The organism is Pseudomonas sp. AIG (assembly GCF_977020205.1).
Map to the genome: position 1 here is coordinate 1 of NZ_CDROCK010000040.1, position 56,753 is coordinate 56,753.

Genomic DNA, 56,753 nt, shown 5'->3' on the forward strand with positions numbered 1-56,753 from the left:
GCCCGGATCGATCCCGCAGCGAAGGAACCCCGAGCCCCAGCGAGCGGGCCGCACGTAGGAGCAAGCGTTTTTTTGCTTACTTTTTTAGGCGTTTGTAAAAAAAGTGAGTCGCCGTCAGGGCGAAACCCTAAGCCGCCGTTACCGAAGAAACGGATATACACACCGAACAACCACAACATGGTCGGCCCAGAGGCCGCCAAGACAACCCCAAGCCAGAAATGTTAGCGTGCTTGGTATCAAGCCCGAACAAGAGCCAAAAACGATGAAAAAGACTGTCCTGGCCTTCAGCCGCATCACCCCGCCCATGATCGAACGCCTGCAACAAGAATTCGACGTCATCGTCCCCAACCCAAAAGCCGGCGACATCAACGCCCAATTCAACGAAGCCCTGCCCCACGCCCACGGCCTCATCGGCGTCGGCCGCAAACTCGGCCGCGCCCAACTCGAAACAGCAACAAAACTGGAAGTGGTCTCAAGCGTCTCCGTCGGCTACGACAACTACGACCTCGCCTACTTCAACGAACGCGGGATCATGCTCACCAACACCCCCGACGTGCTCACCGAAAGCACCGCCGACCTCGCCTTCGCCCTGATCATGAGCAGCGCTCGCCGCGTCGCCGAACTCGACGCCTGGACCAAGGCCGGCCAATGGCAAGCCAGCGTCGGCGCGCCGCTGTTCGGCTGCGACGTCCACGGCAAAACCCTCGGCATCGTCGGCATGGGCAACATTGGCGCGGCCGTCGCCCGCCGTGGCCGCTTCGGCTTCAACATGCCAATCATCTACAGCGGCAACAGCCGCAAGACCGAACTGGAGCAGGAACTCGGCGCGCAATTTCGCAGCCTCGATCAACTGCTCGCCGAAGCCGACTTCGTCTGCCTGGTGGTGCCGCTCAGCGACAAGACCCGCCACTTGATCAGCCACCGCGAACTGGCCCTGATGAAGCCCGACGCCATCCTGGTGAACATCTCTCGCGGCCCGGTCGTCGACGAGCCGGCCTTGATCGAGGCCTTGCAAGCCAAGCGCATTCGTGGCGCCGGCCTTGATGTATACGAAAAAGAACCGCTGGCCGAGTCGCCGCTGTTCCAGCTCAGCAATGCCGTGACTTTGCCGCACATCGGCTCCGCGACAAATGAAACCCGCGAAGCCATGGCCAATCGCGCATTGGCCAACCTGCGCAGCGCCCTGCTCGGCGAACGCCCGCAGGATCTGGTCAACCCACAAGTCTGGCGCGGGTGAACTAACGGGCAAGTGCAACATCGCACTTGCCCTTTAGTGACTGCCATACATAACTTGAAATTGAACAACAAACAAAATTAAACAACAGCATTATAAGCTCTGCCTGTCTGTCGAATATTCGACAACCGCTATGGAGAGCTAATACCTTGAACACCCTGACCACCGACAAACTCATTCGTTACAGCAAAGTCATATTGATGGCTTACATCAGTTTCTTTGGCCTGCTGGTGATGATTCACAACTTCACCGACTACAACTCGAACTACACCTACGTCGCGCACATCCTGAGCATGGACACCACGACCGCCAGTGCAAACATCAAATACCGCGCCATAGAATCGCCGATGATTCATCACCGCATCTATTGGTTCATCATCACGCTGGAAGTCACCTATACCGTGCTGTGCCTGATTGGCACGTATCAGCTATATCGCCACATCAATGCATCCGCAGACGTATTCCACGAAGCAAAAAAGTTCTCGATCATGGGCATACTCGCGGCCATCTTCATTTATTACGTGTGCCTGCAAACGGTGGGTGTGGAATGGTTTGACATGGACACTTCGCAGTCATGGAATGCCAAGGATTGGGCACGGCATATCGTTGACTTCATATTCCCGGTGATGATTTACATCACCTTGAAAGTCGAGCGCTGAAGTTCAGCGCTGGTTGCTTTCAAGCCAACTTCCCCTGTACCGGCGCCGCGACTGTTTTCGGTTTACGAAACACCAGCACATTGCCCAGCATCACCAAGACCAGACCGACCAGCGCCGGCGCTGTCCACTGATAACCCTCAGCAAACGCCGAGACGTTCAGCGCCACCACCGGAAACAGCACGGTGCAGTAAGCCGCACGCTCCGGGCCCATGCGCCCGACCAGCGTCAGATAAGCAGTAAAGCCGATCACCGAACCCGGGATCACCAGATACAGCAACGCACCGACGTAACGCGGGCTCCAGTCCATGTCGAACGGAATGCCTTTGACCAGGCACCACACCGACAACATCGCCGCGCCGTAAGCCATGCCCCAGGCATTGGTGGTCAATGGTTTGAGACCGGCCTTCTGCTGCAGGCTCGAGAGCATGTTGCCCGCCGAGAAACACAACGTGCCGCACAACGCCAGGCCGAGACCGAGCAAGGTTTGTGGGCTGGCCTGATGCCCGGCCAGTTCCGGCCAGAACAACATGCCCAGGCCGAACAGGCCCAACGCCCCGCCCATCAGCACATTGCGTGCAATGCGCTGGCCGAAAAACACCCGGGCATTCAGCGCGTTCCACAGTGTGGCCGTGGAGAACACCACCGCGACCAGTCCGCTGGGGATCCACTGACTGGCGGTCAGGAAGCACATGAAGTTGACGCAGAACAGACACAAACCCTGAGCCACGCAGATCAAATGCCCACGGCGGTTCATCGGTTGCAGGCGACGGCTGAGCAGCAACAACGCAAACAGCACCAGCGCGGCGAGGCCGAAGCGATAGACGATCGATGCGGGAATCGCCACCACGCCCAGTTGCCATTTCAAGGCAATCCACGTGGTGCCCCAGATCAGCACGGTCAGCAAGTACAACGACAGGTTCATGGCACACACTCCTCGATAGGCCTTGAGTGTCTGCCCGCACATGCCTTGCGCGCTTGCAGATTCTTGCGCTTTTGTCGGGCGGCAGGCTGGCAGCGCGGCGCCTACGGAGTAGGATGCAAGGCGTTGAAGAGAACCGCACATGGCCGCCATCGATACCCTGCAAGTCTTTCAAGCGTTAAACAGCTCGCCGAATGCACGCCTGGTGCACAGCGCCGAGCTTGGAGACGGCTTGTCTGCCGCTTTGTGGACCAACCACCACGATGCCCAGGAATACGAAGCGCCCAGCCACCACACGCTGTCCTGCTACATCGCCGGCGGCACCGGCACGTTTCGTCGCGGTCAGCCTGGCCACAAGGGCGGGCCGGACAAACTGTGTATCCTGCCGGCCGATCATGAATCGGGATGGGTGATCAACGGCGATATCCGCCTGGCGCACCTGTATTTCAGCGCCGAACAATTCGCCCTCGGTTGCGTCACGTTGCTGGATCGCGAACCCCGAGAAATGCAACTGCGCGAGCAAACCTTTCTCGACGACCCGCAGCAGGCACAGCGCTTTCGGCAGCTGCTGACGCTGAATTGGGATGAACCCGCCGAACGCTTGCTGACCAGCAGCCTCGCCCATGAATTGATCAGCCACACCTTGCTCAGCCAGGTCGGCGCACGTCAGGGTTTGCGCTTGAAGGGCGGACTGGCGCCGCATCAGCGTCGGCAATTGGTGGAGTTCATCGACAGTCAGTTGGCCGAGCCGATCAGCCTCGGACAATTGGCCGGGTTGTGTGCGCTGTCGGAATACCACTTTGCGCGGATGTTCCGCACAAGTTTCGGCCTGCCGCCACATCAATATGTGCTGGCGCGGCGCTTGAGTCGGGCACGGGAATTGTTGCGCGGGACGGCGTTGCCGCTGGGCGAGATTGCGCTGGCGTGCGGGTTTGCCAGCGCCAGTCATTTCACTAATCGATTCAAGCAGGTGTTGGGCGGGACGCCGGGCGAGTATCGGCAGGCGTTTTTGCGTTGAACCCTTTTCCCCTCACCCCAGCCCTCTCCCGGAGGGAGAGGGGGCCGATTGGGGGATGCTCAAGCTTTACACCGACTTGAAAGTGCTTTTCTGAATCCATAATCGATTCGATTCTTCAGGTCGACGTATCGCGCAAGACACCTCGGTCAGTCCCCTCTCCCTCCGGGAGAGGGTTAGGGTGAGGGGCTTTTGATCTTGCCTTAAAACTCCAGGGTGCTGGACAACGAAACCTGCCGCGCATCCCCCATCGATACAAAGAACCGGCTCGCCGCCGACGTGTAGTAAGTGCGATCAAACAGGTTCTTCACATTGAGCTGAAACTTGACCTTCTGCCCTTCGACCTTGGTGTCGTAAGTGGCAAACGCGTCGGCCACGGTGTAGCTCGGCAGGTCAAAATCATTCACCGCGTTACCGGCACGTTCACCGACATAACGCGCCCCCGCGCCGACGCGCAATTGATCGCCACCGATCACACTGCCAAAGTCATACACCGCCGACAACGAGCCGGAGTTCTTCGCCACGTTTTGCAAGCGCTTGCCTTTGTAGTCCGGGTCTTCCGTCACTTCGGCATCGGTATAGGCATAGCTGCCAATCATGCTCCAGTGATCGCTCAACTGACCGGTCAGGTCCATTTCCAGACCGCGCGAACGCACCTCACCGGCCGCGCTGTAGATCGTCGTCGGGCCTTCGGAATTGGCCACCAGCACGTTGCGTTTCTTGATGTCGAACAACGCAATGTTGCCGGTCACACGCCCCGGCAGATCCAGGCGCGCACCGAGCTCCCACGACTTGGCTTCTTCCGGTACGATGCTGCCGTCGAGCACGGTGCTGCTGCCGCTCAGCGGGGCGATGGTCGAGTTGGGTTTGAACGATTCGGTGTAGCTGCCGTAGAACGACAAGGCGTCCGTGTAGCGATACACCAGACCGGCGCGCGGGACGAACTTCTGGCCGTTGCTGTCGGTGTTGGCCTTGAACGGCACGCCTTTGCCGGCGTACTGGTCGTACTCCTGGAAGCGCCCGCCGGCGACCAGAATCCACTGGTCGTTGAGGTGAATCGAGTCCTGCATGAACACCGAATCGCTGCGCAGTTCATCGGTCTGCGCACTATCGGGAGCGCTGACCGTCGTACCGGCGACTTCGCGGCCATACACCGGATTGAGGTAACTGAAGGTGGTCAGGCTTTTCTGCCGGATCAGGTCCTCGCGGTAGATCTTGCGGTACTCGTCATCAACGCCGAAAACGAGGTCATGCTGCATGCCCAGCACGTTGACCTTGCCTTCGAGACTGGCGGTGGTGAAACGGTCAGTGCTGATCGCGTTCTGGGTGCCGTCCATGCTGCGGGTCAGCGTGCCTTTTTTGGTGTCGATGGCGGTCACGCGGACTTGGCTGGCGTCGTAGGTTTCGCGGTTCCAGCTGTAGCCGAAGTGCGCTTTCCAGTCGTCGTTGAGTTCGTGATCGGCTTCAAAGTGATACAGATCCGAACGGCCTTCCATGTTGTTGAACGGTTCGTCCAGACGCTCCTTGCGCGAGATGTCCAGCGGATGATTGGTGCGCGGATCGATCAGCGTGCCACGGTCGAACGGCGTGAGAAATTCGCGGTGTTCGTAGGCGAACAACAGCTTGGTGCTCTCGCCGAACCAGGCCAGCGACGGGGCGATCAGGGTTTCACGGTGGGTGCCGAAGTTGCGCCAGTAATCTTCGTCTTCGTGATCGAGCACCATGCGGTAGGCCAGCCCGGAATCGCCCAACGGGCCGGTGCTGTCGAGGCTGCCGCCGCTACCGTTCTTGCCCTCGCCGTAGGTTGAGCCGCGTAAGGTCAGGGCGTTGTACTGCGTCAGTTCGGGTTTCTTGCTGACCAGGTTGACCACGCCGCCCGGGTCTTGAATGCCGTACAGCAACGAAGCCGGGCCTTTGAGCACTTCGACACGATCAACGGTGGCGTTCATGCCACGGCCCTGCACGATCGGCATGCCGTCGCGCATGATCGAGCCGTTGCGGTTGTCACCGAAACCGCGGGTCATCACCGAATCCTGAGTGCTGCCCAAGGTGTTGCCCTGAGTGATGCCGCTGACATTGGCCAATGCATCATCGAGATTGCGTGGTGCCTGATCGCGGATCACTTGCGCCGGGATGACGTTGACGGTCTGCGGGATTTCCTGCAACGACGCCGAAGAACGCATCACCGAACTGGTTTCCGGCGGCTGATAGCTCATCGATTCGTCGCGCAGCGAAGTGATGGTGGTGGCACCGAGGTTCAGCGCGCCTTCAGTCGGTTTTGGCTCCAGCGCCAGCGTGTGGCTATCGGTGCGGCGGAAGTTGAGGCCAGAGCCACTGAGCAAGCGTTGCAGTGCCTGTTCGGCACTCATCTGGCCATTGACTGCCGGCGCGGTGAGGCCGTACGGCGCTTCGTCGGTGTACACCACACTCTGCCCGGTGACGCGGCTGAAGTCGCTCAAGGCTTGCGGCAGCGGTTTAGCGGCCAGGGAAAAATTGAACTGCTTTTGCGCCTGGCTGCTGACGGCTTCAGCGGCCAGAGAAACGCTTATCGGCAGCAATGCCAATGCCGAAAAACTCAATGCCGACACGCTTAACCACTGTTTGACCGAACCCGACTTTGCCCTGGACTTCATGACTCAATGACCTGTGTAGAACCGCAACGGATGCGAATGACTCGCAGTTTCAGTCACTACACGGATGGGGCTTGGGTTTACCTCACCAACATTTGAAAATTATTTTTTGTGGTGTTCGATCGGGCGCCATCGCGAGCAGGCTCACTCCTACATTTGGAATGCGTTCCCTTGTAGGAGTGAGCCTGCTCGCGATGGCTTTAGCGCCTCAACGCAAAATAATCAGATGCCCCAACACCTGATGCTGCTCAAACCCCAACACCCCTTGCAGGGAACTGAGCACCGCGTGTGGATCCTTGCTCGGAAAACTGCCACTGACCTTGCGCGCCGCCAGTTCATCGTTGAGCAACACAATCCGCCCCGGGTAATAACGCCGCAGATCCTCGACCACATCGCCCAGCGTCGACTTGTAATAAGTCAGCCAGCCCTGACGCCAGGCCAGTTGCGCTTCGCTGTCCACCGCGTGAAGCTTTTGCGCTGTGCCTTCGCCGTAAGCAATCTGCTGACCAGCGGTGAGAATCTGCTGTTCGCCGCCGCGATCCGCCGTCACCCCAACGCGTCCGGACAACACCGTGACCTGCGCACCATGCGGTTGCAGTCGCACTTCGAACTGCGTCCCGAGCACTCGCGCCTGACCTTTCTCGGCCTCGACCACAAACGGCTCGCCGGTGTGCGTAACCGTGAAAAACCCGGCACCACGACGCAACTGAACATGCCGTTCGCCCCGACTGAAATCCACGGCAATCGCACTGTCAGCATCCAGCGTGACTTGCGACTGATCGGCCAGGGTCACGGTGCGGATCTCGCCGGGCGCCGAGACATAATCGGCACCCAGATCATCGATCCAGCGTTGCGGCTGCCACCCGCTGCCGAGGCTGACCATCAGCAACAGACACGCCGCCATCGCCAGCGCCCCCGACCATCGCAGCAGCGCTGGACGGCGCGGGCGATCCATCGCATCGAGATAGCCCTGCAATGCCAAGGCCTCTTCATCGGCCAGCGTGCGCGCCGGGCCTTCGCTCAACTCCCAGAGCACTTGCGCCTGCGCATAGGCCTCGGCATGCGCCGGATCCGCCCGCAGCCATTGGCTGAAGGTCAATTGATCGCCCGCACTCGGCCGATCATGCAACAGGCTCAGCCACGCAAACGCGGCCTGCTCTTGCGCGGGCGTCGGGATGATCGAATCGGATCGGTTCACGGTGCTTTCCCTGGCAGGCGTGGCGCGGGTTCGCGCAGGCTGGCCTTGCAGGCCTCGAGGGCGCGCATCATATGTTTTTCCACGGCACTTTGGGACAAACCCATGGCTTTGGCGATGTCCGCGTACTTGCGGCCGTGAATGCGATTGAGCAAAAAGATCTGCCGGGTACGCTCGGGCAAGGCGCGCAACGCCGCTTCGACATGCTTCAGATCATTGCCCGCTTCCAGCGCCGCTTGCGGTTCGCTGCCGTGGCTGTCCGGCGCGTCCGGTTGCCAGCCTTCGTTGACCCGCGTGCGCGTGCCTTCGCTGCGCAAATGGTCGATGGCGATGTTGCCCGCGCAACGCAACAGATAAGTACTGAGCTCTTCGACCTGCACCAGCGGCCGCCGCCAGAAACGCAGAAACAGGTCCTGCACCAGGTCCGCCGCCGTCGCCCGGCAACCGACGCGGCGGTTCACCAGCGCCTCCATCTGCGAACGCTGGGACAGAAAAACCTGGAGAAAATGCGCACGCGCACCGCGCGGCTCGTCGTCGCGGGAGTCCGGCGGCAGACCGATCAGCACGTCAGCACTGCGCCCATGCGGCAACCGGACTGGCCAGCAGACTGACCCCGGCCAGTGCCAACGCCAGACGCGGGCGATACGGCAGCAGTAATACCAACGCCAGGGCGCTGAGCATCAGCACGGCGAACCAGTCGACCAGACCGAAGCTCCAGCCGTTGGAGGTCACCGCCGCCCACAGCGACAAACCCAGCAGCAACCAGCCCCCCAGCATCAAGCCCTGACGGCGTCGAGGCGAAGGTTTACAGCCGAGCAGTTCATCGTGGTGTCGAGGCATCGACAGACACAACGCGGTGAATCCGGCGTAAGTGAGCAACAGTGCCAGCAGCATCAGTTCGTCCCTTGCTCAAGAATGATCGGCCGGGCCTTTTCGGGACGGGGCTTTTTTACGCTGACCGTGCTGGCGGCGCGGTGCATTTTCCACGCGGCCCAAGCGAGGAAGAAACCTGTTGCGAAGCACGTCAGATCAAAACCGGCCAACGCCCAATCACCCTGCATCAGACTGACGGCGAGATTCCAAGGGGTGGTCAGTGCATTGATCAGCGGCATCGCAACAAACAATGCGGCGCTCAAGGTGAGTTGCTCAACCCAGGCCTTTCGTCCCGGACGCAGCAGCGCGTGCAGCACACTCAGAGCCCAAGCGATAAAGAACGCATTCACTTCCCAATCTGCGCGTTCGGCGAAGCTCACTGGCAACAGACGATTGGCCAGGAAGAACACCGCCACCGCAGACACCAGCCCGGCCATGCTGGCGATGTTCAGTACTTCCACCAGTCGCAGTTCGAACGGCATCACGCCGCTCTTGGCATGTTTGAGTTGGCGCTTGCCCAGCCAGATCACCAGCCCGGTGCCGATCATCGCCGTACCCGCCAGCCCGCAGATGAAGTACAGCCAGCGCAACACTGGCCCGGCAAAATTGCCCATGTGCAAACCGTAGAACGCGCCACCCACCGCCATCGCCATCGGCTGTTCCGGTGTACTGCCGAGTATCTGTCCGGTCACACCGTTGAAGGTCACGGCCCTGCCGAAATCATGCACGACACTGTCGCCGGCACGGGCCAGCACCACCGTGGCATTGGCGTCCCCCGGATTGCTCACCGACAGGCGCGCCGTGTGGCCGCCCGACCATTGCTCGCTGGCCTTGCTCAACAGGGGCGCCAGCGCCGCCAATGGCGCAGCGATATCGGCACGTTCCGGGGTTTTCGAGGCGGGGAAAACCTCGTCATAAAATTTGCGCACGTCACTGCCGTATGAAGCGACGATGCTCGCCGGCATGACCATCGACATGAAAATCACCAGACTGCTATAGGTGATCATCAAGTGAAACGGCAGCACCAGCACACCCACCGCGTTATGCCCGTCGAGCCAGGAACGCTGGCCCTTGCGCGGGCGGAAAGTGAAGAAGTCCTTGAAGATTTTCTTGTGGGTGATGATCCCGGTGATCAGCGCGACGAACATCACCATCGCGGCAATCGTCGCCAGCCAGCGGCCCCACGGATAAGGCATTTGCAACTGGAAGTGGAAACGGTAGAAGAACTCACCGCCCATGCTTTCGCGGCCCTGCACTTCGGCGCCGGTCAGGGCGTCGAGGGTTTTCGCTTCGAAACGCCCGCGCTCGCCTGGCTTCGCCGGCGCGGGTTGCCAGCGCACGGTCATGCCGGGATCCCGGGCATCGGGCAAATCGATCAGCCAGCGCGAGGCGCCCGCCGCGTGTTGTTGCAGATAATCCTGGGCCAGCGTCAGGCTCGTCTCGGGGCTTACCGATCGCGCAGGGATTTCCGGCTGCATCCAGTGGCTGATTTCATCTTTGAAATAAGCCAGCGTCCCGGTCAGAAAAATCGCGAACAGCAACCAGCCGAACAGCAGTCCGGTCCAGGTGTGCAGCCAGGCCATTGCCTGACGAAAGCCCTCTTTCATGCCAGCCCCAATCCACGTGCCGCGCCGGAAATGGTCGCCAGAATCACGCTCGGCACCAGCAAACCGACCCAGGCCGACCACGCCGTACGACAGGCGAAACACCAGAGCACGGCCACCAGATAGACCAGAAAGGAAATGGTCATGCCGGTCACCACCGCTTCGGCGCGGCTCAACGGCAGCCACAGCGTCAGGGTGACACTGGCCAGCGCCGCCACGAGATAGCCGCCAAACACCGCGGCCAGCACCCGTGAGGTGACGGCCAGACGATAGGACATGGGAAGTGTGGCGAGTTTGCCTTTCATGTTTCGACCCTGAAACGAAAACGTCCGGCCGAGCAGCCGAACCTTGAGGCGAGCAATATTAATGATAAATATTCTCATACGCAAAAGCATCTGATTGCCGGTTGAGCGTTTCGCCCTCTACAATGCGAACAGTTCTTGTTCTCTAACGTACTCTCTACCGCGTCAAGAAAGCGCCCGGAGTCCACCGTTGTCGTCCGCCCATCCCGTCGAATCGCTCTATCAGGCTCATCACAGCTGGCTGACTGGCTGGCTACGGCGCAAACTCGGCTGCCCGGACAGCGCGGCGGACCTGGCGCAGGACACATTCATCAAGGTGCTGACCGCCCGCGAGCCGCCGGTGATGATCGAGCCGCGCGCCTTTCTGACGACGTTGGCCAAGCGCGTTCTGTTCAATCATTACCGCCGTCAGGATCTGGAGCGCGCCTACCTCGACACCTTGGCGCAGATGCCGGACAGGGTCGCGCCGTCGGAAGAGGACAAGGCGATCATCCTGCAAACCCTGCTCGAGCTGGACGAGTTGCTCGACGGCTTGCCGCGTCAGGTCAAACGCGCCTTTTTGCTGGCGCAGGTCGATGGCCTGACTTATCCACAGATTGCCGCCGAACTCGGCATCTCCGTGGCCACCGTCAAACGTCATCTGAACAAAGCGGCGATGCGCTGCTACTTCGCCCTATGAACCGCGCGCCGGATTTCTCCTCACAGGTGGCGGAACAAGCCGTGCACTGGCTGATGGAAATGCAGCAAGGCGCGCTGACTCCGCGCCAGCAACAGGCCTGGCAGCAATGGCTGGACGCGCACAGCGAACACCGTCGGGCGTGGGAACACATTCAGCGGGTCAACCAACGGTTGCGCGGTGTGTCTTCGCCACTGGCGCACGCGGCGTTGAACGGGCCGAAGTCCGGCAGTCGTCGTCAGGCACTGAAACTGCTGCTGATTCTTGGCGCGGGCTCGGCGGTCACCTGGGGCATGCGCGAGCACAATCCTGTGCCGTCGCTGCTCGCCGATTACCGCAGCCCGCTGGGGCAGCGACGCAAAGTTTCCCTGGGTGGCGGTGATAAGTTGCAACTCAATACCGCCAGTGCCGTGGACGTCGACAGTGCGCAGCGATTGATCCGCTTGCTCGAAGGCGAAATTCTCCTGACGGCCGCGCAATATTTCGAAGTGCACACGGCTCAGGGCCTTCTGAAAGCTCAGGGCGCGCGCCTCAATGTGCGCCAGTTTGCCGATCGCACGCAGATTGCGCTGTTCGAAGGTCGCGTCGAACTGAGCGGTGATGGACGCGCGCCGATGTTGCTGCCGGTCGCGCGTCAGTTGAGTTTTACCTCGACATCGGTCAGCGAGGCCAAACCGCTGGATGCCAACAGCGGCGCCTGGGCCGACGGCATGCTGGTAGCGGCGCACATGCGCCTGGGCGACTTCCTTGAGGAACTGGGTCGCTACCGTCGCGGCCAGCTCAATTGCGACCGGAACGTTGCCGACCTGTTGATTTCCGGAACTTACCCGCTGGACGACAGCGAGCGGATTCTTGATCTGCTGGAAATCAGTTTGCCGGTGAAGGTGAGGCGCTTTACCCGCTACTGGGTGACTGTCGAAGCGCGGGTTTGAAAAAACTCAAAAATAAATGAGCCGTTTTTCAGATCTGGCGTGACAGAGAAGGAAAGCCCCCTTGATTCCACCTTCTCAGGATCATCCACATGCACCCCACTTGCCTCACGCCACTGGCCCGCAGCCTGCGCAATCTTGTCCTCGGTGCCAGCCTGAGTTTCAGCGCCCTGCCCGCCGCGCTGGCCGCCGATGCCAAGGCCTATCACATCGCGCCGTCGTCACTGGAAAACGCCCTCAACCAGTTTGGCCGTGAAGCCGGGGTCTTGATCTCGTTCGGTTCACAAGTCACCAGCGGTGTGCAAAGCCGTGGTCTGGAGGGCAGTTACACCGCTGAACAAGGTTTGAATGCGTTGCTCGAAGGCACCGGTTTACAAGCGCGCGCCGAGGGCAACAATGCGTTCAGCCTGCAACCGGTGGCGGACGCCGCGCTGGAACTGGACACCTCGACAGTCGTCGGCGACTGGCTCGGCGACGCTGCGCAAATCAATGTGTTCGAACATCCCGGCGCCCGCGATGTGATCCGCCGCGAAGAATTTGAACGCCAAGGCGCGACTCAGGCGCGTGACGTGCTCAACCGCATCCCCGGCGTCAACGCTCCGGAAAACAACGGCACCGGCAGCCATGACATGGCGCTGAACTTCGGCATTCGCGGCTTGAATCCGCGCCTGGCCGCGCGCTCGACGGTGTTGATGGACGGCATTCCAGTGCCGTTCGCGCCTTATGGCCAACCGCAGCTATCGTTCGCGCCAATCAGCATGGGCAACATGGATGCCGTGGACGTGGTGCGCGGCGGTGGCGCCGTGCGTTACGGCCCGCAGAACGTCGGTGGTGTGGTCAACTTCGTGACCCGGGCGATTCCCGACGAGCCAACGGTCAAGGGTGGCTTCCAGACGGAAACCAGCCCATCCTCGAGCCATGACGGCTTCAAGACCAGCGCCAACCTGCTGGCCGGCGGCACCAATGCCAATGGCCTCGGCGGTGCGTTGCTCTACTCCGGCACTCGCGGTGGTGACTGGCGTGAACACAGCGACACCGAGATCGACGACCTGATTCTCAAGGGCAAATACCAGCTCGACGAAGCCAACAGCTTCAACGCTATGGCTCAGTATTACGAAGGCAAGGCTGACATGCCCGGTGGTCTGAACGTTGCCGATTACGACGCCGATCCGTATCAGTCGACGCGGCCGAAAGACCAGTTCTGGGGTCGACGCACGATGTTCAATTTCGGTTATCGCTATCAGGAAGATCGCCGCGAATTCACCGCCAACACCTTCTTCACCAAGACCCTGCGCAGCGGTTATCTCGATCAGGGCACGTTCCTTTCGCTGTCGCCGCGCGAGTATTGGGTGCGCGGTCTGGAAACCCGTTTCGCCCAAGGATTCGACCTCGGCCCGACCAGCCATGAAGTCGGCGTCGGCTACCGCTACATCAACGAGGCTGGTCACGAACTGCGTTATCGCACGCCGATCAGCAGCAACGAATACCCGACCACGGCCAGCCGCAACGACCGCGACACCCGTGGCGGCACCGAGGCCAATGCGTTCTTCGTCGACGACCGCATCGACATCGGCAAATGGACCATCACCCCTGGCGTGCGTTACGAGATGATCGAATCGCAGCAGACCAACAACCTCACCGACGTCAAATACAAGGGCGACTACAACACCGCGCTGCCGGCGTTGAACGTGCTTTATCACCTGACTGACAGCTGGAACCTGTACGCCAACACCGAAGGCTCGTTCGGCAGCGTGCAATACAGCCAGATGCCCAACCGCGTAACCAGCGGCGAAGTGAAACCGGAAAAGGCCCGCACCTGGGAACTCGGCACGCGCTATGACAACGGTGCGTTGCGTGCGGAAATCGGCGCGTTCCTGATCAACTTCGACAACCAGTACGAAAGTAACCAGACCAACGATTCGGTGATTGCCCGTGGCGAAACCCGCCATCAAGGGATCGAGACCAGCGTCAATTACGCGCTGGATGACTTGAGCCCGGCGCTGGCCGGTTTTGATGTCTACGCCACTTACGCCTATGTCGACGCGAGCATCCGCGAAGACGGGCCGAACAAAGGCAATCGCGTGCCGTTCTCCTCGAAGCACAAAGGCACGATTGGCGTCGGTTACACCGAAGGCCCTTGGAAGTTGAATCTGGATAGCAGCTTCCAGAGCGATCAGTTCGCCGACAACGCCAACACCTCGAAAGAAAGTGCTGACGGCAGCACTGGCAAGATCCCGGGCTACATGCTGTTCAGCAGCCGCGCGGGGTATGACTTCGGGCCACAGTTGTCGGATCTTAATGTAGCGGTGGGGGTGAAGAACATCTTCAACACGCAGTACTTCACGCGTTCGTTTGATGACAACAACAAGGGTAAGTATGTGGGGGAGCCGCGGACGGTTTATGTGCAGACTTCTGTGGCGTTCTGATGATTGAAAAGCCCCTCATCGGAACGCCGCCCGCCTAGCCCTCTCCCTGAGGGAGAGGGACTGATTGGGGGATGCTTGCGAGGTACGCCGACCTGATTCTGCTTTGCCGAATCCATAATCGACTCGACCTGAAACCACTTGCCGAATCTATAATCGACTCGGTCTGAAATTGCTTTGCTGAATCCATAATCGACTCGGTCTTTCAGGTCGATGTACAACGCCAGACACCTCGGTCGGCCCCCTCTCCCTCCGGGAGAGGGCTGGGGTGAGGGTCAGCGGGTCATGGTCTACAGTAAAACTTCAAACCCACTTCACAAGGATCGTGAAGCATGCAAACTCGCCCCACCCTCGCCCGGTTCGCCCGCCAGTTACGCGTCAACCAAACCGACTGCGAACACCTGCTCTGGCAAAAGCTCCGCTCCCGCCAAATCGCCAATCTGAAATTTCGTCGGCAGTTTCCGTGTCCGCCTTACGTGCTGGATTTTTATTGTGCGGAGTTGAAGCTGGCGATTGAGCTGGATGGTGGGCAGCACTATGAAAAGCAGGGATTGACGTACGACCAGCGCCGAACAAACCATCTGTACCAGCAAGGCATTCACGTCATACGTTTCAGCAACCTGGAAATACTTCAGCAGATGGATGACGTGTTGGAGCAGATCTTACGAATTGCGTCAGCTCGAAGATTGCCCTCACCCTAACCCTCTCCCAGAGGGAGAGGGAACTGACCGGGGGATGCTTCAGAAATACATCGACGTGAAAGTATTAGGCCGAATCCATAATCGACTCGGTCTCTCAGGTCGACGTACCTCTTCAGACACCCCGGTCGGCCCTCTCCCGGAGAGTGGGGGTACTGATTGCGGGATGCTTCAGAAATACATCGACCTGAAAGTATTAGGCCGAATCCATAATCGACTCGGTCTCTCAGGTCGACGTACCTCTTCAGACACCCCGGTCGGCCCTCTCCCGGAGAGCGGGGGTACTGATTGCGAGATGCTTCAGAAATACATCGACCTGAAAGTGTTGCTTCGAATCCATAATCGACTCGGTCTTTCAGGTCGATGTACAACGCCAGACAGCTCGGTCGGCCCCCTCTCCCGGAGGGAGAGGGCTGGGGTGAGGGGCCGCGCTCTTATGCCCTGCGCAAAAACCTCCACAAACAAAAAGGGGCCTGCATTCGCAGGCCCCTTCTCATGGGGTGGCTTATGAAATCAGCGTATCAACTGTTGATCGCTGCCTGTTCATTCTCAAGGAATTCTTCCTCCAGCAGAGCATCATTCGCCTTGCTAAATGGCACGATGGCGGCGCGTGGTTTACCTCGCAGTTTGCCGAAAAGGTGTTCCAGTGCGTGCTCGAGTTTTTCGGCAGCGCCGTCGATCGCCTGTTCCAGCGAATCGGCCTTGTGGGTCACGGAAATCGGTTGATGGCCTTTTGGCCGCGCTTCCAGTTGGCAGCGCATGTCATGGGGACCTGGTTTGTCACCGTTCTCGTCGGCCAGATGGACTTCGACGCGGGTCAGGTCTTCTTCATAACGTTCGAGCGTGCTCTCAATGGTTGTACGTACCCACTCCTCCAGTCGTTGACTACTTTGAATATGGTTATCGCTGTTGACTTGGATTTGCATAGTTCATCCCTTATTTCAGCTAGCTCGTGAGAGGCCTTGAGTTGAATTTCCTGACCTCCTGGTTACAACAATCGGCCCGACTGGCGAACATTTCAACCCCTGAAAAAAGATAAATATTCATTCGCAAAAAAAGCCGGACAACCGAGCAAAGCACTGGTAAGGTCGGGAGTTGGGTCGCCTCGCAACCTTGCAAAATTCGCTCACAATTGCCCGTCATTCAACGGGTGCAAGCTACGAAATATCCCCGCCTCCTCGACCAGCCAATCATGCACCGCCCGCACGCCCGGATGGCTCAATGCCCCCGGCGCATACAGCAGCACGTAGCGTTTATGGTTGGGCACCGACAGGCCAAACGGCACAATCAATGTCCCTCGCTCCAGTTCATCGTTGAGCAATGTCCGTCGGGCAATCGCCACGCCCATGCCGGCAATCGCCGCTTCGATGGTCAGGTGATTGCGATTGAACGTGTGCCCGCGCCGTACGTCGGCGCCTTCAAAGCCAATCGCGTTTAAATAGAATTCCCACTCCGCGTATTCGTAGCTGCCACGCCAGGCAGTGATGTCGTGCAACAGCGGAAAATGCACCAGATCCGCCGGCCCGTGCAGCGGCGGGCGCCCGCGCAACAGGCTCGGTGCGCATACCGGAAAAATCTGCTCGTCAAGCAAGGCTGTGGATAACAATCCCGGGTAGCTGCCGTCGTTCAAATCGATCGCCAGATCAAAGTCGCCTTCGTGTAATGGCACGCTGCTGTCCTCGGCAACCAGCCGTAACTGAATGTCCGGATAGCGCTGTTGCAGGCGCGGCAAACGCGGCGTCAGCCATTTGCTGAGAAACGACGGAATCGAGCGCACACGCAAAATCCCGCTGATCATTCCGGCATCGAGTCGACGCAATTCCGCATCAATGCTGCCATACGCCTCGTTGACGGTAATCGCCAGCCGCTGCCCTTCCGCACTCAGTTCTACACCGCGCGCGCGTCGATGAAACAGTCGAAAGCCGAGGCGCTCTTCCAGTTGCCGAATCTGTTGGCTGACCGCCCCCGGGGTGATGTGCAGTTCTTCGGCACAACGGGTGAACGACAGGTGCCGCGCGGCACAGGAAAACACCTGCAGCCAGACATAGGTCTGGGCATGCAATTGACGACTCATTGTTTAGTCCTGCTAAAGGCTTACTTAGGAAGTTTCGTTAGTCACGTAGGACCGAGGTAGGCAGTATCGCCGACATTGCGCTTGTCCTACAAAAAATGGCAGCGATTCCTACTCCATTGCTTGTAAGGGTTTAGCATGGCTATCAGTGTTTTCGATCTATTCAAAGTCGGCATCGGCCCGTCCAGTTCCCACACTGTCGGCCCGATGCGGGCGGCAGCGACCTTCGCTCAAGCGCTGATTGATCAGCATTTGTTGAACGATGTACGCCGCGTGGAAATCCGTTTATACGGCTCGCTGTCGGCGACTGGCGTCGGTCACGCCACCGACCGCGCCACGGTCATGGGCCTGATGGGCGAATGGCCGGACAGCATCGATCCGGCGACCATCGATCCCCGCATCCAGCACCTGCGCGAGACAGGCCAACTGTCCCTCGCCGGGCAAAGAGAAATTGCCTTCAACTGGCATGAAGATCTCCTACTGTTGGACGAGAGCCTGCCCTACCACCCCAACGCCATGTCCCTGATAGCCTTTGGCGAAACCGCCGAGTTGTTCGAGCAGACGTACTACTCGGTTGGCGGCGGTTTCATCATCGAAGCGGCAGAGGCCGAGTCCGGTGTGGCGCCGGCCGGTGAGGTGGTGTTGCCATACGATTTCTCCAGCGCTGCCGAACTGCTGGCGCTGTGCAAACAGCACAACCTGCGCGTGTCCGAACTGATGATGGCCAACGAGCGCGCCTGGCGCAGCGACGCAGAAATCCGTCAGGGCCTGCTGCATATCTGGTCGGTGATGCGCGAGTGCGTCGAACAAGGCCTGCGCCACGAAGGCATCCTGCCCGGCGGTCTGAATGTGCCGCGCCGCGCTGCGAAACTGCATCGCAGCCTGCTGGAGATCGGCAAGCCAAACGTCATCAGTTCAACGCTGTCGGCGATGGAATGGGTCAACCTGTTCGCCCTCGCCGTCAACGAAGAAAACGCGGCCGGCGGGCGCATGGTCACCGCGCCGACCAACGGTGCAGCCGGGATCATTCCGGCGGTGCTGCACTACTACATGAAATTCAATCCCGAAGCGTCTGACGATGATGTGATCGCTTTCTTCCTGGGCGCGGCCGCCGTCGGCATTCTGTGTAAGAAAAATGCCTCGATCTCCGGCGCCGAAGTCGGTTGTCAGGGCGAAGTCGGTTCGGCCTGCGCCATGGCCGCTGCCGGCCTGGCCGACGTACTCGGCGCGACCCCGGAGCAACTGGAAAACGCCGCTGAAATCGGCCTGGAACACAATCTTGGTCTGACCTGCGACCCGGTCGGTGGCCTCGTGCAAGTGCCGTGCATCGAGCGCAACGCCATCGCCGCCGTGAAGGCGATCAACGCCACGCAAATGGCCCTGCGCGGCGACGGCAAACACTTCATTTCCCTCGACCGGGTGATCCGCACCATGCGCGATACCGGCGCCGACATGCACGACAAATACAAAGAAACTTCACGGGGCGGCCTGGCGGTGAGCTGGGTGGAATGCTGAGGCGCATTCCTTGACCGTCCCGGCAGACCGCACCCGACGGTCTGCCAACCGTGAGCCCGAGCAAAAATAATAACGAGGCGATACCGATGACCGATGTACGTACACCTGCTGCCGAAAATCCCGCTGTAGATCGCACACGCAATGCAGAAACGGCCCACACGGGCTGGAGTAAATTCGACACCACCTGGATGCTTGGCCTGTACGGCACGGCTATCGGTGCAGGGACTTTGTTTCTGCCAATCAACGCCGGTGTAGGCGGTTTTTGGCCGTTGCTGATTCTGGCTGTACTGGCCTTCCCGATGACGTTTTTTGCTCACCGTGGCCTGACCCGTTTTGTCTTGTCCGGGCGTTCCGGGGACATCACCGAAGTGGTCGAAGAACACTTCGGCATCGGTGCCGGCAAGCTGATCACGCTGCTGTATTTCTTTGCGATCTTCCCGATCCTGCTGGTCTACAGCGTGGCGCTGACCAACACCCTGAGCAGTTTCCTCGAACACCAGTTGCACATCGCCCCGCCGCCTCGGGCGATCCTTTCGCTAGCGCTGATCCTCGGTTTGATGGCGATTGTGCGCTGCGGTCAAAGGGTGATCGTCAAAGCCATGAGCGTGCTGGTTTATCCGTTTGTCGCAGCGTTGCTGCTGCTTGCGCTCAGCCTGATTCCAAACTGGAACGGCGCATTTTTCGCCAGTGCTCAAGAAGCCATGCCAATGTCCGCTTTCTTCAAGACAATGTGGCTGGCGATCCCGGTGATGATATTTTCGTTCAACCATTCGCCGATCATTTCCGCGTTCGCGGTTGAGCAGAAACAGCGCTACGGCGAGCAGGCCGAACGCAAAAGCAGCGGCATCCTCGCCATGGCCCACGGCATGATGGTGGTGACGGTGATGTTCTTCTGCTTCAGCTGTGTGCTGGCGTTATCGCCGGCCGATCTGGCAGCGGCCAAGGCGCAGAACATTTCCATCCTGTCGTACCTGGCCAACCATTTCCAGACGCCCGTCATCGCTTACGCCGCGCCGTTGATTGCGCTGGTGGCGATCACTAAATCCTTCCTCGGCCACTACATCGGCGCCAGTGAAGGCTTCCAGGGCATGATCGTCAAAAGCCTGCGCAGCCGTGGCCGGGTGATGTCGGCGAGCTGGCTGAACCGCGCAACTGCCGTGTTCATGATCCTCAGTTGCTGGGCCGTGGCAACCTTCAACCCGAGCATCCTCGGCATGATCGAAACGCTCGGCGGGCCGGTGATTGCCTGCCTGTTGTTCCTGATGCCGATGTACGCCATCCGCCGAGTGCCAGCCTTGCGCCAGTACTCGGGCCAGGCGTCCAACGTGTTTGTGGTGCTGATCGGCCTGATTGCACTGTCAGCGATCATCTACTCGGTTCTGCCCTGAAAACGGGCTGTTAAAGAAGGCGAGCCAAGCGGCTCGCCTTTTTTATGCCCGTGTTCATTGTTCGACCATTTTCCCGGCACAGCCCTTGCTACATACCTGTAGGAGCCGTCGCAGGCTGCCAACATGAGTCAAAAGTACAGGACACGGAATGGCCGGTGATCCGGTTTGGCGAACCAAGCCGATCACGGCCGGTCAACAACTGCACGTTCAATCAGGCGGTGACGCATCATGGACAATCCTTTTCAGATCATTACCGATGCCTTCGCGCCGGACTATCAGATCAACCTGAGCATTCAGGGCCTGGACGGCAGCATCATGCTGACCCTGTCCAACAGCGGCCACATCGTGGCCAAACGCATGATCAGCGCCGAACAGCGCAACGACCCGGCGCGGCTCAAGCGTCTGGTGCAAAGTATTCAATTCGGCATTGCCATCGAACAGGGCCACAGCGCCATGGCAATTCTCGAAGCGATGACCAGCGGCGACGGACTGACCCCGCCACCGCCACGCATTGTCGGCCAGCCTCAACCTGCAGCCGGGCTTTAAAGCTCGCCCTTCTCGACTTCCGGATGCTCGCTGGAACCGGCGCCAAGTTTGCGCTGCGGTTTCTCGATCTTCACCGAAGGAAATTGTGACGAGGCGTAACGCACCACCAGAATCGAGAACGCCAACAGCAGAATCCCGCCGCACAGGTAGATGATGCCCATGTCCGGCGGGTTGTGGTGCGAGACGTTGGAGATCAGCAAACGGGTCAGCGCAGTGATCGCGACGTAGATCAGGAAGCGCACCGGCATGTGGTTGGTCTTGAAGTAAATCCCGACCATCGCCCCCAGTTCCAGATAGATGAACAGCAACAGAATGTCATCGATCTTGATGTGGCCTTCCTCGAGCATCCCGAGAAACTCCATCACCGCCGCCCACGCCGTTACCGCACCAATGGCGAACAACGCCAGATAGTGGAAGGTTTCGACGAACAGGTTGCCCAGCGACTCGGCCAGTTGATGCACGTTTTGCCGCAGTTTCTCGGCCCAGTTGATTTTCACGATGATGTTCCTTAGCCCGATTCGAGCGGATGATGCGTGTTGGACGTGACGGTTTTCTGCACGTAACGGTTTTCATGCAGAAAAGAGGCCACGCCATCATGGCGAGCCGCCGCCAAACCCGCGCCGTGGCGTTTGGTCGCACCGCTGTGCTTTTGTGGGAGCGAGCCTGCTCGCGAATGCAGCGACACGGTCTCCCTGACAAACCCGAAATCCGGTCTACATTGAAAAGCCACTACCCATGGCGCAGGGATTCGCTTATCCTTTTCGCTGTATATGGATACAGTAGTCGTCAAGACAACTTAATGTGAAGGCATGTGAGGTGGTGAATGGCCGTCGAAGTGGTATACCGCAGCAGCCGAGATCTGGAGCGCTTGTTCATGGATAAAGCCGAAGCTGACCGTCATGACAAAATGCTCGAACTGGCCGAATATCTGGCCGATGTGCTGCAAAAAGCCGTTCCGTCCCTGACTGAACAGCAAGTGGAAGAAGCCGGGATCTACATGGCGAAGAATCGCGATGTGTTTGCCCGGGCATTCAAGAGCCAGCCGGATGCTCTGTCCGAGTTGCTCAATGCACCGGCCGAGCCTGCTGAACAAGCTGAGGGGGCAGAACCTGCTGAAGCGCCGGCCAAGCCAGCCAAAGTGGCAAAAGCCGCGAAGTAATCAGCGCCCCTTGAAAGATCGTCCGAAGGCTCGGGCCGCGATCGGACGATCTTTTGCGTTTCAGCGATACAAAACTTTCTCCGCCAACTCATCCGCCACCCGCGCCGGCGAACGCTTCTCCGCCTGCGCATGAGCAAACACCTCGGTCAGCCGAGAACTGATTTTCGACAGATGCGCAGTAATCGTCGGCAACTCCTCACCACGATGTTTCAGCGAGACGTAAATCAACCCACCCGCATTGATCACATAGTCCGGCGCATACAGAATCCCGCGCCGCTCCAGTTGATCAGCCACATCCAGGTGCGTCAGTTGATTGTTCGCCGAACCCGCCACTGCCGAACAACGCAGCTGGGTGACCGTGTGACTGTTGAGCACCCCGCCCAGACCGCAGGGTGCCAGTATGTCGCACGGCGTACTGAGCAATGCGTCGTTGGCGATCGGGTGAGCGTTGAGCTGCTCCATCGCCAGTTGCACCTTGCCATGGTCGATATCGCTGACCAGCAATTCCGCCCCGGCCGCGTGCAACTGCTCGGCCAAGGCAAAACCGACATTGCCCAAGCCCTGAATGGCGATGCGCAAGCCTTCGAGGTTGTCACTGCCCAACCGTGCCATGGCCGTTGCGCGAATCCCGGCGAATACGCCCATCGCCGCGTGCGGTGCAGGGTCGCCGGCAGACGTTGTGCTGGTGACATGCTGGGTCTGCTGGGCGATGCAGTCCATATCCGCCACCGAGGTGCCGCTGTCGATCGCAGTGATGTAGCGGCCGTCGAGTTGATTGATGCACCGGCCGAATGCCTCAAACAACGCGCCACGGTTTTCCACATGGGCCGGACGCACGATCACCGCCACACCACCGCCCTGCTCAAGGCCCGCCAGCGCGGCTTTGTAACTCATGCCCTGTGCGAGGCGAATGGCGTCCTCGACGGCCGATTCATCATTGGGATAGGCAAGATAACGACACCCGCCCAAGGCTGGCCCGAGGCGACTGTTGTGGATGGCAATGACCGCCTTCAACCCGGAGACCGGGTCAACGCTAAGGTGCAGCGATTCCAGGCGAGTGCTTTGCATGAGCGCAAACATCGTTGGGCTCCCGAATCACTTCTTGTAGAACGCCAGTATAGGCTTGCGCCCGAAAATTGCTGGAGTGCACCGGAATAAGCCGCCGCGCCGACAACGGCTTTGGGGAATAACCTGACACCCGTGCAGCGGGACACTGGACGAATGACACGGACGGGGCTAAAACGAGGCATTCCCCGGAGATTTCGATGAGTCCGCGCCAACGTTTTTTCGAATGCCTGCACCGTTCACCGCCCGCGCTGCTGGAAGCCGCGTTATGGATGGCGGCCGAGCACGAAAAAGCGGTCGATCCGGAAGCACTCCTGCAAGACTTCAAAGACTTGCAACAACGGGTCAGTTACGGTTTGCCGATGCTGCCGGTGAGTGAACTGGCGCAACCGTTGTTACGCCGCATGACCGATCTGGGCTTTGCCCAGGACGATTTTCTGCCGCTGCGGCCGCAGGCTGCGCTGTTGCACAAAGTCTTGCAGACCCGACGCGGCCAGCCGCTGACATTGGCGCTGATTGCCCTGGAATTGGCGCGGGGTCTGGAGATTCCTCTGGTCGGCGTCAACTTTCCCGGACACTTTCTGCTACGGGTGCCCGGCGCTGATCACCTGCTTGATCCGTGCGGCGGACGGCGTTTGTACCCCAACGATTGTCGCGAGTTGTTGCAACGTCAATACGGGCCGAACATGAAGCTCAACGCCGAGCATCTGTTGACCGCGTCGCCGGTACAGATGCTTCAGCGCCTGTCGCGCAACCTGCGGCAGTTGCACCTGACGCATGATGACTTTATTGCCGCGCTGATCGACGCCGAACGCGTGCTCGAACTGGGCGACGCCGCTGCCGCCGATTACCTGGCCCGCGCCAGCCTGTACCAACGGCTCGACTGCCCGAACGCTGAACGCTTCGATCTGGAGCGCGCGTTGTTGCTGAGTGATGACCCGATCCAGCGCCTGCGCCTGACTGAACGCCTCAGCCACCTGCCGCCCAACTCCGTCGTCCACTGAAAACGCTCGCGATAGCGGTGTGTCAGGCAACGAATGTACTGACAGAAACACCGCCTTCGCGAGCAAGCTCGCTCCCACAGGTTTGGTGTGGACCTAAATTATCGGCTCGGCACACATCACTGTGGGAGCGAGCTTGCTCGCGAAGCAGACGGCGCGGTCTTTCAGTTAAACCGCGTTATCGTTCTTCGCTAGCAGGCTAGCTCCCACAGGAGATTGCGCTGTGTCGGTGGGCGAACGCACCTGAATAATCAGCAACGCGGCGATGACCGCCGGAATCGCGCAGAAGAAGAAAATCTGCGCCACCGGAATGTGCATCGCCAGCAGCAGGCTGCCGAACAGCGGTCCGAGAATCGAACCGAAGCGCCCCACGCCCAATGCCCAACCGGTACCCGTCGCACGCACATGCGCCGGGTAGAAGTTACTGGCAAACGCATTCAGCGTCAGTTGCCCGCCGATGATGCAGAAACCAGCGGCGAAGACACAGGCCACCAGATATCGCGGATTGTCGTGGTTGAGCCCGAGCAGAATCGTGCACAGCGCGGCCCCCGTCAGCACGCCGGACAGCAAGCGCACCTTGCGTTTCAGGCGATCAGCGAACCAGGCCATGCCGATCGCGCCCAAGGTGCCGGCGAACAGAAACATCGACGCCACCAGATTGGCTTCGTTGAGTTTCAGGCCGCTTTCCAGCAACAGCGTTGGCAACCAGCTGATCATGAAATACAGCAAAATAAGGCTGACAAAAAACGTCGCCCAGATCAGCAAGGTCGGCCGCGCGTAGCCATTGCGGAACAACTCGACCACGGTCAGTTTGCTGCCCTGCTCGCGCTCGTTCTGCTCCAGGGTTGCGGCCGGTGGTTGCCAGTCCGGCAACATCCGCGCGGTGACTTTGCGCAATCGCGCATACGGCGGTGCATCACGCAGCAGGCGTGGCAAGGATTCAGGCAGCATCCACCAGAGAAACGGAAACAGCAGCAACGGCGTGACACCACCGGCGAGGAACACCGCTTGCCAGCCGAACTGGTCGATGAACCCGGCGGCAACAAAACCACCCGCCGCCCCACCAAACGAAAAGCCACACGCCGCCAGCGTCACCATCAAGGTGCGCAAACGCGGTGGTGAGTATTCCGACATCAACGCCATCGCACTGGGCATCGCCCCGCCCATGCCGATGCCGCAGATGAAGCGCGCGATCATCAGCGTATTGAGCGAGTCGGCGAAGACCATCAGCACGGTCAGCGTGGCGTAGATCAGTACGCAGGCGAGCAGAATCCGGCGCACGCCAAAGCGGTCAGCCAGCGGCGTGACCGCCAGTGAACCGAGGGTGAGGCCGAGCAGGTTGGCGCTGAAAACAGGCCCGAACGCAGACTTTTCCAGGCCCCAATCCTGTGCCAGCGCGGGCACCACATAACCGAGCACTTGGGCGTCATAGCCGTCGGTAACCAGCAGCAAGGCGAGCAGGATCAAGAGCAACCACTGATAGCGGGACACCGGACGGGCGTCGAGTGCCGCGCGGAAGCTGGCAATCTGGTTATGCATCGCAAGGTACCTGTTTTGTTTTTATGATTATGTGAACGGCGATAATCCTTTGTAGGAGTGAGCCTGCTCGCGATAGCGGTGGGTCAGTCAGAACATGAGTGACTGACACTCCCTCATCGCGAGCAGGCTCACTCCTACAGGGTTATGGGGTGTCTGGCTGGTTGGCGGGATGGGCCTTGATGAACGCCGGATGTTCAGCCGCCAGCGCCGCCACACGGCGAATTTTCGGGTAAGCCTCCAGCGAAACATTGAAGCGCTCCGCCGCATACAACTGCGGAATCAGGTACACATCTGCCACGCACGGCCACTCGCCGAAACAGAATCCCTCATCGCCAATCAACTGTTCCACCGTCGCCAGCCCTTGGCTGATCCAGTGACTGATCCACTCGACCACCTGCGGCTCGTCATACCCCGACTGGCGCAGGCGGTTGAGCACGCTGACGTTATGCAATGGATGCACATCGCAACCGATCACCGCCGCCACACCGCGCACTTGCGCGCGGGCGAGCAAATCTTCGGGCAGCAACGGCACCTGTGGATAACGTTCTTCCAGGTACTCGATGATGGCCGGCGACTGAATCAGCAATCCGCCTTCGTCAGTACGCAAGGCCGGCACCCGCCCCTGTGGGTTGATCGCCAGATACGCTGCCTGGCGATGCTCGCCACCGGGTGGCGCGATCAGGTTGACCGGCAACGCCTGATGGTCGAGGCCCTTGAGCGCCAATGCGATCCGCACCCGGTACGACGAGGTCGAGCGGTAATAGGTATAAAGATCCATAACCCGCTCCTGTCAGCGCGCCGCCAGCACTTTGCCGCGGCACTCGCCGAAACCGATCGAGGCAAAACCATCGCGGGCGCAACGTGCGCGCAGAATGATTTCATCGCCGTCCTCGAGGAATTTACGCACCTCGCCAGAGGCCAGTTCAATCGGCTTTTTGCCGCCCTCGGTGATTTCCAGCAGGCTGCCGAACTGACCGTTTTCCGGACCGGACAAGGTGCCCGAACCGAACAGGTCACCGGCCTGCAACTGGCAACCGTTGACGCTGTGGTGCGCGACCATTTGCGCGACGGTCCAGTACATATAGCGGGTATTGCTCAGGGTCAGGCGATGGGCCGGGAGGTTTTGCTCGCGCATGGTTTCGGTCAGCAGCAACACTTCCAGCTCGATGTCGAAGGCACCGCCGTCCTGATCACGCTGGTCGAACAGGTACGGCAGCGGCTGCGGATCACCTTCAGGACGCGCCGGTTGCGCAGTACGGAATGGCTCCAGCGCTTCTGCCGTCACCACCCATGGCGAGACACTGGTGATAAAACTTTTCGACAGGAACGGACCCAGCGGCTGATATTCCCAAGCCTGGATATCGCGTGCCGACCAATCGTTGAGCAGGCAGAAACCGGCGATGTGTTCGGCCGCGTCACCGATGGCGATCGAATCACCCATCTCGTTGCCCTGGCCGATCCAGATGCCCAGTTCCAGCTCATAGTCCAGACGCGCGCAGGGGCCAAACACAGGCTCGGTCTGACCGGCCGGCAGTGTCTGGCCTTTCGGACGACGCACATCGGTGCCGGAGGCACGCACGGTGGAAGCGCGACCGTGATAACCGATCGGCACGTGCTTATAGTTCGGCAGCAACGGGTTATCCGGGCGGAACAGTTTGCCGACGTTCTGCGCGTGCTCGATGCCAACGTAGAAGTCGGTGTAATCGCTGATGCGTGCCGGCAAATGCAGTTGGCAATCGGCGGCCAGTGGCAGCAGTTTCGCACCTTGCGCTTCGATGTTGCCGCGCAGGGTGCTGCCTTCGCTGAACAGTTCCAACAGGCGTGTGCGCAGAGCCACACGTGCCTCGCGACCGAGGTCGAAGAACGCGTTCAACTGGCCACCGTGCATGGCTTCGACGGCGCTACGTGCAGCACCGTCGAACAGCCCTGCTTCCAGCGCCACTTGCAGATCAAAGATGTGTTCACCAATCGCCACGCCCGCGCGCGGCGCCGCACCGTTGAGGCTGAATACGCCCAACGGCAGGTTCTGCAACGGGAAATCAGCGTGGCCGTTGGCCGAAGCGACCCAACTGCGGGTGATGGAAGTCTGCGTCATGGGTTATCTCCGGGTCGGGTCGAACGTGGCGGGCAGCGTGGCCCAGCAAGCGTCGTAAGTGGATTGCAGTTGCGGGCAGTCGAGGGCAAAGCGGCTTGGGCGCAGCACTTGGCTGGTCTCGAACATGAAGGCCATGGTGTTGTCGATCTTTGCCGGTTTGAGTTCGGCGTTGATCGCTTTGGTGCAGGTCTCGCCGTCCGGGCCGTGGGCGCTCATGCAGCTGTGCAGCGACGCCCCGCCGGGCAAGAAGCCTTCGGCCTTGGCGTCGTATTCGCCCTGAATCAGGCCCATGAATTCGTTCATCAAATTGCGGTGGAACCACGGTGGCCGGAAGGTGTTTTCAGCGACCATCCAGCGTGGCGGGAAGATCACGAAGTCGAGGTTGGCCAGGCCGTGCACGCTGGTCGGCGAGGTCAGCACGGTGAAGATCGACGGATCCGGGTGATCAAAACTCACCGTGCCGATGGTGTTGAAACGGCGCAGATCGTATTTGTACGGCACGTTGTTGCCGTGCCAGGCGACCACGTTGAGCGGCGAGTGATTGAGTTCGGTGGCCCACAACTGGCCGAGGAATTTCTGCACCAGCGTGGTCGGTTGCTGCAGGTTTTCGTAGGCGGCGACCGGCGTCAGGAAGTCGCGCGCATTGGCCAGACCGTTGCTGCCGATCGGCCCCAGATCCGGCAGACGCAGCGGCGCGCCGTGGTTCTCGGCGACATAGCCGCGTGCTTGCGGGTCGAGCAATTCGACACGGAATTTCAGGCCGCGCGGCAGCACGGCGATTTCCAGCGGCGCCACTTCCAGCACACCCAATTCAGTGGCGATGCGCAGACGGCCGAGTTGCGGCACCAGCAGCAGTTCGCCGTCGGCGTTGAAGAATACGCGCTCCATCGAGCGATTGGCGGCGTAGTTGTAGATGCTGATCCCGGCCGGTTTTTCGGCGCCGGCATTGGCGGCCATGCTCACCAGTCCGTCGATGAAATCGGTTGGCTCGGCCGGCATCTCCAGAGGATTCCAGCGCAGCCGATTGGGCGTCACTTCACCCAAAGGACCACCGGCCAATTGCCGTTCCAGTTTGACGAAAGCCGGGTGATTGGCCGACGGCTGAATCCGGTACATCCAGGTGCGCCGCGCTTCACTGCGGGTCATGGTGAACGCGGTGCCGGAAAACAATTCGGTGTAGAGGCCGTAGGGTGCTTTTTGCGGGGAGTTCTGGCCGACGGGCAGCGCGCCGGGCAACGCTTCAGAGCTGAATTCGTTGCCGAAACCGGACTGATACGCCAGCGCCTGAGCGGTTGAATCGAGGTTCATGGAGCCTCCTGAACAGGGAGTCGGCAGTGGCCCATCGCTCTGGCTCAGAGGCTTCGGCACGCCGGGGTTGTTATTATCGTAATTCGATTACGCATAACGTAATTTGCTCGCTATCCAGCGTCAAGCTATAAAGACGCCCATTCGTTTCGGAACCCGGCCGCACCATGGAAAAAACCAGCGACAGCAACGGCAAACAGAAAGTCCGCTCCGCCGAAGTCGGCACCGACATCCTCAAGGCCTTGGCCGAGTTGTCGCCCTCCACTTCGCTGTCGCGACTGGCCGAACATGTGCAGATGCCAGCGAGCAAGGTCCATCGCTATCTGCAGGCGTTGATCGCCTCGGGATTTGCCGAGCAGAACGCCGCCACCAACCACTACGGCCTCGGCCGTGAAGCGCTGCGCGTGGGCCTTGCCGCACTCAATAGTATGGACGTGCTGAAGGTCGCCGCCCTGCCACTCGCCGAACTGCGCGACGAACTCAACGAAACCTGCTTTCTGGCGGTGTGGGGCAACCAAGGCGCAACCGTTGTGCACATCGAACCGGCGGTGCGTGCAGTGACGGTGGTGACGCAACTGGGTTCGGTACTGCCGTTGCTCAGTTCATCAACCGGGTTGGTATTCAGCGCCTATCTGCCACATCGCGAAACCGATGAGTTGCGCGTCCAGGAGATTGCCGCTGCCGATCATCCGCTGAAGGATGAGAAGACTTACGTAACGCTGTGTGAACAGATCCGCGAACGCGGTCTGCATCATGTGCATGGTTTGCTGATGCCGGGTGTGGATGCGTTGTCCGCACCGGTGTTCAATGCTGTCGGACAAGTCGCCGCCGTGCTGACCATCGTTGGCCCGACCTCGCTGTTCCATGCCGACGAAAACGGCCCGGCGGCGCAGCGGTTGTTGGCTGCGACGCGGGCCGTGAGCTGGCGGATGGGTTATGAACGATAAACGCTATACGCATTGAGCGAGCAGCGAGTGCTCAAAAACGGTCAATGAACCGTTGTTTTACTCAGTCCGGAATCGGCACCGTCCATCAATGTCTTGAAGAACTCGACCAGCATCTCTTTCGACTCCTCCTGGCCTGTGTAATAAGTGACCAGTTCCGCCACCGTCCGCGCGTCCTCGAACAAACTTAGAAAAGACCGTTGTGCCTGGGTAATTTCCTTGACCGGGTCACCCGCCGCCGCGGCCTTGCCCAGCGTAAGCAGCCCGGTCAGCGCTTCCTGGACATGTCCCAGCGCAGCGCGGTAGTCCCCTCGTTTGTCCGACTGTGAGGCGTCGTAGATGCTTTTCATCAACTGCACAGCCACCACGACAGTGCCCACGGGAGGCACCAGCAGGCTCACGATGTTCGCGGCCTTCAACAGGTTGTCGTAAACAAGACCGACGACTATTTCATTGAGGCTGGTGGTGCGCTCGTCGATATCACTCAATACACGGCGCACTCGCTCGTCATGGAAAGTAAACAGATCAGGCAGTAACGAACGCTGCTGCGTGCGAATGACCGCTCGGGTATCAACGGTTGCGACCAACCTGTCGAAATAGTCGTTGATCACCTTTTGGTCGACGAGCAGTATCCGCCCGCTGTAGTAGGTCCTGAACGGGCCGTATCGAAAACGAATCGAAGGAATGAACTCAGCGATTGGCCGGAAGCTGACCAGATCCGGCGCGTCAGGCGTATAGAGCAAATCGACGAACCCTGAAGACATCTTCAGTCGGAAAATATAAACGCCGCCAACCGTGCGGTCCCAGGCAGCTGTCAAACCCAGCTCGCCTAGATTGAATTTATACAGCCCGACACTCCCTTCGGAGCTGCTATCCACAATTGACTGATAGCCGCCACTCTCTTTCAGATTATCGATAATCCGTTGGATAGCGGAGAAATACTCTGTTGATAATCGGCCATTGGTGAAGTCGGCAAAAGCATTGCAGTACATTTCACTGCGGATTCTTCGGGCGTGTACCGCGCGTTTGAAGGCGTAGTCAGGATGAGCCTTGTTTTGATATTGCGCTTTCAACATCGCGGTATATCTGTCGCCGGGACGGAAAGTTTTCGACAGCGAGGACAGGTCTCGGATGTCCAGTTTTTCAACGAGGGGATGGCCATTCACCAAATAGTATTTGGGGCTGAATTTCGTTGCGTAGGCCGGATGCACGGCTTCAAAGGCGAGTCCCTCAAGCAAAACGTCGGTAATGCTCTTACGAAACTCTTCGGTTTGAACAATGATCTTGTCGGGATTGACCGAAACGTTGCTCCCACGAGTACGCAAAATGTCTTCTATCTGAGCTTTCACCGAGTCATAAGTGAACTGCTCGAATGTCGGAAAACCATTGTCTCGCGCATCAACCATCGTTAGTGCCTTGAGCTCGGTTGTCAGACGCGAATAGCGCTTGCGGCCCTCGACGCCAAGCACCCGATACCCTACCGGAGCAATAGCCTTGTGCAGCGCAACTTCGGCTCGGTACGCGATATTTACGTAGTCCGCCAACGGTGCCTTGAGATTCAGGCCAAGATCGACTGGCCGGCCATCAAGCGTGTAGCGGTAGTTGAGCTGTGCTGGATCGCTGCCGAGCAACTTGCCTGCATCGTGCAGGTAGTCGGGATGGATCAGCAATGCAGCGTATTCACGATCTGCGGACAATGCTGTCTCCAGCCAGCGGTTCGCCGCGTAAACATCGGAAAATTTCAGCAGTTCAAATGCACCGCCAGGCGTTTTGACCAACATCAGCGACGGTACGTATTCTCTGGATGAAATAATCAGGACATCTTTTAACGCGGGTACCTGATCTCCGATTCTCAATCCCTGAATAGTCACCGAAGGGTCATTGGCCATGGCTCGCGAGATGATATTCGCATCGGTGGAATCCAGCTTCCCAGAGTGGCGAGCAACAAAAACTGCAAACTCCATCTGGCTGAAGAGGTAGTCGCGATAAGCCTTCTGGTAATCAGCCGAGGGCGAGGATGCAAGGCTGCCGGCAAATTCCAGTCGCAGGTTACGGTTCTCCAGCCACTGCTCGAGAGCCGCCGTCGTCAACCGACTTCCGTTGGGAGCGCCGATGATAGTCAGGGTGGCTTTATAACCATTGTCATGTAGACCGAAGACAATAAATTCCGTCAGTGTCCGGGTTTCTTCCTGTTCGATAGTACGTCCGGCAACTTGCAGAGTGAACGAGCTATGGACACTTATCGTTTCTGGTTCCAGGTGTTCACCGAGCACCCGGTCCGCCCATTCAGCGAAGGTACGCACCACATAATCTTTAAACGAAAAGTACGCACCGAATGCACTTGAAAACGCCGCCTGGTATTGATCCTTGGAGTCTTCAAGCTGGTTATACCGTTGTTGAATATCGCTACCAGCGACCTGGAGCCAAAGTGGCCAGTCGGTACGTTTCAACGCAGCCAAGAGCAGAGAGAAGCGGGTGTTGATACCGTAGCGCAACACATGCAGGCGTTGATTCTCCTGCAGCATGGAGGTGAGCGATTTTTCAAGTTGTCCCCGGCCACTGAACAGGGACGACAGGCTTTCAAGTTGACCTTTGAGATGAGTCTCGACACAAAAGGCGTGAGGACTTTGCGTGGCTTTCAAGTATCTGATCTGGTCATTACCCAGGGATAATCGCTGCTGAAGTTTGCGGTGCAAATCGGTATTTTTTTCAAAAAACTCAAAGCCCTTCGTCGGCGTATGCATGAGATAGGCAGTCGACTCGTTGACCAGCGGCATTTCTGCATCCGGACGCTCGGCGTTGTCCAGAACGAAGCACGGCTGACGCGACAGAAGGTAATCCTGCGTCGGACGCAGGTTGACTTCAAACGTTGCGCGACCGTTGTCTGCGTCGAGCAGTTGGGCGAATCGCTCACCCAGCGGGGCGTCAACATTGTTGGCCATGACCGACAGGGACAGCTCTGCGCTCGTTACCACGGCGTACGCTTCGATGAAAGCCAGCTTATTCGATAGCGGTGCAGTGTTCGCGCGTAAGGGTTTCGCTGGCGCTGCCCAGAACTTTGCGATCTCGGTTCGCAACGTTTTTTCCAGTCCGGTAGCTACAGCAGCGATCAGATCTTCGACAATAAGAGTATTGAGCGTATTGACTTTGAATTTTGCACTGAACGTGTCCGGCAGAAAAAAAACACCATCGCCGCCGACAATGTAGGCGGGACTGACATTGTTATTCAGACAATAAACAGCCACGTCCCAAAGAGAGCCCGAAGGCCGATTTTCATTGGCAGGAAAAGCAGGATCCGTATTGACATAGACCTTATCGATATCGACTGCTTTACCCAAACGCTTTAATTCACTTTCAAGCCTGTTGCGAAGAATATCCAGCACGCTTGGCATGGCGTCGATGATCTTGAATAGACCGGCTTTTGCCTGGTTTGCCTTTTCCCACTCTTTAGCCCAGGTAACTTGTTCACCCAAGGAACCACGCATCAAACTTTTAAATAACTTAGCCACAACATTTCCTTACTTTACCATCCAGAGCAGCGAGTGCAGCCCTGCAGATAGTCGCAAGGTAGTTTTTTTATCAACCAACATGAAGCACGAACAATTTACAAAACATGCCACCCCACAACGACAAGCATTTTCACTTGCAGAAAATTACAAGATTAAATCAATATCCCCATCAACTTTGCTTTCGCCACAGCCTGAGTTCTGCGTTCCACACCCAATTTCCCGTTAATCCGTCTCGCGTGCGTTTTTACTGTATGCAACGAAATAAAAAGTTGTTCTGCAACTTGCTGATTCGAAGCACCTTGAGCAATCAACATCAGCACTTCGCGCTCGCGCCGACTGAGGCCAGGCGCAAGATCACGGTTGTCACATTGCCCGACAGGAAGCGGTTGTTCAGACACTGGGCCTCGGCGTAACTCCCACTCCCGCATGGCTTGCTGCAATTGGCAGCGTTCCACCAGCGTTCCGGCTCGCTGAAAAGCTTGCTGCGCCGCCACCGCGTTACCGTTCGATTCGGCCAACTGGGCGAAGGCCAGCAGCAACTCCGTTTCCGCCGCCAACATGCCGCTGGCCTGGGCCTGATTCAACAATCGTTCAATGGTTGGCAGACCGTTTTCATCAGGATTCAATTGCGCTTGCGCGCAGGCCAGCAGGTATTCAATGCGGATAATCAGCTCGAACGTCGCGGGCGGCGCCTGGCGTGCAGCGGGTCCACGGTAATGCCGTAACAACCGGCCCAGCGCCTCTTGAACCAATTGCGGTCGACCCTGCTGCAACCAGAACTGGCTGCTGACCTGAAGCACGACACCGCGGTAGACGGTATCGGGAATCTGCCGCTGCTGCATGACCCTTTCGGCCTCGCGCAGGCGTTCGAAAGCGCAAGCATAGTCGCCTCGATTGCCGGCCAGTTGAGCCTGCCCCAGGTAGCCATACAAGACCCGCTTGTCTTCACTGCGCAAGCAATCTTCAAGGCCTTGGCGGAACAGATCCGCAGCCTGCTGTTCTTGTCCCATGCACAGCGCCAGCCGTCCTCGTCGCAGTGCAATACGGCCCAACAGCGGCGTGGGCACCTGGGTACGCTGGCGCAGCAAATGCTCAATGTCCACCAGCAGACTTTCGGCACGCACCGGCGCTCCTCGCTGCTCGAGCCATTGCGCATGATCAAGCTCGAGCAACCCTTCGAACAACAGGGAGCCATGCGCGCGCGCCAGGCACAGCGCCTCGCGGTTGAGGGCATGGGCCTGATCGAGTTCACCGCACAGTAACGCCTGCTGCGTGAGTCCCGACAGACACATCAGGCGGGCCTGCCAGGCATCATCCGCCAGCGCTGACAATGCCTCCTGAAAACAGGCGCGCGCCGGCTCCATTTGCCCTTGCAGGTGGCAGAGCCAACCTTGTTGCGCCTGCCAACGCGCCAGCAATTGCTGCTCCAGGTCCGCCGTCGGTTGTGGCATGAAGCGGGCGAGATAGGACATGCATTGCGCGGCCTGTTCGAATCGGCCGGCGAACAGTAATGCCCCCGTGACCAACCCGATCAGTTGCGGTGTCATCAAGGTCAGTTCCCGGCTCTGCTGTTCATGCAAGCGCACCAGCAAGACGACCGTCTGATCTTCCAACAAGTCCTGGAAGCTCAAATGCTGCAACAGGCTCACGGCAGTTTCGTATTCTTCGGCCAACAACGCTTGCTCGAACGCTGCTCGCCAATCCTGCGCCGCAGTGAACCACTGACAGGCGCGCCGGTGCCACGAACGCGCACATGGCCAACGCGACGCCTGCATGATTCGCGACAGCGGGCGGAAGACCTGCAGCCAATCGGCGGACTCCTGCCATGGCTCGATAAAGCAGCCCAGCACTTGCAGATCATGCAACAGCTGTGCGCCTTCGCCGGGGCCGAACAAGTGCTCGCATAATGGCGCGTTAAACCGTGGCAGGTGGGCCAGAACACGCCAGACCTCGTCCTGCTCTGGGGTCAGGTTGCTGAAGAGTTCGTGTTGCAGATAATCGAGCAGGGTGTCGATACGCTGTTGCGGCTGCAGGTTTTGCGACCAGTCGCACTTTTGCAGGAGCGCCATGCGAGCCCCCGCGCACCAGCCGCCGGTGCGCTGGATGATACGGGCGGCGACACGGTCTGCCTGGTCTGGCGGCAAATGGCGCAACACCGGTACAACCTCATCGTGGGTCAGCGCCAGGCTGGCGCGCTCGGATTCGTAGAGTTCGTCATCGAGCAACAGACGCGGCCAGTTACACTGCGGCCGGCGGCGAGTGCTGATCCACCAAGTGAGCGCCGGGCTGCTGACCGCCAGCAAACGATCCAGTAAAGCATCCAGAACCGGATCCGGCAGACGACTGTAATCGTCGATAAACAGCGAAGTCGGCCTGGACCAACCTGCCAGTTCCGCCATCAGCTGCGTAACGTCAAGGCCTTCGACCAGCCCGAGTGCCCGAGTCAGACGCAGGCAAAATTCCTCGCAACTGAGCGCTGCTCCAGCCAGCGGCAGCCAAAGCGTCTCGCAGTCTGCACGCATCTGCAGAAGACACTCGGTGAGCAGTGCGGTTTTGCCACTGCCAGCGGGTGCGCACAGCAACCTGACCCGTGCGTTCGATGCCAGCAAAGGTGCACTCAAGCGACTGCGAAGCTGATGATGGGAAGAAAGTCTGGGCAAAAATCCGGGGCGATCCAGACAGGGCGTCATGGCGGTCATCGGGTGAGCCTTTTTATCGTTGTGCTGTCACCCTAGCCCTCTCCCCTGTACTTGTTGACGAGTATTCAGCGCGCTGATTGGCGCCCATAAAAAAGGCGACCGAGCGGTCGCCTTTTGCCTTGCTGTTGTATCCAGACCGTTACCGCACGCCCTCGGCGCGCAAGGCCGCTGGCGTGTAGTCGGCCGCCTTGGCTTCAAAGCCGAATTCGAAACTGTGCTTCTCTTCGTTCTTCATCCCCAGGGCAATGTATCGACCGGCAATAATGTCGTAGAGCGCTTCGAGGGTGTAGGCCTGCGCCTGGTGATCGTAGTAATACTGAGCGTGACCTTCGGCGACACGCCACAGTTGTCCGCGACCGTCATAGTGGTCAGCCAGTGCAACCTGCCAACTGTCCTCGTCGATATACATGTGGCGTTTGGCGTAGATATGCCGCTCATTCGGTTTGACGGTGCCGATCACTTCCCAGACCCGGTGCAACTCATAGCGCGTCAGGTCCTGATTGATGTGCCCGGCCTTGACGATGTCGTCGTACTTGAGCTTCGGCGAATCGAGTTTGTAGCTGTTGTACGGGATGTACATTTCCTTCTTGCCGACCAGTTTCCAGTCGTAGCGATCCGGCGCGCCGGAGAACATGTCGAAGTTGTCCGAGGTGCGCAGGCCATCGGCAGCGGTGCCCGGGCCGTCATAGGCCACTTGCGGCGCCCGACGCACGCGGCGCTGGCCGGCGTTGTAGATCCACGCCAGACGCGGCTCCTTCACCTGATCGAGGGTTTCGTGCACCAGCAACACGTTACCGGCAAGACGCGCCGGTGCGGTCACCGACTGTTTGAAAAAGGTCAGTACGTTGGCGGCTTTTTCCGGATCGATATCCTTGATCAGTTGCGGCACGGCGATCTCTTCTTCGAAGCGGATCGGCGTGTAGCTGCCGTTGGTCTGCGGGGTGACCTGGGTGATGATGCGTTTGACGTTGCCGCCGTGATAACGGGTGATGTGGTTCCACAACACCTCGACGCCGTTCTTCGGAATCGGGAACGCGTAATAGCGATTGCCGGTGAAATTGGCCAGGCCGTTACCATCATTGATCGTGGTGACATTGAGCGCGCTGCGCTTGGCCGATTCGTAGATTTGCGCCGGTGCGGCAACGGTACGGTGAGTCGGATAGACCGGGATCTTGTAAGTTTCCGGGTAGCGTTTGAACATCGCCACCTGGCCGTCCGAGAGCTTGTCCTTGTACTTGTCGACATTGGCCGCAGTGATGGTGAACAGCGGTTTTTCATTGGCGAACGGGTCGGCGAGGAAGCCTTTGCTGTCCACCGCGCCGGCGTTTTTCGGAATGCCGCCAGTCCATGCCGGAATCGAGCCGTCAGCGTTGCCGGCCTTCTCGGCGCCCAATGGCGTCAGGCTGGTGCCGAGTTTGTTCGCCTCTTCCGGCGACACCGCCGCCATCACGTTGGCCGCCAGCAGACTCAGGGCCAGCACCCCACATTGCAGAATCATTTTGCGCATTGCAGTCATCCTTCTCGGGCAGATCAGAAGTTCACGCCGAAGCTCAGTGCGACGAAGTCACGGTCTTCGAGGACGTTGTAGTCGCCACCGAAAAAGTCGGTGTAACTGAGGCTCGCGGTGTAGGTGTTGCGGTAGTCGGCATCGACGCCGACGCTGATCGCTTTCGCGCCTTCGTTGAACAGGCCGTTGGGGCCGTAACCGGCGACGTCGTGCGACCACGACAGGTTGGGTTTGAGGTTGATCCCGCCGATCACGTTGGCGTAATCGAGGATCGCCCGGGCGCGATAGCCCCACGAGGTCGAGGTGACGAAACCGTCGGTGTCGCCGCCGAAACCGTATTGGCCATACACCGAGTCGCGGCCATAACGCAGCTTGTCGCGCGACTCCAGACCGCCGACCCGCACTACCGCTGCTTCACCAACCAGGGTCAGACGTTGAGCGCCCCAGACCTGATCGAAGAAGTGCGTGAGGGTGCTCTGGATTTGCGTGACTTCCTTGCGCCGATACCCCTTGTTGTCCGCCCCCGGGGTGGTGGCGATCGGCGAAGCGGCACCACCGGCAATCGGGTTGAGCAGCGCCAGCGTCAGGTCGTTGGTGTTGACCTGCACCGGAGCGTTGGGCCGGTAGCTGATCTCGCCGGTCCAAGCGGTGCCAGTAGGTAATGTGGTGGAAAAGCTCGCGCCGTAAAGACGAATGTCTTCCGGGTATTCGAGGTAGTAACCACCGCGTCCGAGCATCACGCTCTGCGCCAGGCCGGAACCGCTGCCGGGTGCCAGACCATTGGCGATCCCGACCATGCCCGGCAGTGCCGCCAGCGTCGACAGGCCGGCCGTGGTAGTGCCAACCGTTGGCGTGCGGCTGTGGTAGTTCATGAAATACAGGCCATATTCGGTGTCGTCACCGAGCCAGCGCAACGCCGTCCCCCACTGCCCGGAATCCCGCGCATCGCGGTCACCACCACGCGGAATCACCACGCCTTCGCGGGTGACTTGAATACCTTGGCCAAAAGCCTGGGTCAGCGGGACAAACGGTGCGATTGCCGGGTTGCCGACGGTGTAGCCGTTGTTGCAACCGTCCGCCGCCACATCGACACCGAAGAAGGTGCCGCAGTTGTCGAGAACGGTCTGGTCCCATTCCAGTTGATAGAAACCTTCGACGGTCAGTTGATCAGTCAGGCCTTGCGAGCCGAACAGCATGTTGACCGGAATCAGGCCTTCCTTGATCTCCGCACCAGGGCGGCGAAACGCTGAAACGTCGATCGGGTTGATGCTGTTGATAGAGTTGCCGATAAAAGTACTTTCGCCCCAACTCACCACTTGCTTACCGGCACGCACGGTACCCGGCAGGTCGGCGATGGAATAGTTGTGATAGACGAAGGCATCAAGAATTTGTGCGCCGGAAGACTTCGCGCCTTCCTTGCGGCCGCTGTCGCTGATCGGCTTGAACTCGCGGTCCTCGTCCTTCAGCTCGAAGTCATACCAGTACTTGCCACGCACGAAGACACCGGTGTCGCCGTACTTGAGTTCGAGGTCGTGAATACCTTTGAAGATTTTCGAGAAGGTCTCGCCCTTCTTGAAATTCAAACGCCCGTCATCACCGGTCGAGGATTGCCCGGTCCCCCCATTGACCGTGCCGACCAGCGACTTGTCGGCATCGCGCAGACCCCAGCTCGCGCCGATCGACAGCGACGAGTCGAAGGTGCCTTCGATTTCGCCAATGTTGAACGCAACCGCTTGCGCCTGGGCGCAGCAACCCAGAGCCACCGCGGCTGCCAGCGCCTGCGGTGTGAAGATGGCGCGCATTGTTGTTTTTGTCATGCGTCTTCCCCGGTGAGTGACAGAAGGCCCCACCCTACTGCCGGGCAACGGCGTCGATAAGCGCACCAAGGAGGTATTCGTGTTGTCGCTCGAAAGGATGAATGGCCTTGCAGGACGGGGCTTTGCGCCGCTCATGGATCGGCTGGATGGCGGATCATCAGTGCAGCGCATGGTGCACGTCGGATCACGGGACTGTTGCATGCCCCGCAACAGTGCATGTCCGGAATCGGTATTTTTCCTACGCGCTCAAGACCTTATTCTGAACGCGCTTTCACGGGACACGCCGTAAAGCACGCAGCATCAGCCTTCGAGCAACTCAGGCCATTGCTGACAGATTTCAGATAAATCGAAGACTTCGGTTTATCGCCCCGGTGTTCACTGACGTTGATTTGTAGCTCCTTGATCTAACGTCTTACCTTGGCCGCTGCGTTTGCAGCGGCCTTTTTTATGGGCGAAGAATTTTGCACAGCGCGGATTTTCAGCGGGGGACGACAGGATTCAGTTAAATCCTGTCGGTTGATGCGCAGGGTTCAGAGCGAATACTTCTGCAAATTCGCCATCATTTCCTTCAGCGCCTCGATATTGTCCTTCGGATGCGCCGCCCCCTCAAAATCGCAAATCTGCTGCCAGTGCGCCGCGACGTCTTCCGGCGAGAAGCCTTCGCGCGGATCGAACCCGGCACCGAGGCTGCGCTCCCAGCGCACCTTGCCCATCCAGCCGCCACCGACTTCGAACAGTCCGGAGGTTTCCTGGCATTGCTCGCTGGCCAAATACACCACCAACGGGCTGACCAGTTCCGGTTTCAGTTGTTCGAACACTTGCGGCGGAATCAAGCCCTCGGTCATGCGCGTGCCGCCGGTAGGTGCGATGGCGTTGACGAGGATGTTGTTTTTGCGGCCTTCGATGGCCAGGGTGCGGGTCAAACCGTAGAGACCGAGTTTGGCCATGCCGTAGTTGGATTGGCCGAAGTTGCCGTAGATGCCCGAGGTCGAGGCAGTGAAGATTACCCGACCGTAGTTTTGCTCGCGCAGGTGCGGCCATGCGGCGCGGGTGACTTTGTAGGCGCCTTCGACGTGGACGCGATAGACCAGATCCCAGTCGGCATCGTCCATTTTGTGAAAGGTCTTGTCGCGCAGAATGCCGGCGTTGTTGACCACAACGTCGACGCGGCCGAAGGCATCAAGGGCGTTCTGCACCAGTTTGTCGCCATCGGTGACCGAGTCGTGGTTGGCTTCGGCAATGCCGCCGGCCTCGCGGATTTCCGCCACCACGCGATCGGCGGCGGAGGCATTGGCGCCCTCGCCCTGGGTCGAGCCGCCGAGATCATTGACCAACACTTTGGCGCCCTGTTTGGCGAACAACAGCGCATGAGCCCGTCCGAGGCCACCACCGGCTCCGGTGACGATGACGACTTTATCTTCGAAACGCACAGACTCATTCATCGCAGCAACTCCAGCAGGCCAGTATTGAGTCCGAGTGTCAGGCACAGGGCTTTGGGTCACAACGAATACGGCTGAGGCTGAATGGTGTGCAATAAGGTTGAGGGATGATGAAGGCGTCAAAAGATCAAAAGATCAACAGATCGCAGCCTGCGGCAGCTCCTACATTAGATTTGTGTAGGAGCTGCCGCTGGCTGCGATCTGTTGATCTTTCAGGAGCAGGCTACTTTGCGCGGTGGCAGCACAAAACGCTCGCGAAACGCCAGATAGTGCTTGAGCACCTGCACCGGCGCTTCGGTCTGTGGATAGTGACCGATGCCCGGCAACAACACCGTGTCCGCATCGGGAATCAATTCGCGGTAACGCTCGACCATGTGCGCCCCGGAAATCGGATCGACCTCGCCATCGATCACCCGCAACGGAATTTCACCGCGCTGCATCGCCATCACCCAGCGATCACGCTGCACGCGGCGTTCGGGAATGTAGCTGATCAACTTGTGCATGATCCGTGGCCCGCGATTGCTGTCGACCAGGCTCCAGAAATCGTCCAGTTCACTTTCGCTCGGCCGGGTCTGCGGGCCGAAGATCTGCCGGAAGCTTTTCACCAAAGCATCGCGGGTGAACGCGCGGCCGATCATCCAGCCCAGCGGACTGAGCAGCAGTTTCTGCATCAGCACCGGGCGATGGGTTTCCGGAAACAGCCCGCCATTGAGAAACACGCAACTGGCGACCTCGATCTTGTCTTCGTAGTGCCGGGCGAGCAGTTCTTGCGCAACGCTGTCACCGTAATCATGCGCCAGCACATGCACCGGTTGCTCGACCTGCACATGCGCGAGCAAGGCTTGCTGCAGGTCAGCCTGCTCTAGCAGGCTGTAGGTGTGATTGAGCGGTTTGGCCGAATCGCCAAAGCCGAGCATGTCGCAGGCGATCACCCGATAACGCTGGGCCAGTGGCTGCCACAGGTAATGCCAGTCCCAACTGGCGGTCGGGAAACCGTGGATCAGCAGCAGCGGCTCACCCTGCCCCGCCGTCCAGTAACGGATTGGCTGACCACGAAAGACAAACGTCTGGCTGCGTTTACGCCAGACACACAGAGGAATCTCGGCAAGAGGCATTAGAGTTTATATCCGGGGTCTTGTTTATCGAGTTTGCGCAGCAACGCCGGCCAGGCCAGCGCACCACCCATGCCTTGAGCACTTTTGGTGACGCCGGCGATCATCGCTTTGGCGCCTGCCAGAATGTGCGGTTCGATGGCGATGAGTTCAGCCCCACCGGTTTGCGCCATGACCTGAATGTCGCAGGCGCGCTGGAAGGTGAACATCATCAGAAAGGTGTCGGCGATGGTGCCGCCACAAGTCAGCAGACCGTGGTTGTGCAGCATCAGGAAATTGTTTTCGCCCAGATCGGCCTGCAAACGCGCTTTTTCTTCGTGGTTCAGCGCCACGCCTTCATAGGCGTGATAAGCCAGACTCGACAGCACGAACAGCGACTGTTGGCTGATCGGCAACACGCCCTGCTTTTGCGCCGACACCGCGACACCGGAGGCGGTATGCGTATGCAGCACACACACTACGTCGTGCCGCACTTCGTGCACGGCGCTGTGGATGGTGTAGCCGGCGGGGTTGATTTCGTACGGACTGTCCATGAGTTTGTTGCCGGCCTGATCGACTTTCACCAGGCTCGAGGCGGTGATCTCATGGAACATCAGACCGAACGGGTTGATCAGGAAATCTTCGGTGCCCGGCACCTTGGCGGAAATATGGGTGAAGATCAGATCGTCCCAGCCATGGGCGGCGACCAGACGATAACAAGCGGCGAGATCGACCCGGGTCTGCCATTCCGCAGCGCTGACCTGGTCTTTGACATTAAGGGACGATTGGACGGGGGCTACGCTCACTGTATGCACCTCTGCGTTCTTATTGTTCTGCACGTGTCAGCAGTCTAGTCAGGCGCAGAGGATCGCGTAGTTGCATTGGCAGCCAGCTTGATGACTGACCGAGTCAGCAATGCAAACACCTTGGATCCATGTCAAAGCAACGACGCCAACAAAGGCGCGGCAAACAGATTGAGCAACCCGGTCAAGACCATCACCAGCCCGGCGACAGAACCCTCTTCGCCGCCCACTTCATGGGCGCGACTGACGCCGGCACCGTGCGCGCCAACCCCGAACAACGCGCCACGGGCCAAAGCACTGCGCAATGGCAACCACTTCAACAGCACGCCGCCGAGCATCGCGCCAAACACACCGGTGAACATTACGAACACCGCCGTCAATTCCGGCACGCCACCGAGATTTTGTGCCAACGGCATAGCGAACGGTGTGGTGATCGAACGTGGCACCAGCGACATCGTCACCGAACTGTCCAGCGCCAACGCCCTGGCCAATCCGAATGAAGTACCAATCGACGCGGCACTGCCGGCCACCATGCCCAGCAGCAGTGCCGACCAGTGCCGCATCAACAATCGGCGTTGCTGCCAGATCGGCACGGCGAACGCGACGGTCACAGGGCCCAGTACCAGCATCAGCCAATGGGTGTTGCTGGAGTATTCGGCATACGCCGTGTGCAGCGGCACGGCGAGCGCCAGCAGCAAGGCCGGCACCAGAATCAGCGGCGACAATACGTAACGCCCGGTGCGCCGATACAACCAGCGACTGAACAGGTACGCCAACAGGGTGAAGGCCAGCCAGAACATCGGCATCCATTCAAGCTTCATGGGAACGTCTCATGCGCACGGCCAGTTCTACGGTGAACGCAGTCACCAGCATCACCATTAATGTGCTGACAGCGATGACCAACAGGATTCGCCAGCCGTCGTTGCGCAACAGCGCGCCGTAGTCGAGCAAACTCATCAGCGCCGGGATGAAGAACAACAACATCTCGGCCATCAGCAAGCCCGCGCCCAATTGCAGCGCTGCCGGTTTGATCCAGCCAAAAGCAAACGCCAGCAGCAACAGCGCCATACCGATCACGCCACCGGGGACTGGCCACGCCAGCCATGCGGCAAGTTGACAGCCAAGCAGGTAGAGACCGAGTAATACGGCGAGTTCGACGAAGAGACGGGAAACGTGTTTGAGGCGGGTGGCGTGCATGATTTTGCTCCTGACAGGGGCTTATTTTACGAAGCGCCCTGCCATCGCCGAAGCGAATTGTTAGACTCGAAGCCATTCCAAATTGGAATCATGGTTATGGAATTCAAACAGCTGCGCAGTTTTGTCGAAGTCATGCATCAGGGCGGTTTTACCCAAGCCGCAAAGACCCTGCACATCAGCCAGTCAGCGGTCAGTAAACAAATCGCGCAACTGGAGCAGAGCCTCGGCACGCCCTTGCTCGAACGGCTCGGCTCGCAATTGCGCCTGACCGCCGCCGGCAGCGTGGTGCTGCAACGCGCCGAGGGCATGCTGCGCTTGCGCAACGAACTGCTCGCGGAACTCGACGACCTCAGTCATCTGGCGCGTGGTGAACTGCGCCTCGGCCTGCCACTGCTCGGCAGTGACGCGCTGTTCGCCGGACTGTTTGCCGAATACCGGCGACGCTATCCGAATATCAGCGTGCAATTGCTTGAGGGCGGCAGCCGCCATATCGAGCAGGCCGTGCTGAGCGGAGAACTGGAGTTGGGTGGCAGTCTGCTGCCCAAGGATCCGCAATTCGACTGTCAGCCGTTTTGCGATGAGAAGCTCGACGCCCTGCTGCCAGTGGATCATCCGCTGGCCGATCGGGGTGAGATCGGGCTGGAAGAATTGGCCGCAACGCCCTTTCTGCTCTATCAGCGCAGTTTCGTGCTCAACGACCGTTTGCTGCAGGCGTGCCAGCAACTGGGCTTCACGCCGAAGGAAGGCGGACGCAGCGGTCAGGCGGATTTTCTGGCGGCGCTGGTGGCCGCCGGGCAAGGCGTGGTGCTGTTGCCCAGCGTGGTCGCACGCGGTCTGGTGCGGCCAGGCGTTGTACGCCTGGCCTTGCGCGCGCCGGATTATCTGCGCTGGGATATCGCCTTCATCTGGCGTCGCGGCGCCTATCTGTCAAAAGCCGCGCAGGCATGGCTAAGCTTGCTGCGCGAGCGGGCGATCAGCCCTTGAGCGTGTCGACCAACTGCGCCAGCCAAGGCTCGGCGTCGGTTTCCGGAGTGACGCTTTCGCTGGCGTCGATGCGCAGCATGTCCTGCACTTCGCGCACGCCCAGTTCGCCGAACAGCTCACGCATCTGCTCACCGCCGCCGCAGAAAGTGTCACCGTAACTGGCGTCGCCCAGCGCAATCACTGCGCCCGGCAAGCCACGCCACGCCGCCGGCAACTGGTCGCGAATCGCCGAATACAGCGGCATCAGGTTGTCGGGCAATTCACCCATGCCGGTGGTCGAAGTCACTGCGAGAAACGCTTCAGGGCCAAACGCCTGAATGTCCGCCAGGCTGGCGCGCGAGTTGTAGAAGGTCTCAAAGCCAGCGGCTTTCAACAGGTTCTGGGCGTGACGGGCGACTTCTTCGGCGGTGCCGTAGACCGAACCGGAGAGGATGGCGACTTTCATCAATCTGATCCTGCAGCTGAAAAAAAGAGCGGCGATAGTAACAGCCTCAAACGCAAAGCTGCGACTGGATCTCAATTGACGGTAATGGCCAGTAGACAGCGCCTGTGGTTCTTCTAGAATGCGAGCCACTGACAGCTCTGAAAGGATTCAAAGATGATCAACGCAAGCTTGCTGCAAATGGTGATCAACGCGTCGAACGACGGGATCGTGGTCGCCGAGAAGGAAGGTGAGCAGGACAATATCCTGATTTATGTGAACCCGGCTTTTGAGCGCCTGACCGGTTACACCAGCGAGGAAATCCTCTATCAGGACTGCCGTTTTCTGCAGGCCGGTGATCGCAATCAGGAGGGTCTGGAACTGATTCGCAATGTGTTGGGCGACAATGGCTCGTGTCGGGAAATCCTGCGCAACTATCGCAAGGACGGCACGCCGTTCTGGAATGAACTGTCGCTTTCAACGGTGAAAAACGCCGATGACGGGCAGACTTATTTCGTCGGCGTGCAGAAAGACGTGACTGTTCAGGTCAAGGCTCAGCAGCGTGTTACACAGCTCGAAGAGCAGGTGACTGCTCTGCAGGCTGAGCTGGCATTATTGAAAGCGACGAACGGCGCAAACAAATCAGCGAACTAATTGTCATTAACTACAATCACCAATGACTTTGTAACTATATCTTTCGAGTTAGCCATGCAGCGCGACGCCCTCCTTACTCAGGATGAGCTGGATTTCATCCAGACCATGCAGCACAACCCGCAACTGAACGTGCGGGATGCGACGTCGAGTCTGCTGGTTAACGGCGGTTCGCAGATTCGTGACTTGCTCACGCGCCTGGCGGCTCACGAGCAAGTGACGATTCAGGCCAACTTCGAAAACCAGCAGATGACCTTCCCGCTGCACTTGGTCGAAGACGAGTTTCACGCGCTGCATCTGCGCCTCGGGGTTCCGAGCATCTACGAAGATGGACCGATGGTGCGCCCATGGCGACTGACACTTGAGGAACCGGTAGCGCTGGAAAACGCCAAAGGCCAACCGGGCATGTTGTGGGTGCATGAGGTTTCGCACAAAGGCGTGCTGCTGGAAGTGCGCAACAAGACCAAACCACCCAAGCATTTTGCGCTGTGGTTCAGCCCATCGGGTTACGAGCGGATTTCACTGCGCGGCAATTTCGAACGAGAAACCGAAAGCGGTTTCTACGCCTACGAACTGAGCCAGACCGACACCGACGAAACCGAGCGTCTGCGCCAATTCATCCTGCAACAACATCGCTTGACCCACCCTGCCCTGCACACCTGATTTCAGGTATCCAGATTTCCGGCGAGAAACTGCAGCATGCGTTGACGCATGTTGCCACCTTCATTTCCAAGGCATGCAACAGAGGATCCGGCCAGACTGTCCTGCGCCAGATCTGACGCATCGCCCGCCAGCATCAACTGACAATCGAGGCTCAATGCCAGCCGGTTCAAACGCCGAGGCAAATCGGCGCCGGGCGCGTGATTGGAAAACAGCACGAGTGCATCTGGTTTGATCTTTTCGCACACCAGCGTCAGCTCGTCGAACGGCTGACCGGTAGTCAGCACCCGGACACCGGAATTGCTGTCGCTGAGAAACAGCGCCGCCACCAGCAATTCCAGCTCCCGACATTGCCCGGCCAGCGCGCTGACAACCACCCGACGCGGCTGCGTGCCACGCAGCATGACAATCCGTTGCAACACCCGCGCCCGCAGAAATCCATCAAAGAACAGCCACTCGCTGGTTTGCCCGAAAGCCTCCTGGCGCTGCAACAGTTGCAGCCACAAAGGCATCAGAATGTCCTGAAACACCACAGGTTGTGCGTAAGAAGAGAAAATCTGGCCGTACACCCGATCCAGTTGCTGATCATCGAATGCACTGACCGCCTGCTGAATCTGCTCCTGCCATTGCCGGTAATCGGCCTGCACCAGATCATCAGGGATGATGTGCGCCAGCACTTTCATGGGTTCAGTCCTGGCGAGAATCTTGCCGACCTTGCTCACGGCGACACCGCGATCAATCCAGTCGACAATGCTGCGCACGCGCTCGATATCGGTCATCGAATAGAGCCGATGCCCACTTTCGGTGCGCGTTGGCTGAATCAGACCATAACGCCGCTCCCAGGCGCGCAAGGTCACCGGGTTGACCCCCGTCAGCCGCGCCACCTCACGGATCGGAAACAGATCGGTGCGCTCAAGCGCAACAGAGGCCTGCAAGGAAGGGCTTGCGTCCGTGATCACAGGCATAGGGCGTTCAACTTCCATGTCGGTTCAATTGGATCCCATTCTAACGCTTATGCCCCAATCAGATTCAAGTGATGAAATGCGACGAAAGTCGCTGGTTTAATCGTGAAAAACCGGAATAATCCTTGCTTGTTGAAAAACGCAGGCCTCTACCCCGGCCCTGCGTCAGGCGAAATTCCTACCCGGAGTGACGCACTCGAAATACGGAGATACAAAATGTCTACTTCCCCCGTCACGTTGATGGTTGCCCGTCGCGTCGCCGACGGCCGCTATCAGGATCTGATCGCCTGGCTGCGCGAAGGCGAACAACTGGCCACTGACTTTCCCGGTTATCTGGGTTCTGGCGTGCTCGCTCCGCCGCCCGGTGATAACGAGTTTCAAATCATTTTCCGTTTCGTCGATGAACAGACGCTGCATGCGTGGGAGCATTCGGCTTCGCGCACGGCGTGGCTGGATCGTGGCAGCGACCTGTTCGCCCACCCCAAGGAGCACCGGGTCAGCGGTATCGAAGGCTGGTTCGGCGCGGCTGGTCAGCGTCCACCACGCTGGAAGCAGGCTGTGGCAATCTGGCTGGCGTTCTTTCCGGTGTCGTTGCTGTTCAACTTTGTCCTCGGCCCGTTGCTCGCCGACATGAGTTTGTTGCCGCGTGTATTGATCAGCACGGCGTGCCTGACACCGTTGATGGTTTATTTCTTTATTCCGCTGTCGACGCGCCTGCTGGCGAACTGGCTGAACAGCACCCCGGTGCGTCCGTTGCCTGCGACGTCTTCTGCACAGAATCGATGATCTCTGTGTGGGAGCGAGCCTGATCGCAAATACGGACTGACCTTCAGCATTGATGTCGACTGAGACACCGCTTTCGCGAGCAGGCTCGCTCCCACAGTAATGGGGAAAGCCGACGATAGGTGGGCAAGCCATATCGCTGTTATAGTTTTTGCTCCCACCGCGATGCGAGCCGTTCATGCCTGATTCCTCAGCCCCGATCCTCATCACCGGTGCCGGTCAGCGTGTCGGCCTGCATTGCGCGCTGCGGTTACTCGAAGAAGGCCATCGCGTCCTCTTCACTTACCGCAGCGAGCGGCCCGGCGTGCAGACGCTACGAGATCTGGGCGCCATCGGCCTGTTCGCGGACTTCTCCAGCGAGGCCGGGGTTCTTGCCTTCATCAACGAATTGAAAACCCATACCGACAGCCTGCGCGCCATCGTGCACAACGCCTCCGAATGGCTGGCCGAAACCCCGGACAGCGAGGCTGAAGCCTTCACGCGCATGTTCAATCTGCACATGCTCGCGCCGTATCTGATCAACCTGCACTGCGGCCAATTGCTGCAACGCTCGACGCCCGCCGACATTGTCCACATCAGCGACGACGTCACCCGCAAAGGCAGCAGCAAACACATCGGCTATTGCGCGACCAAGGCCGGGCTCGACAGCCTGACCCTGTCCTTCGCCGCACGCTATGCGCCGGCCATCAAGGTCAACGGCATCGCCCCAGCCCTGCTATTGTTCAATCCCGACGACGACGCGGCGTACCGCGCCAAGGCCCTGGCCAAATCCGCGCTGGGCATCGAACCCGGCTGCGAAGTGATCTATCAGAGCCTGCGCTATCTGCTCGACAACCCCTATGTCACCGGTACGACCCTGACCGTCAACGGCGGACGGCACGTCAAATAAGCCGACTCGCGAGGATTTCCATGACCCGCTCACTGCCCGAGAACTACCGCGAAATCCTCATCGGCCTCGGTGAAAATCCCGACCGCGAAGGATTGCTCGACACCCCGGCACGCGCGGCCAAGGCCATGCAATACCTGTGTCACGGTTATGAACAAAGCGTCGATGACATTGTGAACGGCGCGCTGTTTGCCTCGGACAGTGACGAAATGATCATCGTCGCCGACATCGAGTTGTACTCGTTGTGCGAACATCACCTGTTGCCCTTCATCGGCAAGGCCCATGTGGCTTATATTCCGACGGGCAAGGTACTGGGTCTGTCGAAGATCGCGCGACTGGTGGACATGTTCGCCCGGCGCCTGCAGATTCAGGAAAACCTCACTCTGCAAATCGCCGATGCGGTGCAACAGGTTACCGACGCCGCCGGCGTCGCCGTGGTCATCGAAGCCAAACACATGTGCATGATGATGCGCGGTGTCGAGAAACAGAATTCGACCATGAACACCTCGGTCATGCTCGGCGCGTTCCGCGAGTCGAGCAACACCCGCCAGGAGTTCCTGCAATTGATTGGACGGAGCAAGTAAATGCCACAACTTCAACCGGGAATGGCGCGCATCCGGGTCAAGGATCTGCGCTTGCGCACCTTTATCGGGATCAACGAGGACGAAATCCTCAACAAGCAGGATGTGCTGATCAACCTGACCATTCTGTATGCCGCGCAGGAGGCGGTGCGTGACAACGACATCGACCACGCGTTGAATTACCGCACCATCACCAAAGCGATCATCGCTCACGTCGAGGGCAACCGTTTTGCGCTGCTCGAACGCCTGACACAGGAACTGCTCGATCTGGTGATGAGCAACGGTTCGGTGCTATACGCCGAAGTCGAAGTCGACAAGCCACATGCGCTGCGATTTGCCGAGTCGGTGTCGATCACGCTCGCGGCCAGCCGCTGAGCTTCAAGCTTCGAGCTGCAAGCGGTAAGCTAACGGCCGACCCCGATCCAATCTTGCAGCTTGAAGCTTGCCGCTCAAAGCTGTCTCGCAGAGACCCCCATGACTGATCAACAACGCCTCGAACTCGAAGCCGCCGCCTTCCGCCGGCTGGTCGCCCATCTGGACAGCCGCAAGGACGTGCAGAACATCGACCTGATGAACCTCGCCGGCTTCTGCCGCAACTGCCTGTCGAAGTGGTACAAGGCCGAAGCGGACGAGCGTCAGATCGAAGTTAGCCTCGATGACGCCCGCGAAGTGGTTTACGGCATGCCGTACGCCGAGTGGAAAGCCCAATATCAGCAAGAAGCCAATGCCGACCAGCAAGCGGCGTTCGCCAAAGGAAAAACTCATGAGTGATCTGAACAGCCTGCGCAGCAGCCTGAAAAGCGGCGAACACGCTTTCGCCGACACCCTGGCTTTCATTGCTGCGGGTTACGACTACCAGCCGCAAGCCTTCAACAACGGTGGCGTGGAAAACGCCGCCGGGCAGAACGAAGGCTCGTGCAAGACGTTGGGTCTGGCGCTGCTGGAAGGTCTGAGCAATGAAGAAGCGCTGCTGGCGTTTGGCGAGCATTACCGTTCGGTGGTAGCGACGCCTGAAGGTAGCGATCACGGCAATATCCGCGCGTTGATCCAGCACGGTCTGGCCGGCGTGAAGTTCACCGCCCAGCCCCTGACCCGCCGCTGATTTCAGCTGCAACGCCCCCCCTGTAGGAGTGAGCCTGCTCGCGATAGCGGTGTATCAGTCGACTCATATGTTGACCGGTACACCGCTATCGCGAGCAGGCTCACTCCTACAATGAACTGCGTTGGAGCAGGAATAACGGGCATAAAAAAACCGGCCGAAGCCGGTTTTTTTATGCCTGCGATCTTAGAACGAAGCGTTCTGCAGACCGTCCAGGTAACGCTCGGTGTCCAGTGCCGCCATGCAGCCGGCGCCGGCCGAGGTGATCGCCTGGCGGTAAACGTGGTCAGCCACGTCACCGGCAGCGAAAATGCCTTCGACGCTGGTTGCAGTGGCATTGCCTTCACGGCCGCCGTGCACCACCAGGTAACCGTCTTTCAGGGTCAACTGGCCTTCGAACAGCGAAGTGTTCGGGGTGTGGCCGATGGCGATGAACACGCCGTCAACGGTGATTTCATCGAAGCTGCCGTCGTTGTTCTTCAGACGCGCGCCGGTCACGCCCATGTTGTCGCCCAGGACTTCGTCGAGGTTGGCGTTCAACTTGAGGATGATCTTGCCTTCAGCGACGCGAGCGTTGAGCTTGTCGATCAGGATCTTCTCGGCACGGAAGGTTTCGCGACGGTGGATCAGGGTCACGGTGCTGGCGATGTTGGCCAGGTACAGTGCTTCTTCAACAGCGGTGTTGCCGCCGCCGACCACTGCAACAGGCTTGTTGCGGTAGAAGAAACCGTCGCAGGTCGCGCAGGCCGAAACGCCTTTGCCCATGAACGCTTCTTCCGACGGCAAGCCCAGGTAACGAGCGCTGGCGCCGGTAGCAATGATCAGGGCATCGCAGGTGTAGGTCGCGCTGTCGCCGGTCAGGGTGTAAGGCTTGGCAGCGAAATCCACAGCGTTAATGTGATCGAAAACGATCTCGGTTTCAAAACGCTCGGCGTGCTCGCGCATCCGCTCCATCAGGGCTGGACCGGTCAGACCGTGGACGTCGCCCGGCCAGTTGTCGACTTCGGTAGTGGTGGTCAGTTGACCGCCAGCCTGCATGCCGGTGATCAGCAGTGGCTTGAGGTTGGCACGGGCCGCGTATACCGCAGCGCTGTAACCGGCAGGGCCGGAACCGAGAATAATCACTCGCGAATGACGGACTTCAGACATGACCTGCTCCTGTTGACCGGGCCAAAAAACGGGCACGGATCGCCGGACTGCCGGCGGGAATAAAAAAGGACCGTGGAAACCTTGGGGAAGGTTTGAGCTCGACAGTCCTGTAAAAAGTTGGGTGCAGCGTATCGAGGGGGGCAAGATTAAGGAAATACGGTTTAACAATCCAGCTCATAGGTGGTCTCTATGCCGACACACTGACGAGATGGACGTCTTTGTTACAGTGAATGTCGATCGCTCTGCCGCGCTTTCGCCCCCCGTGCAAAGTCGGTAAGGTCGGCGCGTTTTCCCTTGCTCGGAGCACCTTATGCCCGCCCCTGTTCTGTCCGGCCCGCAATACCTGCGCGAAGGCCTGAAATTGGTCTTGAGTCCAGGCCTGCGCCTGTTCGTTTTGCTGCCGCTGGCGATCAACCTGGTGCTGTTCGTCGGATTGATTTATCTGGCCGGCCACCAGTTCAGCCTGTGGGTCGATACGCTGATGCCCTCGCTGCCGGAATGGTTGAGCTTCCTCAGCTACATCCTCTGGCCCTTATTCGTGGTGCTGGTGGCGTTGATGGTGTTCTTCACCTTCACCATGCTCGCCAACGTGATCGCCGCGCCGTTCAACGGCTTCCTCGCGGAAAAAGTCGAAGTGGTGGTGCGCGGCACCGATGACTTCCCGGCGTTCAGCTGGGGCGAGTTGATCGCCATGGTCCCGCGCACCCTCGCCCGGGAAATGCGCAAACTCGGCTATTTCCTGCCACGCGCCATCGGCCTGTTCATCCTTTCGTTCATCCCGGTGGTGAACATCATCGCCGCGCCGCTGTGGCTGCTGTTCGGTGTATGGATGATGGCGATCCAGTACATCGACTACCCGGCGGACAACCACAAGCTGGGCTGGTACGAAATGCTCGCCTGGCTGCGGCAGAAACGCTGGCAGAGCATGAGCTTCGGCGGGATTGTGTATCTGGTGCTGCTGATTCCGGTGGTCAACATCCTGATGATGCCGGCGGCCGTGGCCGGGGCGACGTTGTTCTGGGTGCGTGAACGCGGTGCTGAGAATCTCGTCACTCAACGCTGAGCACGTCACAAATCCATCATCCGAACGTCACAAGCACGACATGGCCTCAGCCGACACTGAGGCCATGACGACAGCTCTACACATCACCCTGATCAGCGAAACCTTCCCTCCGGAAATCAACGGGGTGGCCAATACCCTTGGTCGCTTGTGCGATGGACTGCGCGCGCGCGGCCACCAGGTTGAACTGGTGCGCCCGCGTCAGGCAGGCGATCCGCAGCGCAGTGAAGATGACGCACTATTGCTGTGCCGAGGCTGGCCGTTGCCGGGGTATCCGGGGCTGCAATGGGGGCAGTCGTCAATGCACAAACTGCTGCGGCGCTGGAAGCGTCAGCGCCCGGACGTGCTGTACATCGCCACGGAAGGCCCGCTCGGGTTGTCGGCCCTGCGGGCGGCGCGGCGTTTGGGTATTTCGGTGGTCAGCGGCTTTCACACCAATTTTCAGCAATACACCAGCCAATACGGGCTTGGCTTGCTGACGCGGATGCTCACGCACTATCTGCGCTGGTTTCACAATCGCTCGGCGCTGACGTTGGTGCCCAGTGTCAGCCAGCGCCTGGAACTTGAGCGACGGCATTTCGAGCGGTTGGCGCTGTTGTCGCGCGGTGTCGACAGCCAGTTGTTTCATCCGAGCAAGCGGCTGAATGCATTGCGTGAGCAATGGGGTTTGTCCGAGCGCGATATTGCCGTGATTCATGTCGGACGCCTCGCTCCGGAGAAAAACCTCAGTCTGCTCAAACGCAGTTTCGAAACGCTGCAAAGGACTTATCCACAACGCAATCTGAAACTGATCGTCGTCGGTGACGGCCCGCAACGGCTGGCGCTGGAAAAGGATTTGCCCGAGGCGATCTTCTGCGGTGCACAGCGCGGTGAAGCGTTGGCGGCGCACTATGCGTCCGGGGATCTGTTTCTGTTTCCGAGCCTGACGGAAACCTTCGGCAACGTGGTGCTCGAAGCATTGGCTTCGGGATTGGGCGTGGTGGCTTACGATCAGGCTGCGGCGGCGCAGCATATTCGCCATGGCTACAACGGCGTGTTGGCGATGCCTGGTGATGAGCAGGCTTTTTGCGAGGCGGCGGCGTGGTTGCTGGAAGAGGAAGAGACGTTGCGTTGCGTGCGTTTGAATGCGCGGCAGCATGCGAGTCGCCAGGGGTGGGCGACGATCATTGAGCAGTTTGAAAAGCATTTGCGCGGGGCTTGTGTGGGGGAGCAGGTGGTGCCGAATGCGCAGACATTACCCTGAATCTTTGCTGACCTTAGAACCGCTTTCGCGAGCAGGCTCGCTCCCACAGGGGATCTCGGTGAACACACATTTTGTGAACACCAGAGAAACCTGTAGGAGTGAGCCTGCTCGCGATGGCGTCAGTACAGCCGCTGGTTAAACCAGCGTCATCAACGCCTCACGGCTGAACGGCAGAATATCCTGCTCACGCCCTTCGCGGACTTTCAGCGCCCAGTCCGGATCGACCAGCAACGCACGGCCCACCGCCACCAGATCGAATTCCTCTTTGTTCAGACGCTCCAGCAGGTTCTCCAGACTGGCCGGTTGCGCGACCTTGTCAGTGTTGACCATGAACTGCAGAAACTCGCCATCCAGACCCACGCTGCCAACGGTGATGGTCGGCTTGCCGGTGAGTTTGCGCGTCCAGCCCGCGAGGTTCAGTTCGGAGCCGTCGAACTCCGGCTCCCAGAAACGCCGCGTCGAGCAGTGGAAAATGTCCACACCAGCGTCGGACAGCGGCTTGAGGAACTCACCCAACGCCTCCGGAGTTTGCACCAGACGTGCGGTGTAATCCTGCTGCTTCCATTGCGAGAAACGGAAGATGATCGGGAAACCTTCGCCGACCGCTGCACGTATGGCTTGAATCAGTTCGATGGCGAAACGCGAACGGTTGGCCAGGCTGCCGCCGTATTCGTCGGTGCGCTGGTTGCTGCCTTCCCAGAAGAACTGGTCGATCAGGTAACCGTGGGCGCCGTGGATTTCCACGCCGTCCATGCCGATGTTTTGTGCATCTTTGGCCGCCTGGGCGAAAGCAGCGATGACGTCCTGGATGTCCTGTTGGGTCATGCCGTGCACCACGACCTGACCGTCCTTGAGTTTTTCCGACGGGCCGTAAGCCGGTACGCTGGCGTCCGGCTCGGTGCCGATGCGGCGCACGCTGCCGACATGCCACAGCTGCGGAACGATCTTGCCACCTTCGGCGTGAACGGCGTCAACGACTTTTTTCCAGCCGGCCAATGGCGCCTCACCAAAGAATTGCGGCACGTTCGGGTAGCCGTTGGAGGCGATGTGGCCGACGGTGGTGCCTTCGGTGATGATCAGGCCGACACCGGCGGCTGCGCGACGGCGGTAGTACTCGATGACTTTCGAATTCGGTACGCCACCCGGTGAAAACGAGCGGGTCATTGGTGCCATGACCACGCGGGTCGGCAGTTCGAGGGCACCGAGGTGGAACGGTTTGAACAAGGCTTGAACGGGCATCGAAGGGCTCCACAGAGAAGGCTTTATGACGGCGATAATATGGAGACGCGAACCCTTTGAACAGCACTATTGATTTGGGTGATTAAGGATTAAAAGACGCAAAGCAAAAGATCGCAGCCTTCGGCAGCTCCTACACGGGGTTTGAGGCCACCTGTAGGAGCTGCCGAAGGCTGCGATCTTTTGATCTTGCTGTTTCAGCTCAGCGCTTTTTCAATCGCATGAACAATGGTCGGATCATCCGGCGCCGTGCGCGGCGAGAACCGCGCCAGCACCCGACCATCCTTGCCGAGCAGGAATTTCTCGAAATTCCAGGTGATGTCACCGGGAAACTCCGCGCCCTCGCCCGCCAGCAAGCGGTAGAGCTGATGCCGTTCGTGGCCGTTGACTTCGAGCTTGCTCGACAACGGAAACGTCACACCATAGTTAAGGCTGCAGAACTCCTGAATTTCCTTTTCAGAGCCAGGTTCCTGGCCGGCAAACTGGTTGCACGGCAGACCCAGCACACTGAAGCCTTTGCCTTTGAATTGCTGATGGAGGTTTTCCAGCGCCGCGTACTGTGGGGTCAAGCCGCATTTGGAGGCGACGTTGACCACCAGCACGACTTGGCCCTTGAACGGCGCCAGCGGTAGCTCCTGACCATCCAGGGCTGTCAACTTAAGGTCGTGAAAAGCACTCATGACGAACTCCAGGATTCCGATGTTCTACTCGAAACAGCCACTTGGCGAGGCCACCAAGGACAGCCGCGGACTAAAAAGGCGCCCGCAGGCGCCTCTCCAGTACTCGAAGCTTAGCGCAGAAAATCAGTGGTGATGGCCACCTTCGCCATGGACGTGACCATGAGCGATTTCTTCCTGGCTGGCTTCACGGATGTCAACGATCTTCACTTTGAAGTTCAGGCGCTGACCGGCCAGTGGGTGGTTGCCGTCGACGGTTACGTCGTCGCCATCGAGATCACGGATGGTGACGATCTGCATTTGGCCGTCCGGCGCCGAAGCGTGGAACTGCATGCCGACTTCCAGCTCGTCAACGCCTTCGAACATGCTGCGGCTCAGGGTGCTGACCAGCTCGGCGGCGTATTCGCCGTAAGCGTCTTCCGGCTCAACGGCAACTTCCAGCTCGTCACCAACAGCTTTGCCTTCCAGAGCTTTTTCCAGGCCCGGGATGATGTTGCCTGCGCCTTGCAGGTAG

The 56,753-nt window shown here is 59.2% G+C and carries 53 protein-coding genes and 1 pseudogene (1 of these 54 running past the window's edge); 24 read left to right on the forward strand and 30 right to left on the reverse strand.

Going from position 1 to position 56,753, the window contains the following annotated elements; genetic code table 11:
• Nucleotides 1–262 precede the first annotated feature (262 nt).
• Together ACWR1S_RS21205 and ACWR1S_RS21210 are read left to right on the forward strand one after the other, a co-directional pair.
• Nucleotides 263–1,237 carry a 2-hydroxyacid dehydrogenase gene (locus ACWR1S_RS21205; RefSeq protein ID WP_454564848.1) on the forward strand — a complete coding sequence of 325 codons (975 nt, stop codon included), beginning with the start codon at nt 263–265 and terminating at the stop codon, nt 1,235–1,237.
• A gap of 146 nt (nt 1,238–1,383) precedes the next feature.
• Nucleotides 1,384–1,893 (forward strand): DUF2165 family protein, encoded by a 510-nt coding sequence (locus ACWR1S_RS21210; RefSeq protein ID WP_454564849.1) that lies wholly within the window; start codon nt 1,384–1,386, stop codon nt 1,891–1,893.
• Between the two features lie 19 nt (nt 1,894–1,912).
• Here ACWR1S_RS21210 and ACWR1S_RS21215 read toward each other — a convergent pair whose 3' ends face one another.
• Nucleotides 1,913–2,815, reverse strand: coding sequence for a DMT family transporter (locus tag ACWR1S_RS21215; RefSeq protein WP_454564850.1), 903 nt, complete (start codon nt 2,813–2,815; stop codon nt 1,913–1,915).
• A 139-nt stretch (nt 2,816–2,954) separates the two neighbouring features.
• Between ACWR1S_RS21215 and ACWR1S_RS21220 the strand changes: the two genes are divergently transcribed.
• Nucleotides 2,955–3,830, forward strand: coding sequence for a helix-turn-helix domain-containing protein (locus ACWR1S_RS21220; protein WP_454564851.1), 876 nt, complete (start codon nt 2,955–2,957; stop codon nt 3,828–3,830).
• Nucleotides 3,831–4,030: 200 nt separating this feature from the next.
• Here the strand turns inward: ACWR1S_RS21220 and ACWR1S_RS21225 are convergent, their stop codons facing one another.
• The 6 genes from ACWR1S_RS21225 to ACWR1S_RS21250 all read right to left on the reverse strand — a co-directional run bounded on the left by ACWR1S_RS21225 (nt 4,031) and on the right by ACWR1S_RS21250 (nt 10,434).
• Entirely contained in the window at nt 4,031–6,460 is a 2,430-nt protein-coding gene (locus ACWR1S_RS21225) for a TonB-dependent siderophore receptor (protein ID WP_454564852.1), read from the reverse strand.
• A gap of 205 nt (nt 6,461–6,665) precedes the next feature.
• A complete protein-coding gene (locus tag ACWR1S_RS21230; RefSeq protein ID WP_454564853.1) occupies nt 6,666–7,655 on the reverse strand; it encodes a FecR family protein in 990 nt (329 codons plus the stop codon).
• Entirely contained in the window at nt 7,652–8,218 is a 567-nt protein-coding gene (locus tag ACWR1S_RS21235) for an RNA polymerase sigma factor (protein ID WP_137219291.1), read from the reverse strand. The genes ACWR1S_RS21230 and ACWR1S_RS21235 overlap by 4 nt, the downstream gene beginning before the upstream one ends.
• Nucleotide 8,219: 1 nt before the next feature.
• Nucleotides 8,220–8,546 (reverse strand): DUF3325 domain-containing protein, encoded by a 327-nt coding sequence (locus tag ACWR1S_RS21240; protein WP_454564854.1) that lies wholly within the window; start codon nt 8,544–8,546, stop codon nt 8,220–8,222.
• A complete protein-coding gene (locus ACWR1S_RS21245) occupies nt 8,546–10,132 on the reverse strand; it encodes a PepSY-associated TM helix domain-containing protein (protein ID WP_454564855.1) in 1,587 nt (528 codons plus the stop codon). The genes ACWR1S_RS21240 and ACWR1S_RS21245 overlap by 1 nt, the downstream gene beginning before the upstream one ends.
• A complete protein-coding gene (locus ACWR1S_RS21250; protein ID WP_016986986.1) occupies nt 10,129–10,434 on the reverse strand; it encodes a DUF3649 domain-containing protein in 306 nt (101 codons plus the stop codon). The genes ACWR1S_RS21245 and ACWR1S_RS21250 overlap by 4 nt, the downstream gene beginning before the upstream one ends.
• Before the next feature lie 187 nt (nt 10,435–10,621).
• Here ACWR1S_RS21250 and ACWR1S_RS21255 point away from each other — a divergent pair, with 187 nt between their 5' ends.
• The 4 genes from ACWR1S_RS21255 to ACWR1S_RS21270 all read left to right on the forward strand — a co-directional run bounded on the left by ACWR1S_RS21255 (nt 10,622) and on the right by ACWR1S_RS21270 (nt 15,160).
• Nucleotides 10,622–11,110 (forward strand): sigma-70 family RNA polymerase sigma factor, encoded by a 489-nt coding sequence (locus ACWR1S_RS21255; protein ID WP_454564856.1) that lies wholly within the window; start codon nt 10,622–10,624, stop codon nt 11,108–11,110.
• Nucleotides 11,107–12,039, forward strand: a complete 933-nt coding sequence (locus tag ACWR1S_RS21260) for a DUF4880 domain-containing protein (RefSeq protein WP_454564857.1) — start codon at nt 11,107–11,109, stop codon at nt 12,037–12,039. Before ACWR1S_RS21255 ends, ACWR1S_RS21260 begins: the two co-directional genes overlap by 4 nt.
• Before the next feature lie 89 nt (nt 12,040–12,128).
• Nucleotides 12,129–14,462, forward strand: coding sequence for a TonB-dependent Fe(3+) dicitrate receptor FecA (fecA, locus tag ACWR1S_RS21265; protein WP_454564858.1), 2,334 nt, complete (start codon nt 12,129–12,131; stop codon nt 14,460–14,462).
• A gap of 329 nt (nt 14,463–14,791) precedes the next feature.
• Nucleotides 14,792–15,160, forward strand: coding sequence for an endonuclease domain-containing protein (locus tag ACWR1S_RS21270; protein ID WP_454564859.1), 369 nt, complete (start codon nt 14,792–14,794; stop codon nt 15,158–15,160).
• Nucleotides 15,161–15,678: 518 nt separating this feature from the next.
• Here ACWR1S_RS21270 and ACWR1S_RS21275 read toward each other — a convergent pair.
• Both ACWR1S_RS21275 and ACWR1S_RS21280 read right to left on the reverse strand, forming a co-directional pair.
• Nucleotides 15,679–16,083, reverse strand: coding sequence for an HPF/RaiA family ribosome-associated protein (locus tag ACWR1S_RS21275; RefSeq protein WP_454564860.1), 405 nt, complete (start codon nt 16,081–16,083; stop codon nt 15,679–15,681).
• Between the two features lie 200 nt (nt 16,084–16,283).
• Nucleotides 16,284–17,231 carry a LysR substrate-binding domain-containing protein gene (locus ACWR1S_RS21280; RefSeq protein ID WP_007914183.1) on the reverse strand — a complete coding sequence of 316 codons (948 nt, stop codon included), beginning with the start codon at nt 17,229–17,231 and terminating at the stop codon, nt 16,284–16,286.
• A 135-nt stretch (nt 17,232–17,366) separates the two neighbouring features.
• Between ACWR1S_RS21280 and ACWR1S_RS21285 the strand changes: the two genes are divergently transcribed.
• The 3 genes from ACWR1S_RS21285 (at nt 17,367) to ACWR1S_RS21295 (ending at nt 20,677) form a co-directional block, all read left to right on the forward strand.
• A complete protein-coding gene (locus ACWR1S_RS21285; protein ID WP_454564861.1) occupies nt 17,367–18,743 on the forward strand; it encodes an L-serine ammonia-lyase in 1,377 nt (458 codons plus the stop codon).
• Nucleotides 18,744–18,829: 86 nt separating this feature from the next.
• On the forward strand, nt 18,830–20,131 hold the full coding sequence (locus tag ACWR1S_RS21290) for a serine/threonine transporter (protein WP_454564862.1): 1,302 nt from the start codon (nt 18,830–18,832) through the stop codon (nt 20,129–20,131).
• A 228-nt stretch (nt 20,132–20,359) separates the two neighbouring features.
• Nucleotides 20,360–20,677 (forward strand): DUF3509 domain-containing protein, encoded by a 318-nt coding sequence (locus ACWR1S_RS21295; protein ID WP_454564863.1) that lies wholly within the window; start codon nt 20,360–20,362, stop codon nt 20,675–20,677.
• On the opposite strand, the gene ACWR1S_RS21300 is transcribed toward ACWR1S_RS21295, so the two are convergent.
• Entirely contained in the window at nt 20,674–21,174 is a 501-nt protein-coding gene (locus ACWR1S_RS21300; RefSeq protein WP_026000737.1) for a phosphate-starvation-inducible protein PsiE, read from the reverse strand. The two genes, ACWR1S_RS21295 and ACWR1S_RS21300, sit on opposite strands and share 4 nt — an antisense overlap.
• Nucleotides 21,175–21,500: 326 nt before the next feature.
• On the opposite strand from ACWR1S_RS21300, the pseudogene ACWR1S_RS21305 reads away from it, so the two are divergent.
• Nucleotides 21,501–21,755: pseudogene (locus tag ACWR1S_RS21305) on the forward strand (YebG family protein); the annotation flags it as partial.
• A 141-nt stretch (nt 21,756–21,896) separates the two neighbouring features.
• On the opposite strand, the gene ACWR1S_RS21310 reads toward ACWR1S_RS21305, so the two are convergent.
• The gene (locus ACWR1S_RS21310) at nt 21,897–22,916 is read right to left on the reverse strand and encodes a Glu/Leu/Phe/Val dehydrogenase dimerization domain-containing protein (RefSeq protein ID WP_454564864.1); all 1,020 of its coding nucleotides are present in this window, start codon (nt 22,914–22,916) and stop codon (nt 21,897–21,899) included.
• Between the two features lie 185 nt (nt 22,917–23,101).
• Here ACWR1S_RS21310 and ACWR1S_RS21315 point away from each other — a divergent pair, with 185 nt between their 5' ends.
• Nucleotides 23,102–23,905: a SirB1 family protein gene (locus tag ACWR1S_RS21315; protein ID WP_454564865.1), complete on the forward strand. Its 804-nt coding sequence runs from the start codon at nt 23,102–23,104 to the stop codon at nt 23,903–23,905.
• A gap of 165 nt (nt 23,906–24,070) precedes the next feature.
• On the opposite strand, the gene ACWR1S_RS21320 is transcribed toward ACWR1S_RS21315, so the two are convergent.
• The 4 genes from ACWR1S_RS21320 to hmgA form a co-directional block, all read right to left on the reverse strand.
• Nucleotides 24,071–25,441, reverse strand: coding sequence for an MFS transporter (locus tag ACWR1S_RS21320; RefSeq protein WP_454564866.1), 1,371 nt, complete (start codon nt 25,439–25,441; stop codon nt 24,071–24,073).
• A gap of 142 nt (nt 25,442–25,583) precedes the next feature.
• Nucleotides 25,584–26,219, reverse strand: a complete 636-nt coding sequence (gene maiA / locus ACWR1S_RS21325) for a maleylacetoacetate isomerase (RefSeq protein ID WP_454564867.1) — start codon at nt 26,217–26,219, stop codon at nt 25,584–25,586.
• 12 nt (nt 26,220–26,231) lie between these two features.
• Nucleotides 26,232–27,536 carry a fumarylacetoacetase gene (gene fahA, locus ACWR1S_RS21330; RefSeq protein ID WP_454564868.1) on the reverse strand — a complete coding sequence of 435 codons (1,305 nt, stop codon included), beginning with the start codon at nt 27,534–27,536 and terminating at the stop codon, nt 26,232–26,234.
• Between the two features lie 3 nt (nt 27,537–27,539).
• A complete protein-coding gene (gene hmgA / locus ACWR1S_RS21335) occupies nt 27,540–28,844 on the reverse strand; it encodes a homogentisate 1,2-dioxygenase (protein WP_454564869.1) in 1,305 nt (434 codons plus the stop codon).
• A gap of 164 nt (nt 28,845–29,008) precedes the next feature.
• On the opposite strand from hmgA, the gene ACWR1S_RS21340 reads away from it, so the two are divergent.
• Entirely contained in the window at nt 29,009–29,788 is a 780-nt protein-coding gene (locus tag ACWR1S_RS21340; protein WP_454564870.1) for an IclR family transcriptional regulator, read from the forward strand.
• Between the two features lie 41 nt (nt 29,789–29,829).
• On the opposite strand, the gene ACWR1S_RS21345 is transcribed toward ACWR1S_RS21340, so the two are convergent.
• The 9 genes from ACWR1S_RS21345 to ACWR1S_RS21385 form a co-directional block, all read right to left on the reverse strand.
• Nucleotides 29,830–33,294: a dermonecrotic toxin domain-containing protein gene (locus tag ACWR1S_RS21345; protein WP_454564871.1), complete on the reverse strand. Its 3,465-nt coding sequence runs from the start codon at nt 33,292–33,294 to the stop codon at nt 29,830–29,832.
• 152 nt (nt 33,295–33,446) lie between these two features.
• On the reverse strand, nt 33,447–35,993 hold the full coding sequence (locus ACWR1S_RS21350) for a LuxR C-terminal-related transcriptional regulator (protein ID WP_454564872.1): 2,547 nt from the start codon (nt 35,991–35,993) through the stop codon (nt 33,447–33,449).
• A 139-nt stretch (nt 35,994–36,132) separates the two neighbouring features.
• On the reverse strand, nt 36,133–37,500 hold the full coding sequence (locus ACWR1S_RS21355; protein WP_454564873.1) for a DUF1329 domain-containing protein: 1,368 nt from the start codon (nt 37,498–37,500) through the stop codon (nt 36,133–36,135).
• A gap of 23 nt (nt 37,501–37,523) precedes the next feature.
• Nucleotides 37,524–39,317, reverse strand: coding sequence for a DUF1302 domain-containing protein (locus tag ACWR1S_RS21360; protein ID WP_454564874.1), 1,794 nt, complete (start codon nt 39,315–39,317; stop codon nt 37,524–37,526).
• Between the two features lie 530 nt (nt 39,318–39,847).
• Nucleotides 39,848–40,759: an SDR family oxidoreductase gene (locus ACWR1S_RS21365; protein WP_454564875.1), complete on the reverse strand. Its 912-nt coding sequence runs from the start codon at nt 40,757–40,759 to the stop codon at nt 39,848–39,850.
• 209 nt (nt 40,760–40,968) lie between these two features.
• Nucleotides 40,969–41,871 carry an alpha/beta fold hydrolase gene (locus ACWR1S_RS21370; RefSeq protein WP_454564876.1) on the reverse strand — a complete coding sequence of 301 codons (903 nt, stop codon included), beginning with the start codon at nt 41,869–41,871 and terminating at the stop codon, nt 40,969–40,971.
• Nucleotides 41,871–42,653, reverse strand: coding sequence for a class II aldolase/adducin family protein (locus ACWR1S_RS21375; RefSeq protein ID WP_454564877.1), 783 nt, complete (start codon nt 42,651–42,653; stop codon nt 41,871–41,873). Before ACWR1S_RS21375 ends, ACWR1S_RS21370 begins: the two co-directional genes overlap by 1 nt.
• 131 nt (nt 42,654–42,784) lie before the next feature.
• Nucleotides 42,785–43,471, reverse strand: coding sequence for an LrgB family protein (locus ACWR1S_RS21380; protein WP_007914240.1), 687 nt, complete (start codon nt 43,469–43,471; stop codon nt 42,785–42,787).
• Nucleotides 43,461–43,847: a CidA/LrgA family protein gene (locus ACWR1S_RS21385; RefSeq protein ID WP_454564878.1), complete on the reverse strand. Its 387-nt coding sequence runs from the start codon at nt 43,845–43,847 to the stop codon at nt 43,461–43,463. The genes ACWR1S_RS21380 and ACWR1S_RS21385 overlap by 11 nt, the downstream gene beginning before the upstream one ends.
• Nucleotides 43,848–43,943: 96 nt before the next feature.
• Here ACWR1S_RS21385 and ACWR1S_RS21390 point away from each other — a divergent pair, with 96 nt between their 5' ends.
• The gene (locus tag ACWR1S_RS21390; protein ID WP_454564879.1) at nt 43,944–44,831 is read left to right on the forward strand and encodes a LysR family transcriptional regulator; all 888 of its coding nucleotides are present in this window, start codon (nt 43,944–43,946) and stop codon (nt 44,829–44,831) included.
• Here the strand turns inward: ACWR1S_RS21390 and ACWR1S_RS21395 are convergent.
• Nucleotides 44,821–45,276 carry a flavodoxin gene (locus ACWR1S_RS21395; RefSeq protein WP_454564880.1) on the reverse strand — a complete coding sequence of 152 codons (456 nt, stop codon included), beginning with the start codon at nt 45,274–45,276 and terminating at the stop codon, nt 44,821–44,823. The two genes, ACWR1S_RS21390 and ACWR1S_RS21395, sit on opposite strands and share 11 nt — an antisense overlap.
• Before the next feature lie 153 nt (nt 45,277–45,429).
• Here ACWR1S_RS21395 and ACWR1S_RS21400 point away from each other — a divergent pair, with 153 nt between their 5' ends.
• Nucleotides 45,430–45,906 carry a PAS domain-containing protein gene (locus tag ACWR1S_RS21400; protein WP_454564881.1) on the forward strand — a complete coding sequence of 159 codons (477 nt, stop codon included), beginning with the start codon at nt 45,430–45,432 and terminating at the stop codon, nt 45,904–45,906.
• 54 nt (nt 45,907–45,960) lie between these two features.
• The gene (locus tag ACWR1S_RS21405; protein WP_007914250.1) at nt 45,961–46,566 is read left to right on the forward strand and encodes a hypothetical protein; all 606 of its coding nucleotides are present in this window, start codon (nt 45,961–45,963) and stop codon (nt 46,564–46,566) included.
• 2 nt (nt 46,567–46,568) lie between these two features.
• Here ACWR1S_RS21405 and ACWR1S_RS21410 read toward each other — a convergent pair whose 3' ends face one another.
• A complete protein-coding gene (locus ACWR1S_RS21410; protein WP_454564882.1) occupies nt 46,569–47,528 on the reverse strand; it encodes a MerR family transcriptional regulator in 960 nt (319 codons plus the stop codon).
• A gap of 213 nt (nt 47,529–47,741) precedes the next feature.
• Here ACWR1S_RS21410 and ACWR1S_RS21415 point away from each other — a divergent pair, with 213 nt between their 5' ends.
• The 6 genes from ACWR1S_RS21415 to ACWR1S_RS21440 all read left to right on the forward strand — a co-directional run bounded on the left by ACWR1S_RS21415 (nt 47,742) and on the right by ACWR1S_RS21440 (nt 50,877).
• Nucleotides 47,742–48,311 carry an antibiotic biosynthesis monooxygenase gene (locus tag ACWR1S_RS21415; protein WP_454564883.1) on the forward strand — a complete coding sequence of 190 codons (570 nt, stop codon included), beginning with the start codon at nt 47,742–47,744 and terminating at the stop codon, nt 48,309–48,311.
• A 175-nt stretch (nt 48,312–48,486) separates the two neighbouring features.
• Nucleotides 48,487–49,197 carry a dihydromonapterin reductase gene (gene folM, locus ACWR1S_RS21420; protein WP_454564884.1) on the forward strand — a complete coding sequence of 237 codons (711 nt, stop codon included), beginning with the start codon at nt 48,487–48,489 and terminating at the stop codon, nt 49,195–49,197.
• Nucleotides 49,198–49,217: 20 nt separating this feature from the next.
• Complete coding sequence (gene folE, locus ACWR1S_RS21425; RefSeq protein WP_454564885.1) at nt 49,218–49,778, forward strand: GTP cyclohydrolase I FolE; 561 nt, start codon at nt 49,218–49,220, stop codon at nt 49,776–49,778.
• Nucleotides 49,779–50,150, forward strand: coding sequence for a dihydroneopterin triphosphate 2'-epimerase (gene folX / locus ACWR1S_RS21430; RefSeq protein WP_007914273.1), 372 nt, complete (start codon nt 49,779–49,781; stop codon nt 50,148–50,150).
• Between the two features lie 99 nt (nt 50,151–50,249).
• Nucleotides 50,250–50,546 (forward strand): DUF1244 domain-containing protein, encoded by a 297-nt coding sequence (locus ACWR1S_RS21435; RefSeq protein WP_016987026.1) that lies wholly within the window; start codon nt 50,250–50,252, stop codon nt 50,544–50,546.
• Nucleotides 50,539–50,877, forward strand: coding sequence for a HopJ type III effector protein (locus ACWR1S_RS21440; protein ID WP_454564886.1), 339 nt, complete (start codon nt 50,539–50,541; stop codon nt 50,875–50,877). Before ACWR1S_RS21435 ends, ACWR1S_RS21440 begins: the two co-directional genes overlap by 8 nt.
• 183 nt (nt 50,878–51,060) lie before the next feature.
• On the opposite strand, the gene trxB is transcribed toward ACWR1S_RS21440, so the two are convergent.
• Entirely contained in the window at nt 51,061–52,023 is a 963-nt protein-coding gene (gene trxB, locus ACWR1S_RS21445) for a thioredoxin-disulfide reductase (protein ID WP_007912350.1), read from the reverse strand.
• A gap of 310 nt (nt 52,024–52,333) precedes the next feature.
• Here trxB and cysZ point away from each other — a divergent pair, with 310 nt between their 5' ends.
• Both cysZ and ACWR1S_RS21455 read left to right on the forward strand, forming a co-directional pair.
• Entirely contained in the window at nt 52,334–53,086 is a 753-nt protein-coding gene (gene cysZ / locus ACWR1S_RS21450; RefSeq protein WP_454564887.1) for a sulfate transporter CysZ, read from the forward strand.
• A 40-nt stretch (nt 53,087–53,126) separates the two neighbouring features.
• The gene (locus ACWR1S_RS21455; protein ID WP_454564888.1) at nt 53,127–54,326 is read left to right on the forward strand and encodes a glycosyltransferase family 4 protein; all 1,200 of its coding nucleotides are present in this window, start codon (nt 53,127–53,129) and stop codon (nt 54,324–54,326) included.
• 135 nt (nt 54,327–54,461) lie between these two features.
• Here ACWR1S_RS21455 and ACWR1S_RS21460 read toward each other — a convergent pair whose 3' ends face one another.
• The 3 genes from ACWR1S_RS21460 to ACWR1S_RS21470 form a co-directional block, all read right to left on the reverse strand.
• Complete coding sequence (locus ACWR1S_RS21460; RefSeq protein WP_454564889.1) at nt 54,462–55,565, reverse strand: NADH:flavin oxidoreductase; 1,104 nt, start codon at nt 55,563–55,565, stop codon at nt 54,462–54,464.
• Nucleotides 55,566–55,759: 194 nt separating this feature from the next.
• On the reverse strand, nt 55,760–56,242 hold the full coding sequence (locus ACWR1S_RS21465; RefSeq protein WP_141127736.1) for a glutathione peroxidase: 483 nt from the start codon (nt 56,240–56,242) through the stop codon (nt 55,760–55,762).
• Between the two features lie 123 nt (nt 56,243–56,365).
• A protein-coding gene (locus ACWR1S_RS21470) for an FKBP-type peptidyl-prolyl cis-trans isomerase (protein ID WP_454564890.1) crosses the window boundary here: on the reverse strand, nt 56,366–56,753 show its 3' portion. 98 nt of this gene lie beyond the right edge of the window; only the last 388 of its 486 coding nucleotides appear in the window; its start codon lies off the right edge, out of view; its stop codon occupies nt 56,366–56,368.

Coding starts and splice junctions, on each gene's coding strand:
- ACWR1S_RS21340 (WP_454564870.1), top strand. CDS start 29,009: ATGGAAAAAACCAGCGACAGCAACGGCAAACAGAAAGTCCGCTCCGCC.
- folE (WP_454564885.1), top strand. CDS start 49,218: ATGACCCGCTCACTGCCCGAGAACTACCGCGAAATCCTCATCGGCCTC.
- ACWR1S_RS21385 (WP_454564878.1), bottom strand. CDS start 43,847: ATGCACGCCACCCGCCTCAAACACGTTTCCCGTCTCTTCGTCGAACTC.
- folX (WP_007914273.1), top strand. CDS start 49,779: ATGCCACAACTTCAACCGGGAATGGCGCGCATCCGGGTCAAGGATCTG.
- ACWR1S_RS21350 (WP_454564872.1), bottom strand. CDS start 35,993: ATGACCGCCATGACGCCCTGTCTGGATCGCCCCGGATTTTTGCCCAGA.
- ACWR1S_RS21315 (WP_454564865.1), top strand. CDS start 23,102: ATGAGTCCGCGCCAACGTTTTTTCGAATGCCTGCACCGTTCACCGCCC.
- fecA (WP_454564858.1), top strand. CDS start 12,129: ATGCACCCCACTTGCCTCACGCCACTGGCCCGCAGCCTGCGCAATCTT.
- ACWR1S_RS21455 (WP_454564888.1), top strand. CDS start 53,127: ATGGCCTCAGCCGACACTGAGGCCATGACGACAGCTCTACACATCACC.
- maiA (WP_454564867.1), bottom strand. CDS start 26,219: ATGGATCTTTATACCTATTACCGCTCGACCTCGTCGTACCGGGTGCGG.
- ACWR1S_RS21270 (WP_454564859.1), top strand. CDS start 14,792: ATGCAAACTCGCCCCACCCTCGCCCGGTTCGCCCGCCAGTTACGCGTC.
- ACWR1S_RS21405 (WP_007914250.1), top strand. CDS start 45,961: ATGCAGCGCGACGCCCTCCTTACTCAGGATGAGCTGGATTTCATCCAG.
- ACWR1S_RS21275 (WP_454564860.1), bottom strand. CDS start 16,083: ATGCAAATCCAAGTCAACAGCGATAACCATATTCAAAGTAGTCAACGA.
- ACWR1S_RS21395 (WP_454564880.1), bottom strand. CDS start 45,276: ATGAAAGTCGCCATCCTCTCCGGTTCGGTCTACGGCACCGCCGAAGAA.
- ACWR1S_RS21310 (WP_454564864.1), bottom strand. CDS start 22,916: ATGTTTGCGCTCATGCAAAGCACTCGCCTGGAATCGCTGCACCTTAGC.
- ACWR1S_RS21320 (WP_454564866.1), bottom strand. CDS start 25,441: ATGCATAACCAGATTGCCAGCTTCCGCGCGGCACTCGACGCCCGTCCG.
- ACWR1S_RS21390 (WP_454564879.1), top strand. CDS start 43,944: ATGGAATTCAAACAGCTGCGCAGTTTTGTCGAAGTCATGCATCAGGGC.
- ACWR1S_RS21360 (WP_454564874.1), bottom strand. CDS start 39,317: ATGACAAAAACAACAATGCGCGCCATCTTCACACCGCAGGCGCTGGCA.
- cysZ (WP_454564887.1), top strand. CDS start 52,334: ATGCCCGCCCCTGTTCTGTCCGGCCCGCAATACCTGCGCGAAGGCCTG.
- fahA (WP_454564868.1), bottom strand. CDS start 27,536: ATGACGCAGACTTCCATCACCCGCAGTTGGGTCGCTTCGGCCAACGGC.
- ACWR1S_RS21250 (WP_016986986.1), bottom strand. CDS start 10,434: ATGAAAGGCAAACTCGCCACACTTCCCATGTCCTATCGTCTGGCCGTC.
- ACWR1S_RS21460 (WP_454564889.1), bottom strand. CDS start 55,565: ATGCCCGTTCAAGCCTTGTTCAAACCGTTCCACCTCGGTGCCCTCGAA.
- ACWR1S_RS21280 (WP_007914183.1), bottom strand. CDS start 17,231: ATGAGTCGTCAATTGCATGCCCAGACCTATGTCTGGCTGCAGGTGTTT.
- ACWR1S_RS21220 (WP_454564851.1), top strand. CDS start 2,955: ATGGCCGCCATCGATACCCTGCAAGTCTTTCAAGCGTTAAACAGCTCG.
- ACWR1S_RS21205 (WP_454564848.1), top strand. CDS start 263: ATGAAAAAGACTGTCCTGGCCTTCAGCCGCATCACCCCGCCCATGATC.
- ACWR1S_RS21410 (WP_454564882.1), bottom strand. CDS start 47,528: ATGCCTGTGATCACGGACGCAAGCCCTTCCTTGCAGGCCTCTGTTGCG.
- ACWR1S_RS21465 (WP_141127736.1), bottom strand. CDS start 56,242: ATGAGTGCTTTTCACGACCTTAAGTTGACAGCCCTGGATGGTCAGGAG.
- ACWR1S_RS21370 (WP_454564876.1), bottom strand. CDS start 41,871: ATGCCTCTTGCCGAGATTCCTCTGTGTGTCTGGCGTAAACGCAGCCAG.
- ACWR1S_RS21380 (WP_007914240.1), bottom strand. CDS start 43,471: ATGAAGCTTGAATGGATGCCGATGTTCTGGCTGGCCTTCACCCTGTTG.
- ACWR1S_RS21290 (WP_454564862.1), top strand. CDS start 18,830: ATGACCGATGTACGTACACCTGCTGCCGAAAATCCCGCTGTAGATCGC.
- ACWR1S_RS21295 (WP_454564863.1), top strand. CDS start 20,360: ATGGACAATCCTTTTCAGATCATTACCGATGCCTTCGCGCCGGACTAT.
- trxB (WP_007912350.1), bottom strand. CDS start 52,023: ATGTCTGAAGTCCGTCATTCGCGAGTGATTATTCTCGGTTCCGGCCCT.
- ACWR1S_RS21260 (WP_454564857.1), top strand. CDS start 11,107: ATGAACCGCGCGCCGGATTTCTCCTCACAGGTGGCGGAACAAGCCGTG.
- ACWR1S_RS21355 (WP_454564873.1), bottom strand. CDS start 37,500: ATGCGCAAAATGATTCTGCAATGTGGGGTGCTGGCCCTGAGTCTGCTG.
- ACWR1S_RS21240 (WP_454564854.1), bottom strand. CDS start 8,546: ATGCTGCTGGCACTGTTGCTCACTTACGCCGGATTCACCGCGTTGTGT.
- folM (WP_454564884.1), top strand. CDS start 48,487: ATGCCTGATTCCTCAGCCCCGATCCTCATCACCGGTGCCGGTCAGCGT.
- hmgA (WP_454564869.1), bottom strand. CDS start 28,844: ATGAACCTCGATTCAACCGCTCAGGCGCTGGCGTATCAGTCCGGTTTC.
- ACWR1S_RS21215 (WP_454564850.1), bottom strand. CDS start 2,815: ATGAACCTGTCGTTGTACTTGCTGACCGTGCTGATCTGGGGCACCACG.
- ACWR1S_RS21285 (WP_454564861.1), top strand. CDS start 17,367: ATGGCTATCAGTGTTTTCGATCTATTCAAAGTCGGCATCGGCCCGTCC.
- ACWR1S_RS21245 (WP_454564855.1), bottom strand. CDS start 10,132: ATGAAAGAGGGCTTTCGTCAGGCAATGGCCTGGCTGCACACCTGGACC.
- ACWR1S_RS21365 (WP_454564875.1), bottom strand. CDS start 40,759: ATGAATGAGTCTGTGCGTTTCGAAGATAAAGTCGTCATCGTCACCGGA.
- ACWR1S_RS21400 (WP_454564881.1), top strand. CDS start 45,430: ATGATCAACGCAAGCTTGCTGCAAATGGTGATCAACGCGTCGAACGAC.
- ACWR1S_RS21415 (WP_454564883.1), top strand. CDS start 47,742: ATGTCTACTTCCCCCGTCACGTTGATGGTTGCCCGTCGCGTCGCCGAC.
- ACWR1S_RS21440 (WP_454564886.1), top strand. CDS start 50,539: ATGAGTGATCTGAACAGCCTGCGCAGCAGCCTGAAAAGCGGCGAACAC.
- ACWR1S_RS21225 (WP_454564852.1), bottom strand. CDS start 6,460: ATGAAGTCCAGGGCAAAGTCGGGTTCGGTCAAACAGTGGTTAAGCGTG.
- ACWR1S_RS21435 (WP_016987026.1), top strand. CDS start 50,250: ATGACTGATCAACAACGCCTCGAACTCGAAGCCGCCGCCTTCCGCCGG.